The organism is Micromonospora sp. LA-10, from assembly GCF_051853095.1.
Classification (GTDB): Bacteria; Actinomycetota; Actinomycetes; order Mycobacteriales; family Micromonosporaceae; genus Micromonospora; species Micromonospora echinospora_A.
In genome coordinates this window covers 2592822-2649466 of the sequence record NZ_CP195710.1, presented here as the reverse complement: position 1 = coordinate 2649466, position 56645 = coordinate 2592822, and the positions used below count along the sequence as shown (strand labels likewise).

Genomic DNA, 56645 nt, shown 5'->3' with positions numbered 1-56645 from the left:
CCCCGGCCCAGCCGGAGCCGCTCCGGTTCGGCGAGCTGCGGCAACCGGTCCAGGTACTGCCGGACGGCCAGCGCCAGCCCGTCGTCGAGACGGGTCAGGTCGAGTGTGCCGGCCCAGGCCAGCAGCGGCGGCGCGGCCGGCGGCAGCGGCCGCCACAGCGCGGCGCCCCGGCTGTGCACCACGAGCGTGCCGGCGACCAGGTCGCCCAGCCGGCGACCGCGCGGGTCGGTGAGCATCACCGTGACGCTCGCCGCCCAGCTCAGCAGCGGCAGCACCAGCCCGGGCCACTCCACCGCGACGCCGACGAGCGCCCGGGTCAGCGACTGGCCCACCCCCACCGGGCCGCCGTCGGCCCGGACCACCCGCAACCCGACGGCCAGCTTGCCGACCGTCCGGCCACCGGCGAAACGTTCCATCACCACGGGGTAGCCGATCAGCACCAGCACCAGGAGCACGATCTGCAGCGCCCCGGCCAGGGCGGCGTCGAGGAAGTCCCCGAGCAGGGCGAGCGCCACCATCCCCAGCACCGCGCCGAGCACGACGACCAGGACGAGCTGGATCACCGCGTCGATCAGCAGGGCGAGCACCCGGGAGCCCAGCCGGGCCACCCGGACGTCCAGCTCCACCGCCTCGCCGCTGACCAGACCGGCGTCGGCCCATCGGGGCGGTGGGGGAGGTTGCGCGCGCACCCCGACAGTGAACACCATGGACGCCGAACGGGGGAGGGCGAGTGGATCTCGACGCGTACGTGGCCGAGCACAACGTCGAATGGCGGCGGCTGGAGTACCTGACCGGGCGGCGTCGTCTCGACGCGGCCGAGGTCGACGAGCTGGTGGCGCTCTACCAGCGCAGCGCCACGCACCTGTCCGCGTTGCGCGCCCGGGCACCCGAGCCGGCGCTGGTGAACCGGCTGTCCCACCTGGTCCTCGCAGCCCGGGCCCGGGTCACCGGCCGTCAGCGGTTCTCCTGGGCGGCGGTCGGCCGGTTCCTGGTGGCCGACCTGCCCGCCGCCCTCTACCGGGCCTGGCCGTGGTGGTGCGGCGTGGCCACCGGGTTCAGCCTGCTCACCGCGTTCCTGATCTGGTTCGTCGCCGGCAACCCGGACACCGCCGCCGCGTTCATCGGTGACGAGGCCGCCCGGGACCTCGTCGACTCCGGTTTCGCCGGCTACTACACCGAGTTCGCCGCGCCCACCTTCGCGTTCCACCTGTGGACGCACAACGCCTGGCTGGCCGCCCAGTGCCTGGCCGCCGGCGTGCTCGTGGTGCCGGTGCTCTGGCTGCTGTGGCAGAACGCGCTGAACATCGGCGTGGTCGGCGGCGTGATGGTCTCCTACGGCCGGGCCGACGTCTTCTTCGGCCTGATCACGCCGCACGGCCTGCTTGAGCTGACCGGCATCTACGTCGCCGCCGGAGTCGGACTGCGTACCGCCTGGGCCTGGATCGCCCCGCCGGCGGACCTCGGGCGCGGCCGGGCGGTCGCCGAGGCGGGACGGCTCGCCGTCGTGGTCGCGGCCGGTCTGGTCGGCCTGTTCGCGGTCTCCGCGCTGGTCGAGGCGTTCGTCACCCCGGCGCCGCTGCCGGTCGCGGTCCGCGTGGCGGCCGGCGCCGCGGTGTGGCTGGCCTTCCTCGCGTACGCGCTGGTGCTCGGCCGGCGCGCGGTCAGAGCTGGCCGAGGGACTTGAGCCGCAGGTAGGTGTCCGCGACGGCCGGCGCGAGCCGGTGCGCCGGCACGTCCACCACCGTCACCCCGTAGCGGGACAGCGCGGCGCGCACCCGGTCCCGCTCGGCCAGCGCCCGCCACGCCGACGCGGCCGTGTACGGGTCGTCCGGCCCGGCCGGGGTGGCGGTGGCGAGCCCGGTCAGCACCGGGTCGCTGCCGGCGGCCAGCACCACCCGGTGCCGGGTCGCCAGCCGGGGCAGCACCGGCAGCAGCCCTTCGCCGATCGCGCCCGCCTCCAGCGCGGTGAACAGCACCACCAGGCTGCGCTGCCGCTCCCGGCGCAGCACCTCGCCGGCGATCAGCTCGAAGTCCGTCTCGGCGAGCGCCGGCTCCAGCGGCGCCACCGCCTCGACCAGCCGGGCGAGCAGGGCCGGCCGGCCGCTGCCGGTCACCCGGGCCCGGATCTCGGTGTCCGCCGCCAGCAGGTCCACCCGGTCACCGGCGCGGGCCGCGAGCGCGGTGAGCAGCAGCGCCGCGTCGATCGCGGTGTCCAGCCGGGGCTCGTCGCCCAGCCGGACCGCCGAGGTTCGGCCGGTGTCCAGCACGCAGACCAGACGCCGGTCCCGCTCCGGGCGCCAGGTGCGGACCAGGATGTCGGCCCGGCGGGCGCTGCCCCGCCAGTCGATCGACCGGACGTCGTCGCCCACCGCGTACTCGCGCAGCGTGTCGAACTCGGTGCCGTGGCCGCGCCCCCGGGTCACCTGCACGCCGTCGATGACCCGCAGCCGGGCCAGCTTCTCCGGCAGGTGCCGGCGCGAGTCGAACCGGGGCAGCACCCGCAGCGTCCACTGGGGTGTGGCGGGCTGTCCGGCGCGCTGCCGGGCGCCCAGGCGCATCGGCCCGAACGAGCGTACGGTCAGCGCCACCGCGGGCCGGTCGCCGCGCCGGGTCGGGGTGAGCCGGACCGGCAGCGTGGCGCTGCCGCCGGGCGGCACGGTGAGCAGGCGCTGCGGCGGCACGTCCGGGCGTGCCCCGGCCGACGGCACCCAGGCGTCGCGCACCTGGGCGTACAGCGTGTGGTGGGTGGGGTTGGTCAGGTGCAGCGTGACGGTGGCGGTGCCGCCGAGCCGCACCGTACGGTCGCCGGAGCGGGTCGCGGTGAGCGCGTGCGGCGGGGCGGCCATCGCCCGGTCGAGCGCCACCAGCAGCAGCACCACGACGGTCAGCACGACCACCCCGAGGAACGGCGCCGGCCAGAACGGCAGCGTCAGCGCGCCCACGCCGAGCAGCAGACCCGCCCGCCAGGTCATCGCGGCGTCGGCACGGTGGCCAGCACCGAGTCCAGCACCGCGTCCACCGTCACGCCCTCCAGCTCCGCCTCCGGGCGCGGCCGCAGCCGGTGCCGCAGCGTGGGCCGGGCCACCGCCTTCACGTCGTCCGGCGTGACGTGGTCCCGGCCGGCCAGCCAGGACCAGGCCTTGGCGGTGTTCAGCAGCGCGGTGGCGCCCCGGGGCGACGCGCCCAGCTCCAGCGCCGGGGCGGAGCGGGTGCCCCGGCACAGGTCCACGATGTAGCCGAGCACCGGCTCGGCCACGTGCACCCGCTGCACCTCGGCCCGGGCGGCGGCCAGATCGGCCGCGCCGGCCACCGGGCGTACGCCGGCGGCACGCAGGTCGCGCGGGTCGAAGCCGGCGTGGTGCGCGCGGAGCACGCCCAGCTCCTCCTCCCGCTCCGGCAGCGGCACGGTCAGCTTGAGCAGGAAGCGGTCGAGCTGCGCCTCGGGCAGCGGGTAGGTGCCCTCGTACTCGACCGGGTTCTGGGTGGCCGCGACGATGAACGGGTCGGGCAGCGGGCGGCGCTCGCCCTCGACGGAGACCTGCCGCTCCTCCATCACCTCCAGCAGCGCCGACTGCGTCTTGGGCGGGGTGCGGTTGATCTCGTCGGCCAGGAGCAGATTGGTGAAGACCGGCCCCTCCCGGAACGTGAACGCGGCGGTGCGCTGGTCGAAGATCAACGAGCCGGTGACGTCGCCGGGCATCAGGTCGGGGGTGAACTGCACCCGCTTGGCGTCCAGGTCGAGCGCGGCGGCCAGTGTCCGCACCAGCAGCGTCTTGGCCACCCCCGGCACGCCCTCCAGCAGCACGTGCCCCCGGCAGAGCAGCGCGATCACCAGACCGGTGACCACGGCGTCCTGCCCGACGACTGCCTTGGCCACCTCGGCGCGCAGCCGGTGCAGGGCGGCGCGGGCGCCGGACGGGGCGGTGGTCGTGACAGGTCCAGTCACCGGGTGTCTCCTTCGCTCGGATGCGGGGCCAGGGTACGGGTCAGGGCGTCCAGTTCGCGGGCCAGCGCCAGCAGCTCGCGGTCCTTCTCCGGGGCGGGACCGTAGAGCAGCTCGGCCACCCGTTCCGGGTCGGCGCCGGCGCGCGTGGCGACCACGGCGGCAACCTCGTCGTCGGGCGTGTCCGGGGGCAGGTTGAGCCGGGGCAGCAGCCGGTCCAGCGCGGCGGCGCGCAGCGTCTCGGCGACAGTGCCCCGGGCGCCCGCCCGGCGGTAGAGCCGCGCCCGGCCGCGTACCGTCTCGGCGGACCGGACGGTCACCGGCAGCGGCTCCGACACCGGTGGCCCGAGGCGGCGCGCCCGCCAGAGCACGACGACCAGCCCGGCCAGGAGGAGCTGCACCAACAGTGCCCAGAACCACTGCGGGAACGCGCCCCAGAGCGGGTTCTCCCACGGCGGGTCGGCGCGATCGGGCGGGTCGGGCCGTTCCGACCGGCCGTCGCCGCCCTGGGCGGGCTCCTCGGTGAACGGTTCCGGGGACCAGCTCGGGCGGGTCGGGGCCGGAACCGGCTCGGGCAGGTCGAGCCAGACGAGCGGGCGGTTCCCGCCGAGCAGCCCGGTGGCGAGGGCCTCGTTGCCCCACTCGCCGATCCGGTCGTTGCGGAACGGGTCGCTGGCGCCGGCCAGCACCACCTCGACCCGGCCCGGGACGCGCAGCAGCGCGCCGCCGTAGCAGTGGTCGACCTCGGCCGGCCCGGCGTAGCGCTGGAGGTCGATCGCGGCCGCGCCGGCCCGGACCGCCTCGGGCAGCGGGCACGGCGTGCCGTCCGCGTCCGGCGGCACGGCCCGCGCGGCCCAGCGTCGGGTGGCCGGCTCGACCGGCGTGTCCAGTTCGGCGAGCACCCGCGCGGAGGGCTCGACCAACACCAGACGGCTGCCCGGAGGCAGGGCGATCAGGCGGTCGAGCAGGTCCGGGTGCACCAGTCCGGGCGCGGGCACGAAGACGGTGCTCGGCGCGATGCCGGCGGTCTGCAGCACCCCGTCGAACGTCGTCTCCCGGCGCACCGACACGCCCTGCGCGCGCAGCGCCTCGGCGAGCCGGCTGCCGCCGTCGTCGTCGGTGGCGACCGGGGAGAGGAAGCCGGGCTCGTCGGTGTCGGGCCGGTCGACGGCGTGCAGCACGAGCGTGGTCACGATCAGCAGCACGGCCAGCCCGAGCGGGACGAGCAGCCGGTGCCGCCGACGGCGCGGCGCCGCCGCGGTGGCCGTCTCCGCCGGCGTCACGGTGGCGGTCATCGCGGCTCCTCCCCGGTCAGCTCGCGACGCAGGTCGGCGGCGAGTTCACGCATCCGGTGGTCGTGCGCGGCGGTGGCGGGGCGCTGGGCGTACCAGAGGTCGGAGAAGATCGCCCCGGCGGTGTGCAGCGTCGGCCGCACCTGCGGCCGGGCGCGGGCCGCCGCCTCGGTCAGCTCGACCACTGTGAGCCCGGGGCGGGGCTCCACGACGTGCCGCATGACCAGGAGCCGGACCATCTCGCGCAGCCGTTCCCGGACCGCCTCGGCGTACCGGCCCTCGGCGGCGAGCCGATCGGCCAGCCCGGGCACGTCGGCCGGGACGGCGTCCGGGGTCCGGGGCGCGGGCACGCGTACCGGCGGCGGGTCGGAGCGGCGGCGGCGCGCCCGCCGGCGCAGTCGGGGCAGCCGCAGTCGGGGCAGGCGCGGCAGCCGTAGCCGGGGCAGCGTGAACCGGGGCAGCCGCCGGGGCACCCAGGCCGGGAAGAAGTACCAGGCCAGGGCGGCGAGCAGCGCGACCGCCAGCAGGATCAGCGCGACCAGCGGCAGCGGCAGCAGGTCACCGAGGGCCGCGACCGTCTCGGTCCACCACCGGCTCACCGCTGCGCCGCCAGCAGGGCCGGTTCCGGTACGCCGGCCGGCGCACGGGAGAGCCGGATGTCCAGCCCTTCGGTGCGGATCCGGGTCTCCAGGTGCAGCACCGCGTCCAGGCAGGCCAGGGCCGAGTACGCCAGCGCGTTCACCGCGGCGAAGGCGGCGACCGTCACCGGCAGCGCCCAGGCGGACACGTCGAACAGGCCCAGCATGCCGAGACCGTGGTAGACGCCGAGCCCGATGCCGAGCCGGATCAGCCACCAGCCCAGGTAGCCCAGCAGCCGGACGGCGGCGGCCCGCGCGCTCACCCGGCCCGCCAGGTGCATCGCCCGCCACGGCGCCCGGTGTCCGGGCACCCCGTCCAGCACCAGCACCGGCACCACCAGGCCGAGCAGCCCGTACGCCAGGAACCAGCCCGGCCCGGTCAGGGCGGCGAGCGCGACGACGGGGCCGATCACGACGGCGGCCAGCACCGCCACGCCGGGCCGGGAGCCGCGCAGCAGCTCGGCCGCCCCGGGACGGCGCCCCAGCAGGGCCGCGCCGGCGCCACGCGCGGCCGGGCCGCCCAGCAGCGCGATGATCGCCGCCTCGGTGCCGGCGCCGGTCGCCAGCAGCAGCCAGTACCAGGGCAGCGAGTCACCCATGTCCGCCGGCCACCACTGGGGCGGGTCGGCCTCGACCAGCAGCCGCAGCGGGTGCAGCACCGCCTGTTCGGCGAGGGCCAGCAGGAGGGCGAGCGGGACGAGCACCCGGGCGTGATCGCGCAGCAGCAGCACTGCCGCGTCGAGCAGTTCGCCGACGGTCAGCGGACGGCGCGGCAGCACCGCGGTCGGGCCGGCGTCGGGCACGCGTACTCCTGGGCAGGCAGGGCGGAGGTGGCGGGCGGCGTGTCGCCCGAGGGATCATGGTTGCACGGCGGGTCCGCATCCGGTGGACCCGTCCGCCCTGACGCGCCACGCTGGGCGGCCACGCCGCTTGCTGTGGTGCGTAGGCCCGCTCGGCGCTACCGTGCCGTGGAGACGCCGAACCCTCCAGACGAACGGGGATGGAACGATAAACCCCATGAGAGCCCGGGTACTCGTGGTCGACGACGACCCCGCCCTCGCCGAGATGCTCGGCATCGTGCTGCGCAGCGAGGGCTTCGTGCCGTCCTTCGTCGCGGACGGCGAACGGGCGTTGGCCGCCTTCCGCGACAGCCGACCCGACATCGTCCTGCTCGACCTGATGCTTCCCGGCATGAGCGGCATCGACGTGGCCCGCGCCATCCGGGGCGAGTCCGGCGTGCCGATCGTGATGCTGACCGCCAAGAGCGACACCGTGGACGTGGTGCTCGGCCTGGAGTCCGGAGCCGACGACTACGTGGTCAAGCCGTTCAAGCCCAAGGAACTGGTGGCCCGGATGCGGGCCCGGTTGCGCCGGGGCGAGGACGTGGCCCCGGAGATGCTGACGATCGGGCCGCCCGGCAACCAGATCACCATCGACGTGCCGGCCCACACGGTCAGCCGCGACGGCGACGAGGTGAAGCTGACCCCGCTGGAGTTCGACCTGCTGGTCGCGCTCGCCCGCAAGCCGCGCCAGGTCTTCACCCGCGAGGTGCTGCTGGAGCAGGTCTGGGGCTACCGCCACGCCGCCGACACCCGCCTGGTGAACGTGCACGTGCAGCGGCTGCGCGCCAAGATCGAGCCGGATCCGGAGCGACCCGAAATCATCCTGACCGTGCGGGGCGTGGGTTACAAGGCGGGTACCGGATAGCCTGGTCAGCATTGTGGTGACCACCCCGCTGCCGGACACGCCGACCCCCGAGACCCGCCGGTTCCACGCCGTGCGGGCGCTCTGGCTCGCCCTGAGCGGCCGGGTCGCGCGGCTGGTGGCCGCGGTGCACCAGGCCTGGCGGCGGTCGCTCCAGGTCCGTGTGGTCACCATCACGCTGGTGACGTCGAGTCTCCTGGTGGGCGGTTTCGCCTACCTGATCGCCGACAAGATCACCAACATCCTGTTGGAGAACGCCGAGACCGACGTGCGGCTGCGGCTGAGCAACGGCAGCGAGTACGCGGCGAAGCAGTTCAACCTCTACAGCCAGCCGCAGGAGGCGCAGCTCCAGAACACCATCGACGGCACGGTGAACTACCTGGCCGGCGGTGACCCGACGCAGACCAGCGGCGTCGTGGTGGCGATCACCGCCGACAACTTCGCCGAGTTCATCGAGCCGCGTACCACGCCCGAGGTGCCGGTGGGCGCGGTGATCGGCGACGAGCTGCGGGCCACCGTGGCCTCCGGCAAGGTCGCCCACCAGATCCGCACCGGCTCGCTCGGCGGCGAGCGCACCAAATACCTCGTCTACGGCTCCCCGGTGCCCACCAAGTTCGGGCAGGTCGAGCTCTACTACCTCGTACCCCTGGCCCGGCAGGACGCGACGGCGGCCGACGCCCGGGCCACGGTGGTCGCCACCGGCGTTGCGCTCGTGCTCCTGCTCGGCCTGCTGGCCGCCCTGGTCACCCGCCTGGTGGTGACCCCGGTACGGGTGGCCGCGCGCACCGCGCAGCGGCTTTCCGCCGGCCTGCTCGACCAGCGCATGGTGGTCTCCGGCGAGGACGACCTCGCCCTGCTGGCCGCCTCGTTCAACCAGATGGCGACGAACCTGCAACGGCAGATCCTCCGCCTGGAGGAGATGTCCCGCCTGCAACGCCGGTTCACCTCCGACGTCTCGCACGAGCTGCGCACGCCGCTGACCACGGTCCGGATGGCCGCCGACCTGATCTTCGCCGAGCGGGACGAGTTCGACCCGGCGGTGGCCCGCAGCGCCGAGCTGCTCCAGGCCGAGCTGGACCGGTTCGAGGAGCTGCTCACCGACCTGCTGGAGATCAGCCGGTTCGACGCCGGTTTCGCGGTGCTGGACAGCGAGCCGACCGACCTGGTGCCCGTGGTGCACCGCGTGACCGAGCGGCTGGCCGGGCTGGCCGAGCGGGTCGGCGTCACGATCGAGCTGGACCTGCCGGACACTCCGGTGATCGCCGAGGTCGACCCCCGCCGAGTGGAGCGGGTGCTGCGCAACCTGGTCGGCAACGCGGTCGAGCACGGCGAGGCGAAGCCGGTACGGATCACCCTGGGCCAGGACCGCAGCGCGGTGGCGATCACCGTGCGCGACCACGGCGTCGGCCTCAAGCCGGGGGAGGAGAAGCTGGTGTTCAACCGCTTCTGGCGGGCCGACCCGTCGCGTGCCCGGCAGACCGGCGGCACCGGGCTCGGCCTGTCGATCAGCCTGGAGGACGCCCGCCTGCACGGCGGCTGGCTGGAGGCGTGGGGCGCGCCCGGCCAGGGCGCCCAGTTCCGGCTCACGCTGCCGGCCCGGGCCGGGGACCGGCTCACCACGTCGCCGCTGCGGCTGGTGCCGGCCGACGCCACGGTGCCGTTCGGTGGTCCCCGCGACGGCGGCCTGCTCGCCATCGGCCCGGGCGCCGGCGCCGGGGCGCTGAGCGTGGAGCCCGCCGCCGAGGGCGACCGGGCGGAGGTCCGGCCGTGAGCCGCCGCGCTCTGGCCCTGCTGCTGGCCGCCGCCCTGCTGCCGGCCGCGCTGACCGGCTGCGGCATCCCGAGTGAGACCGACGTCCAGATCGACGGGTCGGTGCCGGCCGCGCAGGGCGGGGCCCTGAACGGCAGCGCGGCCCGGCCGCCCGAGCCGGCCGACAGCAGCGAGCCGGTGCCGTTCATCGAGAACTACCTGCGGGCCGCGGCGGCCGGGGAACGCGACCAGGCGTACGCCCGGGCCCGCAAGTTCCTCGCCGAGGAGTCCCGCGACCTGCTCCCGGGCAAGCCGCAGACCAGCGAGGTCGAGCTGACTGTGGTGCGGCTGCGGGAGAAGCCGGAGAGCACGCCGCCGAACAACCAGGGCACCAGCACCGTGACGCTGAAGGTGCAGCAGGTCGGCGTGCTGCGGGCCGACGGCACGCTCGGCCCGCCGGTGGCCAGCGACACGCAGTACGTCTTCGAGCTGCGCCGGGCCGAGCCGGCCGGGACCGGACTGCTGATCACCGAGGCGCCGAACGTGCTGCTGACGAGCGACTCGGCGATGCGTGAGTACTACCGTCCCCGCACCGTCTACTTCTGGAACTCGGACCAGACCCGGCTGGTGCCGGACCAGCGCTATCTGCTCTCCTCGGCGCCGACCGAGCGGTCGATCACCGAGGTGATGAGGTGGCTGGCGGACCGCCCCTCGGACTGGCTGGCCGCCGGCGTGACCGGACTGCCCGAGGGCACCCAGTTGATCAACAACGCGACCGGGACGGACGGGCACTGGGAGATCAACCTGAACATGCCGGGGGCCAACGAGCAGCGGCTGAACCGGCTCGGCACCCAGTTGGCGTGGTCCCTGTCGGACCTGGACGGCATGGTCGACCTCAAGATCCAGAATCAGAAGCGGCTGACCGTCGACCTCCGGCGGGAGCGCGTCTCGGTCGTCGCGTACCCGCGCGGGGCGAACCCGATGCGGCTGGGCGTCTACGACGGGGCCGTGCGCCCGCTGGCGTTCGGCAACGAGCCGCGGGCCGCCGTGCCGCTGCCGGCGGAGGAGAACCGCAACGTGGTCTCCGCCGCGCTCGCCCGAGCCGACGACCAGGTGCTGGCCGCGCTCGTCGTGAACGGCGCCGACAACCGCAAGCGGCTCAAGGTCGGCTCCGGCGGGGACCCGCTGGCCACGCTCACGGCGAACGACCGTACGTTCCGCGCGATGAGCCGCCCCACCTGGCTGCGGTCGCTGAACAAGGCCCGGCCGGGTGGCCTGGTGGCGGCCGACGGCCGGCTCTACCGGTTCGACGGGGTGGGCGGGATGAGTGAGATCCCGCTGTCCGTCCCCGGCCCGGTCACCGCCGTCTCCGGCTCCCTCGAAGGCCACCGGATCGCCCTGGTCAGCGGCGGCGCGCTCTACGTCGCCGCGGTGAGCGTCGACGGCGGCGTGGTCCGCCTGGGCCAGCCCCGCCGGGTGACCACCCTGCTCACCGGCGTGACGGTGGTGGACTGGGTGGCGGAGAACGAACTGGCGCTGGCCGGCAACGAGCCGGACCGGCGCTCGGCGATCCACCAGCTCAGCGTCGACGGCGTGTGGGAGACCCCGCTGGCGGTGGAGATCGGCGCCCCGGTCACCCAGCTCGCCGGCTACCCGGGCGGCAGCGACCGCGGCCTGGCCGCGTTCTCGTTCATGTTCGAGACGGACGGGGCGGCTTGGCGGAACAACCCGTTCGACTTCGTCAAGCGGGAGCAGGTGCTCGACGTCCCGGCGGGCAGCCGGGCGACCAACCCGACCGCCCCGTTCTTCCTCTACTGAGCCGCCCGTGCGTGACCTGGGCGGGCTCTGGTCGGACCTGACCGACCTGGTGCTGCCCGCCGGGTGCGCGGGCTGCGGCACCGGATCGGCGCGGCTGCGGCAGGGCTTCTGCCCCGGCTGCGTACGCGAACTGGAGTCGCTGCGTCCCGCGCCGGCCCGGCCCGATCCGGCCCCACCCGGCCTGCCGCCCTGCGTCGCGCTCGGCCCGTACGGCGGGGCGCTGCGCGAGGCGCTGCTCGCGTACAAGGAACGGGGCCGGCACGGGCTGGCCCGGCCGCTGGGCGCGCTGCTGGCGGAGGTGGTCGCCGAGGCGGTGGGGCCGCCCGGCCCGGTGACCCTGGTGGCGGTGCCGGACACCGCCCGCGCCGCCCGGGCCCGCTACGGCGACCACCTGGACCGGCTGGTCCGCCCGGCGGCGACCCGGCTGCGCGCGGCCGGCTGGCCGGTACGCGTGCTGCGACCGCTGCGGGCGCTGCCCCGGCCCGACTCGGTGACGCTCGACAGCGCCGGACGGGCCACCGCCGCCGAGGCCGCGTTCCGGCTGCGCCGCCCGCCTGCCGGGCACCGGCCAGCCGGGTCTGTGGTGCTGCTCGACGACATCGTCACCACCGGCGCGACGCTGGCGGCGGTGAGCCGGATATTGCACCGCGCGGGAATGACGCCAAAGGCCGTGGCGGTGCTCGCCGCAACGCAAAAGCGGCACCTTCGGTGACGCTTCGTGTATCCGTTTCACCCCATGGTGTATGAGGTGTTAAATTCCGCAACCCCTTTCGGCAACCAGGGGTGACGGTTGGCGGTACACGAGTTAGCGTTTCGGTGTCGGGGGTAGAGAGGATGCCAACCTTCCCCCGGCGCTGGAAGGAGGCGTAGCCGAACACCACCGGTCGACGCCGAGCGGGGCCCTCCCGGGCGGGTCGACCGGATTCTCCGGACCGAACGACCGTCCGAACAAGGGAGGTCACGTGGACATCGTGGTCAAGGGCCGTAACGTCGAAGTGCCGGACCATTACCGGGTGCACGTAGCCGAGAAGCTCGCGAAGATCGAACGCTACGACCAGAAGCTCATTCGCGTGGACGTCGAGTTGTTCCACGAGCGCAATCCACGCCAGGCGGACCACTGCCAGCGTGTGGAGATCACCTGCGTCACGCGCGGCCCGGTGATCCGGGCCGAGGCATGCACGAGCGACTTCTACAGCGCGCTCGACGCCGCAATCGCCAAGTTGGACACCCGCTTCCGCCGCGCGGCGGACCGCCGCCGGGTGCACCGGGGTCGGCACGCGCCGATCTCAGTGGCCGCCGCGACCGCCGGACTGCCGGTGGCCGACCTCGACGGGCCCGGCCTGGCGGCGCGCGACGGCCACGGCGCCGCCACCGCTGTCGCCGAACGTCCCGACGAGGACGGTTACGTCGAACCCGACGACCAGCCGTGGCACATCGCCCGGGCGAAGGTCCACCCCGCCGACCCGATGACCGTCGACGACGCGCTGTTCCAGATGGAACTCGTCGGCCACGACTTCTACCTGTTCCAGGACAAGGAGTCCGGCCGCCCGAGCGTGGTCTACCGGCGGCACGCGTACGACTACGGGATCATCCAGCTCGACACGTGACCCCTTGACCGGTGAGACGGGCCCCCACGCGTGCGTGAGGGCCCGTCTCAGTCCTCGTCGGTGGCGAGCCGGCCGTAGACCACCGAGTCGACCCGGGCGCCGTCCGGGCCGGGCAGCCGACCGCGCAGCAGCCCTTCCCGCCGGAAGCCGGCCCGTTCCAGCACGCGTTGCGAGGCGACGTTGTCCGGCCGGGTGCCGGCCCAGAGCCGGGCCACCCCGATGCCGAACGCCCACCCGGCGACCAGCCGGACCGTACGGGCGGCCAGCCCGCGCCCGCGCGCCTCGGGCAGCAGGCTGTAGCCGACCATGGCCTGGCCGGTGCCCGGCTCGTCGTAGAACAGCGCGCAGCCGCCGACGACAGCGCCGGTGGCCGCGTCGAGGATCGCCAGGTCGGCGGCCTCACCGGCCAGCCAGCGGCTCGCCGCCAGCTGGCAGCGCCGCGCCAGCGCCGCCCGCTCCGGCGTCACCGGCGGCACCCGGTTCGCCACCACCTCCGGCAGCGAGTGCAGGCGGAACAGCACGTCGGTGTCCGCCGGCTCCACCGGGCGCAGCGTCACGACGCCGTCGGTGAGCCGGCCGCCGGGCAGGTCCGGCAGCAGGCGGGGGACCGGCCCCGACGGGTCGCCGGCCAGCCGCACCCAGGCGATCAGATCCTCGCGTACGGCGCCCGCGCTCGCCGCCCGGCGCACCCCCTCGTGCCGGTAGCCGCAGGCGAGCGCGATCCGCTGGCTCGGCACGTTCTCCGTGCGGGTGAGCAGTTCCAGCCGGGCCGCCCCGGCGGCGAACGCCCGCTCGGTCAGCAGCCGGGTGGCGGCTGTGGCCACGCCCCGGCCGCGCGCCGAGGGACCCACCCAGTAGCCGATCTCGTAGCTCGCCCGCTCCGCGCTGAGCCGGCTCAGACCGATGCTGCCGAGCAGCCGGTCGGTGGCCGGGTCGGCGATCGTGTACGCGGCCCCGCCCGCCGCCCACGCCGCAGGCGAGCCCTCGGTGATCCACCAGCGGGCGGCGTCTTCGTCGTAGGGATCGGGCAGCAGGGGCATGAACCGGCGGATCTCCGGGTCGTTGCATCCGGCCACCATGTCCGGCACGTCCGCGAGCCGGCACGGCCGCAGCCGGACGCCGTACCCCTCGATCGTCTCCGGGGTCACACCAGGTCCTCCGGCAGCAGCGCGCCGATCCACGCGTCCTGGCGCTCGCCGCGGTGCTGGACGCCGCCGCGCAGCGTGCCCTCGACGGTGAAGCCGGCCTTCTCGGCGGCCCGCCGCGACGCGGTGTTGCCCACGTTGGCCCGCCACTCGATCCGGGCCAGGCCGAGCGTGGTGAAACCCCAGGCGCAGAGCGCGGTGAGCGCAGCAGGCAGGTAACCCCGGCCGCGGGCGTGCGGCGCGGTCATGTAGCCCACGTCGGCCACCAGCGGGTCGTTGGGCAGGATGCGCAGGTCGATCGAGGCGACGTAGCTGTCGTCCGGGTCGGCCACGGCGAACGTCGCGGCTGTGCCCCGGGCCCAGGCCGGGCGGACCAGGTCGCGCAGGAAGCCCTCGGCGTGCTCCGGCCGGTACGGGTGCGGCACCGTGGTCCAGCGCACCGTCTGCTCGTCCTGGCAGGTGCGGGTCACCTCGGGCAGGTCGCGCTCCTCCAGCGCGCGCAGCCGCAGCTCGGCGCCGGCGGCGGTGGCGAACAGGACCGGCTGCGGGCGGCCGAAGACCGCCGCGCGGCGGGCCTGGAGCGTGTCCGGGCCGTAGGGCACCGGGTCGCCGGGCGCGGCCAGGTCGGCCGGGAACAGGGAGCCGATCCAGCCCTCCGGACGGCCGCCCTCGGCGGGGTGGGCCAGCCGCAGCTCGCCCTCGATCCGGAAACCGGCGCGCAGCGCGACGAGCCGGGAGGCGTGGTTGCCGATCTCGGCCTGCCAGGTGAGCCGGCGCAGCTTGAGCGCGTCGAACGCCCAGCGGGCGAGCGCGCGGGTGGCGCGGACCGCGACGCCCCGGCCGCGGGCCCACGGGGCGGTCCAGTAGCCGACCTCGGCCGAGTCCAGCTCGCGGTCCACGGAGACCAGGCCGCACGAGGCGAGCAGCTCACCGGTGCCGGCGTCGCAGACCGCGAACGGGGCGCCGGTGCCCTCGGCCCAGGCGGTCGCGCTGAACGTGGTCACGAACTCGGCGGCGTGCCCGGGCAGGTACGGGCGAGGTACGGTGGTCCAGCGCTGGATGTCCGGATCCTGGCAGGCACGGTGCACCGCGTCCGCGTCCTCCGCCCGCCAGGGGCGCAGCAACAGGCCGTCCTCGATGATCTCCACAGGCTCCATCCGAGCCATCGTGCCGGATCGTTCGCGCACGGCGTAACCCGATTAGCGGCCGGTGGCGCACGGTCGCGGCGTTATGTCGGGTTCCGGAGCCCGGACCGCCGCCACCAGTGACCATCGTCGCCTCCGAGCGCCTACGATGGTTCGAGACCGTCTAGGGGAGCGTTGATCCGTGTCGATTCTGGAAAAGTTCCTTCGCGCCGGCGAGGGCCGCATGGTGCGTCGGCTGAAGGCCATCGCTGCCGCCGTCAACTCGATCGAGGACGACTACGTCAACCTCAGCGACGACGAGCTGCGCGACATGACCGACCAGTTCAAGGAGCGGCTCGAGGATGGCGCGACCCTCGACGACCTGCTGCCCGAGGCGTTCGCGGTGTGCCGCGAGGCCGCCTCGCGGGTGCTCGGCCAGCGCCCGTACGACGTCCAGGTGATGGGTGGCGCGGCGCTGCACTTCGGCAACATCGCCGAGATGAAGACCGGTGAGGGCAAGACGCTCACCTCGGTCATGCCGGTCTACCTGAACGCGCTCGCCGGCAAGGGCGTGCACGTGATCACGGTGAACGACTACCTGGCCGAGCGCGACGCCGCCTGGATGGGCCGGGTGCACGAGTTCCTCGGCCTGAGCGTCGGCGTGGTGCTGCCCAACCGGCCCGCCACCGAGCACCGCGCGGCCTACGAGTGCGACATCACCTACGGCACGAACAACGAGTTCGGCTTCGACTACCTGCGCGACAACATGGCCTGGTCGAAGGACGAGCTGGTCCAGCGCGGCCACTTCTTCGCCGTGGTCGACGAGGTCGACTCGATCCTGATCGACGAGGCGCGTACCCCGCTGATCATCTCCGGACCGGCCGAGCACTCCGCCCGGTGGTACCAGGAGTTCGCCACGGTGGTGGCCCGGCTCCAGCCCGGCACCGACGGCGAGGGCGACTACGAGGTCGACTACGCCAAGCGCACCATCGCGATCACCGAGCGCGGCGTGGCCAAGGTGGAGGACCGCCTCGGCATCGACAACCTCTACGAGTCGGTGAACACCCCGCTCGTCGGCTACCTGAACAACGCGATCAAGGCCAAGGAGCTCTACAAGCGCGACAAGGACTACATCGTCAACGACGGTGAGGTCCTGATCGTCGACGAGTTCACCGGCCGCATTCTGCACGGCCGCCGCTACAACGAGGGCATGCACCAGGCGATCGAGGCCAAGGAGGGGGTGGAGATCAAGCAGGAGAACCAGACCCTGGCCACCATCACCCTCCAGAACTACTTCCGCCTCTACGAGAAGCTCTCCGGCATGACCGGTACCGCCCAGACCGAGGCGGGCGAGTTCAACAAGGTCTACAAGGTCGGCGTCGTGACCATCCCGACGCACCGGCCGATGGTCCGGCTCGACCGGCCCGACGTCATCTACAAGACCGAGAAGGCCAAGTTCAACGCCGTCGTCGAGGACATCGCCGAGCGGCACGAGCAGGGCCAGCCGGTGCTGGTCGGCACCGTCTCGGTGGAGAACTCCGAGATCCTGTCGCACATGCTGCGCCGCCGCGGCATCCCGCACTCGGTGCTGAACGCGAAGTTCCACGCCAAGGAGGCGGAGATCGTCGCGCAGGCCGGGCGCAGGGGCGCGGTCACCGTCGCGACCAACATGGCCGGCCGCGGCACTGACATCCTGCTCGGCGGCAACCCCGAGTTCCTCGCCGCGAACGAGCTCCGCCAGCGTGGGCTCGACCCGGTCGAGCAGCCGGAGGAGTACGCCAAGGCGATGGAGGAGATCCTCCCGACCTGGAAGCAGGCGTGCGACACCGAGGCGGAGGAGGTCGCCGCCGTCGGCGGCCTGTACGTGCTGGGCACCGAGCGGCACGAGTCCCGCCGGATCGACAACCAGCTGCGCGGTCGCGCCGGCCGGCAGGGTGACCCGGGCGAGTCCCGCTTCTACCTGTCGCTGCAGGACGAGCTGATGAAGCGCTTCCGGGCCGGCGCGGTCGAGGCGGTGATGGACCGCTTCAACATCCCGGAGGACGTGCCCATCGAGTCGAAGATGGTCACCCGCCAGATCAGGAGCGCCCAGGCCCAGATCGAGGGCCAGAACGCCGAGATCCGCAAGAACGTCCTCAAGTACGACGAGGTGCTGAACAAGCAGCGCCAGGTGATCTACGCCGAGCGCCTCCGGGTGCTCAACGGCGAGGACCTGTCCGACCAGGTCCGCAACATGATCGACGACGTGGTGACCGCGTACGTGGTCGGCGCGACGAGCGACGGCTACGCCGAGGACTGGGATCTCGACCAGCTGTGGTCGAGCCTGAAGCAGCTGTACCCGGTCGGCGTCACCGTCGAGGAGTTGGAGGAGGAGGTCGGCTCCCGCTCGGGCATCGACCAGGACTTCCTGCTCGCCCGCCTCAAGGAGGACGCGCACGCCGCGTACGACCGGCGCGAGGAGAGCCTCGGCGAGGAGGCGGTGCGCCAGCTCGAGCGGATGGTCCTGCTCCAGGTGATCGACCGCAAGTGGCGCGAGCACCTCTACGAGATGGACTACCTCCAGGAGGGCATCAGCCTGCGGGCGTACGCCCAGCGCGACCCGGTCATCGAGTACCAGCGCGAGGGCTTCGACATGTTCGCCTCCATGATGGACGGCATCAAGGAGGAGACGGTCGGCTTCCTCTACAACCTGGACGTGCAGGTCGAGGAGGCCGAGCCGGAGGCCGAGCAGGTGGAGCTGCTGGAGAAGCCGGTGGAGATCCGGGCCAAGGGTCTCAACCGCGCGCCGCAGCAGCAGGGCCTGCAGTACTCCGCCCCCGCTGTGGACGGCGAGGCCGGTCGCGGTGTCCCGGTGATCGAGCGGCCGGAGCAGCAGGCGCCGGCGCTCGGCATCGGCCAGCAGTCGGAGCGCCCTGCCGCCTCCACGCCGCGTCGCGCGCCGGCCGGGGCGAGCGGCCAGGCGGTCGCGGCGAGCACCGCCCGGCGGGCCGCCCCGGGCCAGGTCGACGGCGGCGAGGGCCCGTCCCGTAACGCGCCCTGCCCGTGCGGCTCGGGCCGCAAGTACAAGCGCTGCCACGGCTCGCCCAACGGCGGCAACTGACCCCGAACGCCCCGACGGGCCCCGGCCTCCCGGCCGGGGCCCGTCGCCGTCCCCGTCCCTGGTCTCCCACCCTGCCCCCGCCCCGCGCCTTCTCCCGCGATCTTGCAGTTGTGGCCCGCCTCTGGTCCGTTTTGTGTCGCTATCGAGGGTCCGCAAGTGCAAGATCGGCGCAGCGGTGGCGTTGGTGCGTCGAGTGCGGGGGTAGGGGTTTTGGGGTTAGAGGACGTCCAGGACCAGGCACAGCCAGGTGCCGCGGCGGCGTTCCAGGCGCAGCGCGACGGCCCAGCTCGCGCCCGCGGCGCCGACGAACACCGCGGTCGCCTCGACCGCGCCCGCGCGGGGCTCGCAGACCCGCAGCCGCCGCAGGAGCAGGGCCGGCCGGGCGGTACGGCGGCGGACCGGAGTCACCCGGCGGGCCGCGCGGGTCAGCTCGGCCGTCACCGGCCCGACGGCCTCGGGCAGGCAGAGCGGCCGGAGCTGACCGGGCGGCCGGAAGCCGTTGACGATCTCCAGGAAGGTGCGGACGAACCGGTGCGCTGCCCGCGCCCCTTCCGGCGTGGCGGAGGCGAGCGCCGAGGTGGGAGTGCCGGTGTCGAACGTCAGGTCGCCGTATCCGGGTGTGCGACCGCCGGGTCCGGGCGTGGCGCGCGTGGGGCCGCCGGGTCCCGGCCCAGGGCCGCCCGGTCCGTGCATTGCGCCGCCGGGTCCGGGCGTGGGGCCGCCCGGTTCCGGTGTGGCATCGCTGAGTCCGGGCTTGGTGCCGCCGGGTCCGGGCGTTGCGCCGCCGGGTCCGGGCGTTGCGCCGCCGGGTCCGGGCGTTGCGCCGCCGGGCCCGGGCGTGGGGCTGCCGGGTTCGGGCGTGCTGGAGGTGGGTGTCGGGGCGGCCGGGCCACCCGAGGGCGGCGCGAGGGTCGGCAGCCGGTCGAGTGAGCTGGACCAGCGCGGCCAGGCCGGAGCCGGATCCGGGGCGCGTCCGGCCGGGCGTGCGGCTGGGCGCGCGGGGTCACGGCGGCGCGGGTCGGCGAGGTCGAGCGCGAGCTGGCCGAGCGAACTCCAGACCGGGTCCTCGTCGATGCACGGCGGGTCGAGCGGCGGGGCGGGCCGGAGACGGACCGGCGGGCGGGGTGCGCGGGGACGGCGGGTGTCGACCATCTCAGTTCCTTGCGTTTGCCTTCGTTTGCCTCCGACAGTGCTTCATCTTCCCGGACCCGCCTCACCGTCGTCAATGGCCGACGGTCCTCGGGCGGTCACTCCTCGTCGCGCTCGCCGAGTGGGTTCCCGCGTACCCACTCCGCCGTCTCCGCGTACTTGCGCTCGATGTATTCCTCCAGCCGGGAGCGCTCAACCCGCCACTGTCCCCGGCCGCCGATCTTGATCGCCGGCAGCTCGCCGCTGCGGACCATGTGGTAGACCTGCGAGTCCGAGACGTTCAGCTCGGCGGCGACGTCGGACAACAGCAGGAACCTCGACTCCACGGTGACTCCCGGGGTTGGCTTCGTTTGCCTTAGTTTGCCATCACCAGCTGACATCGCCCCAGGCCCGTTCGCCTGACACACCGGCGGGAGACTTCACCCGCGCGGGTGCCGGGTGTATGACGGTCCTGGCGTACGGCATGATCGGCGCCCGGAGCCGGCGTCCGCCGGCGGTTGGCCTGAGTGCGGGAGTGACCGGTGACCGACGAGCTTGTCCGGGTGTACCTGCCGGCGACCGTACCCATGCTCGCCCGGCTGCGCGAGGAGGGCCTGACCGCCGAGGCGGCGCACGCGGTCACCCCGGAACTGCGCGAGTGGTACGCCGAGGGCGACGAGGAGGAACTGGAGTACGTGGCCTTCACCCGGGCCGCCCAGGACGCGCTGCTCCTGCTCCGGAGCGATCCCGCCGCGCCCCGGCGACGGGTTGTCGTCTCGGCCGACCTGCCCGCCCGGGCTGTCGAACGGGTGGGCGGCGAGCTGGGGTCGAGCGTGGTCCGGCCGGCCGGGCCCGTACCGGTGAAGTCGGTCGCCGCGCTGCACGTCGACGGCGCGGAGGCGGTCGAGGATGTGGCCGCTGCCGTCGAGGTGGTGGCCGAGGCCCAGGCCGGAGACCCCGACGCCCAGTTCACCGTCGACGGCGCCGAGGACCACGAGCTGGAGTGGTACGACGTGACCGAGCTGGACCTGCTGCTGCGCGACGCCGGCTGAGGCTTGTCGCTCAGGGCGCCGCCGGCTCGTCCGCCTCGTCCTCGAGCGGGCGCGGGCCGAGCGTGCGGCCGAACACGATGAGCGTGGTCAGCGCGCCAACGAAGAGCACCCAGATCCCGTTGTCCACCCGTGAGGTGCCGAGCGCGGTCTGCGCCACCTCGTCGGCCTCGCTGAGCGCGGCGGCCAGGTCGAGCAGCCCACGGCCGCCGACCCGGATGATCACCTCGGTGAGCAGCAGGAGCAGGCCCGCGCCCGCGCCGGCCACCAGATAAGCCGGCCAGCGCAGCGGCGACGCCACGCCGTCACGGCGCTCGGCCCGGCGTCGGGACCAGGTCAGATAGAGGTACGCGGCCAGGCCGGCGAGCAGGCCGGCGAGCAGCGATTCGGTACGCGAGACCCACTTGGCGGCGTCGAGCACCGACTGCTGGGTCTCCCCGGCGCCGAACAGATCGGACAGCGGATCGCGGACGCGGCTGAACAGCACCACGAAGATCTGCGCGGTGAGCGTCGCCGCGGTGATCGCACCCACCACCCGGGCCTGACGCGCGCCAGCCATCGCGCCGCCGATGATCGCGGCTGCCGCAGCGGTTCCGGCGATCGTGTTCGTGGTGGCGTTGTCGGCGTACGTCAGGTTGATCGCCACCGCGGCGAGGAGCCCGACCACCAGGCCGGTCCCGACGGCGGCCAGGAAGCGCAGCGTGGCCCGGCCCAGCCGGTTGGTCGCGGCCAGGGCGACGGTGGCGCCGGTGACCAGCGCCGCGGTGATGACGCCGGGCAGCGCGTACGCGGAGAGGCTGATCGCGGTGACGCCGGCCGCTGTCGAGTGGATCGCCTCGCGGGTCGACCAGAGCATGGCGGCCAGCCACCCGATCGAGACCAGGGCGAGCACGAGCGCGCCTGGGGCGAACTCCGGCCGCCCGCCGGTGGCCGTGCCCTCGTCGGCGCCTGCCTCGTACCCGGCGGTCGCGTTGTCAGTGCCCGCCGCATCGTCCGTGCCCGTCGCGTCGTAAGTGCCCGCCTCGCCGGTCGGCCCGTCGTCGGAGCCGGCCGGCGCCTCGGCAGCCGTCACCTCGCCCGTGGTCGGCTCGACGGCCTCAGGCTGATCCGTCTCCGCGGCCGTGGAGCTGCCGGGCTGGTTGCTCATCGTCTTCCCTTCGACGGTCGCCGGATCCACCCGCGCCGGGCCGGGCAGGTCACCGGTCATCCAGCGTACGCGGCGCGCCGCCGCTCTTCTGGAGGGCCGTGTGCCGTCTGCGCGGTGATCGACTGCAGCTCGGCGATGTGGTGGCATCCCGGGGGCTCGGATACCGCCGTTTCCCCGAGGTGGAGTGGATCAATGGCCGATACCCGCGAGTCGGGGTGTCCGAGCCAGGGCTGGATCGTGGTGTTGGGCGGCGCTCGCGGCCTGCGACGTGCCGTCCGCGCCTTGATCGACTGCTGTACGCCGATGTGGTGGCATCCCGAGGGCTCGGATGCCACCACATCGCCGAGGTGGAGTGGATCAGTGGCCGATATCCGCGAGCCGGGGAACCCGAGCCAGGGCTGGGTCGTGGTGTCGGATGGCGCTTGCGGCCTGCTACGTGCCGTCTGCGCGTTGATCGACTGCAGTTCGGCGATGTGGTGGCATCCCGGGGGCTCGGATACCGCCATCTCCCCGAGGTGGAGTCGATCAATGGCCGATACCCGCGAGCCCGGGGCGTGCCCGCATTCTGCGGGCACGGGCGCGGGCGTGTGGCGCCTGTGCGTTTGATCGCCCGCAGCACGCGGCGGACACCGCCACCTCCCCGAGGTGGAGTGGATCAACCGGCCCGTGGGCGGCTGACGAATCGTCGACAGAAGGAACTGTGATCCGATGTTTCGTCGGAATGGGGCGGGTTGGGGCCGACGGTCCGGAGACGACCCGGCCGTCCGGTGTGCCAGGGAGGCGCGTCCGGGGAGGGCTTGTCGTGACAGAATCGGGGCCAGGTCCCGCCGCCGCCCACCCCGCGGCGTCCCGGTGTCCGGCCGCCCGGCCGGCGCCCGCGGGTCCGGTTTCGCCGTCGCCGTCGAGATCGCCAGGAGCCTGTGATGGACGCCGTGTTCTCCGTACCCGAGCCGATCAACGAGCCGGTTCACACCTATGAGCCCGGCAGCGCCGACCGGGAGCGGCTCCAGCGGCGGCTGGCCGAGCTGGCCGCCGAGCGGATCGAGCTGCCGATGACGATCGCCGGTGAGCGGCGGATGGCCGGCGGCGCGTCGATCGACGTGGTGCAGCCGCACAAGCACGCGCACGTCCTCGGCGTCACCGGGCACGCCACGCACGACGACGCCCGCGCCGCGGTGCAGGCCGCCAAGGACGCCGCGCCGATGTGGCGGGCGTTGCCGTTCGAGGAGCGGGCCGCGATCTTCCTGCGCGCGGCCGACCTGCTGGCCGGCCCCTGGCGGGACACGCTCAACGCGGCCACCATGCTCGGGCAGTCCAAGACCGCCGTCCAGGCGGAGATCGACGCGGCGTGCGAGCTGATCGACTTCCTCCGCTTCAATGTGCACTTCGCCCGGCGGCTCCTGGCCGAGCAGCCGCTGTCCTCGCCCGGGGTCTGGAACCGTCTCGACCACCGGCCGCTGGAGGGCTTCGTCTACGCGATCACCCCGTTCAACTTCACCGCGATCGCCGGCAACCTGCCGTCCGCGCCGGCCATGCTCGGCAACACAGTGGTCTGGAAGCCGTCCCCGACGCAGCAGTTCGCGGCGCACTTCACCATGCGCCTGTTCGAGGCTGCCGGCCTGCCGCCCGGCGTGATCAACATGGTCACCGGCCGCGGCGAGGAGGTCTCCGAGGTGGTGCTCGCCGACCCTGACCTGGCAGGCATCCACTTCACCGGCTCGACAAAGGTGTTCCAGCACCTGTGGAAGACGGTCGGCGACAACATCGCCCGCTACCGCGGTTACCCCCGCCTGGTCGGCGAGACCGGCGGCAAGGACTTCGTGGTCGCGCACACCAGCGCCGACGTGGACGCGCTGCACACCGCGCTGATCCGGGGCGCCTACGAGTACCAGGGGCAGAAGTGCTCGGCCGCGTCCCGGGCGTACGTCCCGCGGTCGATCTGGGAGGGCGGGCTGCGCGACCGGCTCGCCGCCACCGCCGACTCGCTGACCTACGGCGACGTCACCGACTTCAGCAACTTCGGCGGCGCGGTGATCGACGACAAGGCGTTCGGCCGGCACACCGCCGCGCTCGACCTGATCAAGGGCGACGACTCCTGCCGCATCCTGGCCGGGGGCACCGCCGACGACTCGGTCGGCTACTTCGTCCGGCCGACGCTGTTCGAGTGCTCCGACGCCGCGCACGAGACGTTCACCACCGAGTACTTCGGCCCGATCCTCGGCGTGCACGTCTTCGACGACGCCCGCTTCGACGAGGTGGTCGCCCAGGCCGAGTCGATCGCGCCGTACGCGCTGACCGGGTCGATCTTCGCGACCGACCGCCGGGTGGTCGACCAGGTGGCGGAGAAGATGCGGTACGCGGCCGGCAACTTCTACATCAACGACAAGCCGACCGGCGCGGTGGTCGGGCAGCAGCCGTTCGGCGGCGCCCGGGCCAGCGGCACCAACGACAAGGCGGGTTCCTGGCACAACCTGGTCCGCTGGATGTCGCCCCGGACGATCAAGGAGACGTTCGTTCCGCCGACCGATCACGTCTACCCGCACATGGGCTGAGGCGCTCCAAGAGGGCCCGTCCCGGCCGGAGCGGGCCCTCTTCCTCACCCGACAGTGCACATCGGACCCGTCATCGGGTGCCGAAATAGGCAAATCCTGGACGCCAGAGCCGACAAAGTGGCAGCTTAGAGGGCATGGCGGATTCCGGAGTCAACCCGACGGCGGCAGCTTTGCTCGGCCTGCTGCACGACGGCCCGATGACTGGCGGCCAGTTGATGGCCGCGGCCGAGCGCCGGCTGGCGCCGTACTGGTCGATGACCCGCAGTCAGGTCTACCGCGAGCTACCGGTCCTGGCCGAGAAGGGTCTGGTGCGTCTCGGCAAGCCCGGGCCGCGCATGAGCCAGCCGTACGCGCTCACAGCTGCCGGTAAACGGACATTCTCCCGCTGGCTGGCGGAGAATCCCGGCAAGGACACCATCCGTAACCCGATAGCGCTACGGATCGCGTTCGGCAACCTGCACTCGGCGAGCCAGCTGAAGAACCTGTACGCCTCGGCGAACGAGTACCACACCGAGGCGCTGGCGGCGGTGCGGGAGCAGGTCAAGAACGCCAAGAAGGAAGGCGACAGCTACGACGCCAGCGCGCTGGAGTTCGCGGTCGCCTACCACAAGGCGGCGCTGTCCTGGCTCAAGACCGCGCCGGTCGGCTGACCACCTGCGGCGAACTCGCTGGACTAGGCAGTAGTCTTGTCTGTCGTGACCGCTGCCGATTACGCCGAACAGCTCAAGGAACTCGACGCCACGCTGCGCAACATCGAGGCTGTGCTCGACCTCGACAAGCTGCGCGAGCAGAAGGCACGGCTGGAGCAGGAGGCCTCCGCGCCGGACCTCTGGGACGACCAGGCCAAGGCGCAGCAGGTCACGTCGCAGCTGTCGTACGTCAACGGCGAGATCTCCAAGCTCGGTGACCTGCGTTCCCGGCTCGACGACGCCGGCGTGCTGCTGGAGCTGGCCCAGGCGGAGGACGACCCGGGCGTGCTGACCGAGGTCGAGTCGGAGATCGCCGGGCTGACCAAGGCCATCCAGGAGATGGAGGTCCGCACGCTGCTCTCCGGTGAGTACGACTCCCGGGAGGCGCTGGTGGCGATCCGGGCCGGCGCCGGTGGCGTGGACGCCGCGGACTTCGCCGAGATGCTGCTGCGGATGTACCTGCGCTGGGCCGAGCGGCACGGCTACCCGACCGAGGTCTACGAGACCTCGTACGCCGAGGAGGCAGGCCTGAAGTCGGCCACCTTCACGGTGAAGGTTCCGTACGCCTACGGCACGCTCAGCGTGGAGTCCGGCACCCACCGGCTGGTGCGGATCAGCCCGTTCGACAACCAGGGCCGCCGGCAGACCAGCTTCGCCGGCGTCGAGGTGCTGCCGGTCACCGAGCAGACCGACCACATCGACATCCCGGAGAACGAGGTCCGGGTGGACGTCTACCGGTCGTCCGGGCCGGGTGGGCAGAGCGTCAACACCACCGACTCGGCGGTGCGGCTGACCCACATCCCCACCGGCATCGTGGTGACCTGCCAGAACGAGAAGTCCCAGCTACAGAACAAGGCCTCCGCGATGCGGGTGCTCCAGTCCCGTCTGCTGGAGCGCAAGCGTCAGGAGGAGGAGGAGAAGCTCGCCGGCCTCAAGTCCGGCGGCACCAGCTCCTGGGGCGACCAGATGCGCTCGTACGTCCTGCACCCGTATCAGATGGTGAAGGATCTGCGTACCGAACAGGAGACGGGCAATCCGTCCTCGGTCTTCGACGGTGACCTGGACAGCTTCATCGAGGCGGGAATCCGCTGGCGGAAGCAGCAGCAGCTCACCGCTGACGGTGCGTGATCACGGTCGGACTGAGCGCGTCATCGATCTCGGTCTGACCGGGTAAATCGATGACGCGCACCGCTTCGACGGGCCTGGGGGCTTGGCTCTGCGGTTACACCGCGTAGACTACCGACCCGTGATTCAGCTTGAGCAAGTGACGAAGACGTACCCGAAGGCGTCCCGGCCTTCGCTCGACAACGTGTCCGTCTCGATCGAGAAGGGCGAGTTCGTCTTCTTCATCGGTCCATCCGGCTCCGGCAAGTCCACCATCATCAAGTTGCTGCTGCACGAGGTCACGCCCAACAAGGGCCGGGTCGTCGTCAACGGCAAGGACGTCACGTCGATGCGTTCCTGGAAGCGACCACACTTCCGGCGTTCCATCGGCTGTGTCTTCCAGGACTTCCGCCTGCTGCCGAACCGCACCGCGTACGAGAACGTGGCGTTCGCGTTGGAGGTGATCGGCAAGACGAAGGCGGTGGCCCGCCGGGTCGTGCCGGAGGTGCTGGAGCTGGTCGGTCTCGGTGGCAAGGAGCACCGCTACCCGCACGAGCTCTCCGGTGGTGAGCAGCAGCGTGTGGCGGTGGCCCGGGCGTTCGTCAACCGGCCGCTGATCCTGCTGGCCGACGAGCCCACCGGAAACCTGGACCCGGACACCTCGATCGAGATCATGCGCCTGCTGGACCGGATCAACCGCACCGGCACGACCGTCGTGATGGTCACGCACGACTCCAACATCGTGAACCAGATGCGGCGCCGGGTGATCGAGATCGAGAGCGGCCGCATCGTGCGCGACCAGGCCCGCGGCGTCTACGGCTGAGCCGGACGACGTTCCGTAGACCCTGACGACGAACCCTCACGCCGGAGAGCCGGAGGAATATCCCGATGCGGATGAAGTACGTCCTGTCCGAAGTACTGGTCGGGCTGTGGCGCAACGTCACCATGACCATCGCCATGATCATCACAATGGCGGTGTCGCTCTTCATGCTGGGCGGCAGCGGCCTTCTGTACCAGAAGGTCGGCGACATGAAGGACCTCTACTACGAGAACGTCGAGGTCTCGATCTTCCTGAAGACCGATGCCACCAAGGAACAGGTCGACGCGCTGGGTCAGCAGCTCGACCAGGACCCACTGGTCAAGGACTCGACGTACGTCAACAAGGACCAGGCGTACGAGCGCTTCCAGCAGATGTACGCCGACGCCCCGGACCTGGTCAGCGCGGTCAAGCCGGACCAGCTTCCCGAGTCGTACCGGGTCAAGCTCAACGACCCCGAGCAGTACAAGGCGATCTACGACAAGTACAAGACCGCCGAGGGCATCGACACGATCGTCGACCAGAGCAAGCTGCTCGACAAGGTCTTCGGCGTGCTCAGCGGCTTCCAGAACGGCGCTCTCGCGATCGCGATCGTGATGGCCGTCGCCGCCCTGTTGCTCGTCGCGAACACCATCCAGGTGGCCGCGTACAGCAAGCGGCGTGAGGTCGCGGTCATGAAGCTGGTCGGCGCGTCGAACTGGTTCATCCAGGCGCCGTTCGTGCTCGAGGCGGTGGTGGCCGGTCTGTTCGGCTCCCTCCTCGGCCTGCTCGCGTTGATCGCGGTGAAGGTGCTCGCGGCCGGCAGTTCGATGGCGGCCCTGGAGGGTCTGATCACCCCGATCTCGTGGTCCGACATCTTCCTGACCTTCCCGCTGATGGCCGCCGTCGGTGGCGTGGTCAGCGCGGTCACTGCCTGGGTCACGCTCCGCTTCTACCTGCGGGTCTAGTTACCCGTCCGGCTCCGGCAAGGGCCCTCCGGCGCGGAATAAACCGCGCGGGAGGGCCCTTGTGGTTCCGGTAGCATGATCTTCGCTCGTCGGCCGGTGGCCGGCGACGGGACCGGAAGGGAGGTGGCGCCGATGCCACGGGAAAAGGGTCGCAAGGTGGTCGCCTCCAACAAGAAGGCGCGGCACGACTACGCCATCCTCGACACGTACGAGGCGGGCATGGCGCTGACCGGCACCGAGGTCAAGTCGCTGCGGGCCGGGCGGGCGTCGCTCGTCGACGCGTTCGCCCAGGAGCGTGACGGCGAGATCTACCTGCACGCCATGCACATCCCGGAGTACGCCCAGGGCACCTGGACCAACCATGAGCCCCGGCGTACGCGCAAGCTGCTGCTCAACCGGATCGAGATCGACCGGTTGCTGGGCAAGCTCAAGGAGAGCGGCCTGACGCTGGTGCCGTTGCAGGTCTACTTCTCCGACGGCTGGGCCAAGGTGGAGATCGGCCTGGCCCGGGGTAAGAAGTCGTACGACAAGCGCCAGGACCTGGCCAAGCGGGACGCCGCCAAGGAGATCGCCCGGGCGGTCGGCCGGCGCGGCAAGGGCATGGCTGAGTGATACATCCGGTTCGTCCGGCTGTCCGCGTCCAGCGGGCCTCGGGATGAATCCGGTTGCGCCAGGCGTTACGCTTGGTGTGCTGCCGACAGGGGCAGCGCTTCGAGGGGGTGACTGGTTTCGACTTCGTACGCAGCGACAGGGGAAGCGAGCCGAGGAAGCCGACGTCGTCTCGAGAATCGGTCGTCGGAAACCAATAAGCGCCAAGAACAATCGCGCTGACTTCGCTCTCGCCGCCTGAGGCGAGTAGCAAGTCTGTCGGCCTGGGAGCGCCTTCGACCCAGTTAGCCGGCATCAGCTAGAAGGCTGGCCAATCGGACCCGGTCGCGGGGTCCGTGCGGCGAGATTAATCAGCGACTGGGCCCGTCACACCAACTTGCTCGCGTGAGCGGTGGGGCCGAGTAGAGGCACAGCGAGCTGCGCTCGGAGAAGCCCTGACAAACCGGCGAAGGACCCGGGTTCGATTCCCGGCACCTCCACTACACGGCCTGTGCGCCCCGGTCCACGAGGACCGGGGCGCACAGCCGTCTCCGAGGCCGGTCGTCCCTGGAGAGCCGTCGCCCCTGAGGCTTGCGTGGCCGCTGGGGCTGATGATGCAGGACAGGCAGATGAGGCGGCGCCGACCGCTGGACAGCGCACGGAAGCGGGTCCACCATCGCCATACGGGTTCGCCCAGCAGCGGGAGGTGTCCCATGGTCACCAGTCCGATCCAGCAGCCGATCGCCGTGCTCTCCACCGCTCCCGGCGACCTGCGCGCCCTCGCGCGGGCCACCGGCGGCCCGCGCTGGCGGGAGCGCCTGCTCACCGACCTCGACCCGGTCCGGCGGGGCTTCACCGAACACGTCCGCGTCACCGAGGGGCCGGGCGGCCACTACGCCGACCTGGTGCGCGCCGCGCCGCGGCTGCACCGGGGCGTACGCCTGCTGGTCGCCGAGCACGCCGCGATCCTGGCGGCGCTAGCCGCGCTCCAGCACGCGGTCCGGCTGCCCGGGGCGTCCGCCGCCCAGGTGCGCGCCCGCACCGTTGACCTGCTGCGCGCGCTCGACCGGCACCGGCGGCACGGCGCCGACCTGCTCTGGGAGGCGTGCCAGGCCGACCTCGGCGGCGAGGACTGAGCGCGGAACCGTTCCGGACGGGCACGCGTCCAACCCCTATGCGTCGCGTCGTCGCCCTGCTCGGGATCTCGTTGCTGGCCCTGTCCGCCTGCGCCTCGCCCGGCGCCGACCCGGGGGTGGCCCCGCCGGTCGGCCCGGACCAGCGGCCCGCGTTCACCGAGCGGGCGCAGGAGGTGGCAGCGGGCTGGCGGCCCGTGCCGGGCTGGCGCGACGGGTACGTGCCGCTCCAGGACGCCACAGTGCTCACCGGCGACGGGGGCTTCACCGACGAGACGAAGACGGCGTTCGGGGCCGGGTGGTACCGGGACCAGATCCCGATCCCGGCCGCCGTGCCGAAGGACGGCACGATCCGGTTCCCCGACGGCACGCTGCGGGTGCCGCTGGTGAGCGCCGCCGACGCGTACGCCGAACTCCACCAGGGCGACCCGCCGCCCTGCGACGGGCGCCCGGCCGCGCCGGACCCGGCGCCGACGGGGCGGCCCGGCCCGAACGACCCGGTGTCGACGTCGGCGCCGGGCGCGTGCGTGGCGCTCACCGTGACCGGGGTACGGCTGGGCAGCGCGCCGGTGTGGACCAGCCGGGGCCGCGCCGAGGTGCCCGCCTGGCTGTTCACGGTGGACGAGCTGGCCGTACCCGTGGCCCGGATTGCTGTCGCGCCGCGCGTGACCGGCCGGGTCCCCGGCGGCGCAGTGCCTGACCGGCCGCTGCCGGCGGGCCTGGTGTCGGCGCAGGAGCTGCGGGCGGTCGAGGGCAACCGGATCGACTACGTGCTCGGCGTCGGCGCCTGCGACGGCCCGCCAACGCCGCTGGTGCTGGAACGGCCGGATGTGGTGGTGATCGGCGGCGCTGTTGTCCCGCCCACCGGCCCGTGCACCATGCAGCTCGTGATGAAGCCGGTGAGCGTCACGCTCAGCGCGCCGCTCGGCGAACGCGTCGTGCTCGACGCCGGCAGCGGCGCCCCGTTGACCGTCCAGCCCGGCTGAGGCTCACAGGATCCGCGGCACGTCGGTGCTGATCGCCACCGGCAGCACCGTCGGCCGGTCCGTGGCGAGCGCTGTGGCGAGCGCCGCACCGAGCCCGTCCAGCGTGGTCACCTCACCGGCGCAGCCGTAGCCGTGCGCCACCGCCGTCACGTCGAGCCCGGGCAGGTCCAGCGCGGGCACACCAGGGGTGTGCTTGAGGTCGGCGAACGCCTTGAGGATCGCGTACTGCTGATTCACCGGGACCACGACGGCGAGCGGCAGCCGCAGCCGCGCCGCCGTCCACAGCGCCTGCACCGAGTAGTGGAACGAGCCGTCGCCGACCACCGCGACCACCGGGCGGCCGCGCCCGGTGTCGCGTTCGGCGAGCGCCATGCCGACCGCCGCCGGCAGGCCGAAGCCGAGGCCGCCGCTGGCCATCGTCAGGTACGAGCGTGGCCGCTCGATCGGCAGTCGGCGGCGCAGCGCGGCCAGGTTGGACGGCGACTCCTGCACCAGCACGCCGTCCTCCGGCCACGCCGCTGCCAGCGCGGAGAACAACGCGTCGGCGCTCGGCGGGTCGGCCGGCTCGGGCGGCGCCGGCTGCGGGCGCGGTGACGGCGCCGGCCGGTCGGTGGCCGGCAGCAGCTCCCGCAGCGCGGACATGGTCAAGCGGGCGTCGCCGAGCAGACTGTCCCCGACCGGGGCGCGGGCCGCCTCGTCCGGGTCGTCGGTGACGTGCAGCAGCCGCGCGTCGCCGGGCAGGTACTCGCCCGGCACGTGCGGGTAGTAGCGGAACACCGGCGCGCCCACCACCAGCACCACGTCGTGGCCGCGCAACGCCTCCGACAAGGGCCCGATCGCGTACGGCAGCACGCCGCGGAAGTGCGGATGCCGCTCGGGGAACACGGCCCGCTCCGGGGCCGGGGCGGCCCACACGGGGGCGGCCAGGTGCTCGGCCAGCGCCACCGCGTCCGGCCAGGCGTCCGACCGGTCCACCGCCGCGCCGAGCACCAGCGCCGGGGCGCGGGCCGCGGCCAGCGCGTCGGCGAAGCTCCGCAGCCGGTCCGGGTCCGCCGCGATCCGGGTGGCGACGGTACGCACCTGCGGCGGCGGGTCGGCCGGGCGGTCCCAGTCGTCCATCGGCAGAGAGAGGAAGACCGGCCCGGCCGGTGGCTGCACCGCCGAGGCGTACGCCCGCATGAAGGCCGCAGGGATGTCCTGCGCGCGGGCCGGCTCGTGGGCCCACTTGACGTACGGCTGGGCCAGCTCGACCGCCCGAGGGCTGGCCAGGCGCGGCTCGATCAGCAGCATCTCGCGGGTCTGCTGGCCGGCGCTGACGATCAGCGGGGTCCGGTTGTGCCATGCGGTGACCAGGTTGCCCATGCCGTTGCCGGTGCCCGGCGCGGTGTGCAGGTTTACGTGCGCGGGCCGGCCGGTGCCCTGGGCGTAGCCGTCGGCCATCGCGACCGCCGACGCCTCCTGGAGCGCGTGCACGTAGTGGAAGTCGGCCGGGAACTCCTGGAGGAACGGCTCCTCGGTCGAGCCGGGGTTGCCGAAGACAGTGGTCAGCCCGAGCGCGCGCAGCAGGTCGTAGGTCGCCTCCCGCACCGTCGCCATCGCCGGCTGCCTCCGTCCTCCATGCGGATGCCGGAGACGGCCCGGTGCCCTGTCCCCCGACCAGCCGAATCTATCGGGCCGAGGTCGACTTTTCGGGCGCTTCCCGCGCTCAGGGCAGCGGGAACGGCAGCTTGATCCCGTCCAGCGCGCTCCCGCACTGGCACTCCCGCTCGGTCGGCAGCGCGGCGACCGCGTCCAGCAGCAGCCCGCGCAGCCGGTCGGTGTTCTCCGCGAAGACCCGGAACACCTCCTCGTGGGTGACCGACTCGCCCGCCTCGACGCCCGCGTCCAGGTCCGTCACCAGCGCGATCGACGTGTAGCAGAGCGCGAGCTCGCGGGCCAGCACCGCCTCCGGGTGGCCGGTCATGTTGACGATCGTGCCGCCCATCGAGGCGAACCAGCGCGACTCCGCCCGCGTCGAGAAACGCGGACCCTCGACCACCACCACCGTCCCGCCGTCCACCGCCGGCACGCCACGGCCGGCCGCCGTGTCCAGCAGCGTGCGCCGCCCCGCCGGGCAGTACGGGTCGGCGAACGACACGTGCACCGCGCCCCGGTCGTAGTACGTCTGCACGCGCCCGCTGGTGCGGTCGATCAACTGGTCCGGCACCACGAACGTGCCCGGACCCAGCTCCGGCCGCAGGCCGCCCACCGCGCAGGGTGCCAGCACCTGGCGTACGCCCAGCGACCGCAGCGCCCACAGGTTCGCCCGGTAGGGGATCAGGTGCGGCGGGTAGCGGTGATCGCGCCCGTGCCGGGGCAGGAACGCCACCCGGCGACCGCCCACCTCGGCGACGGTGATCGGGCCCGACGGCTCGCCGTACGGGGTGTCCACCACGTGTTCCACCCCGTCGAGCAGGGCGTAGAGCCCCGATCCGCCGATCACCGCCAGTTCGGCCTGCGCCGCCATCCGGCCCTCCCTCGATCCGTCGTGATCACCCGCCGTCAGACCTTAACCAGCGGGCAGGACGCAAGCTATGGTGCGTGACATGGCGTTGACAGGATGGACGGTCGACGGCCTCGGGCCCGCGCGGGCGCACGGCTGACGGGTGTCGGACATGCAGAGTGAGGGGCAGGCGATCGGTGGCCGAGCCATGGAGTCGATGACCGGACGACTGCTGGTCGCGACACCAGGGCTCAAGGATCCGAACTTCGACCGTACGGTCGTGCTGCTCGTCGCCCACGAACCCGGCGGCGCTCTCGGGGTGGTGCTGAACCGGGCCACCGAGGTCTCGGTGGCCGACGTGCTCGGCGACTGGAGCGACCTGGCCCGCGACCCGGCCGTGCTGTTCGAGGGCGGCCCCGTGCAGCCCGACTCCGCCATCTGCCTGGCCCGCATGCGGCACCCCGTCCGACCGGTCAAAGGCTTCCACCGCGTCTCCGGCGCGGTCGGCACCATCGACCTCTCCGTCGACCCGGAGAAGCTGCGCGAGTCCGTCGGCGGGATCCGTGTCTTCGCCGGCTACTCCGGCTGGGGCGCCGGGCAGGTGGAGCGCGAGATCGAGGAAGGCTCCTGGTTCGTGCTCGACGCGCTGCCCGGTGACGCCTTCGTCGACCGGCCGGATGATCTCTGGCCGATGGTGCTGCGCCGGCAGGGTGGCATGATGGCTGCGGTGGCCCACTTCCCGCCGGACGTGGCGCTGAACTGACCCCCTCGGTGGGGGACCCCCGCGAGATGACCATGCGGGACGGCGTGTGTATAGTTCTTCCCGTGCCCGGGCGACCGGGGACGACCGCAAGGGGCCGTGGCGCAGCTGGTAGCGCACCACACTGGCAGTGTGGGGGTCAGGGGTTCGAGTCCCCTCGGCTCCACCTTGTGCTTGTGCAGGTCAAGCGGCATTTCTCGACGAGAAATGCCGCTTTTTGACCTTCTGGTTACAGTTGTGCCCCGTACTCCCACTCGGGCGCCCCAGGCGCGAGGAGGGCCGGTGGAGAGCCCGTTCGGCTGGCGAGAGTTGAAGCTGGTCGTCGTGGTCATCCTGGGCACTCTTCTGGTCGGCGGGGGGATGCTGCTCACCGTTCGGCTGAACGAGGCGATCGACGAGCGGGTTCGCGTCGGCGCCGAGACGACAGGCCAAGTGGTCCACGTCGAACGGTTCAAGATCAGCCGTTCGTTCGCCGCCACGAGGTTGACTGTGGACTACACGTTCGAGGGCGTGCAGTACCGGGAGCGGTTCTCCAGCGAACTCGACGAGAGTGGGTTCCGCGTCGGGGAGTTGCTCGACGTACGCGTCGACAGGACGAATCCGACCCGGGCTGCCACGCCCGACGGGTACGCGACGGAGGATCTGCTCCTGCAGGCGCCGACCGTCCTGGAAGTCTTCGGTGCCCTCATGATCGTGATCTCGCTCGCGCTGATCAGAACGGGCCCCCGGCGCGATTAGGTGGGCTGGCGGGCCCAGGTCCGCGCGGAGTTGCCGACTCATGGATGGTCAAAGGTGGTAGGCCGCGTGCGCCTCTGCGTCCTCCGACGGATCTCGTCAATCACTCAACGAGCCCTGAACCACCTCGCCGAGCGCACCGGGGCCAGCGCCGATCCCCGGTGCGCAACGGCGACACCCGCACTCGTCTCGCCGCCGAATTCGAGATCGGTGTCACCACCGCTTGGCGCTACGGCAAGACGCGATCGTGGCGCCCTCTGGGATATGTGCGGTCGATCGGCCACCCGTCACGCGAACCGGTTGATCGAGGGTTCGAGTCTTTCCTGGCGAGTGAGCGATGCTGCATGCATAATGAATGCATGGTTGCTCTGCAGATTCGGGACGTACCGGAGGAAGTGCGAGACGCCTTAGCCGCCCAAGCCAAGGCGCGCGGGCAGTCACTCCAGGCGTACCTGCTGGAGTTGGTGGAGGTGCAGGCTCGACGGCTGCGGAACACGGCAGCCCTTGACCGCTTCGCCGGCCGATCGGACGGTGCTCGCTCACTGCCGGGGGAGAGTGCCGCCGAGTTGAGTGAGCAGCGGGAACAGCGCGGACCCTGGGGAAGCGCCGCGTGATCGTCGTGGATGCGTCGGTTCTGGCCGACGCCCTCGTTGACGACGGGCCGGTCGGCGACGTGGCGCGGGCGGAACTCTCCAGAGATCCACACTGGGCCGCGCCGGGCCATCTGTTGGTCGAGGTCATGTCCGTGATCAGAGGCAAGGTCCTGGGTGGGAAGCTTGGCCTTGCTCGGGCGCAGGAGGCGGTCGACACCCTGCCCTCGTTGGTCATCGACGAGGTTGGTGCCGCCGTGCTGCTTGACCGGATGTGGCAGTTGCGGGGCAACGTCACGGCGTACGACGCGGCTTACGTCGCGGCGGCGGAGCTGATGGCCTGCCCACTCGTGACAAGTGATGGTCGGCTCGCCAAGGCTGGCGGCGTCCGCTGCGAGATCCGACTTCTCGCCGCGTCCTGACGATGGTCGCCCGAGGATCATCGGCCCGGTGCCCTTTGTCCGGGTCGCCGCTGATTGCTCTTCGGTCTGAGGTCTCCGCTTATCGCATCGTGGGATTCCGTGCCCCACGCCCACGGGAGCTACCTGGTCGCGCTGCGGCCAGCGACCGCACGAGCCTGCCACGGGCGCTGTGACTCAGAAGGGTGCGTCGCCGGCGGTCCAGGTGTTGACCCAACTGGCTCGAACACCAGTCGCGGCAAGGTCCCCGAACTCGACGTCAGCGAAGGGATGGGCGACGTACCGGACCTGGTCGTACTCTGGGCTGGCCTTGCTCACGGTGACCAGTGCAAGCCGGTAGTGGGGGACGGCGTTCTTGCCGGTGACAACCTCGTTGTGAGTGACGTAGAAGTCCTTGGCACCCTCGATCCGTGCCTTGACCTCGATACGGATCGAAGGCCCTCCGTCGGTGGGGATGGAGAGGATGTCGTACCCGGGATTGTTGAAGGCCTGCTCCTGTGGCTCCCGGCCGAGAGCACGCTCGGTAGCGAGCACCAGCTCGACGCCGCGCCGCTCAACGGCCTTTGTCTCCTTGGCGTGGATCGGAGCGTCGGCGGGGATTTCGACCCCGACCATCTTCAGCGGCAGCACGAGCGCGGCGGTCATGATGCGGGGCGGCTTCGTGACCAACTGAGCCTGCTGATCGAGCAGCGCCAAGCGGGCGTCTCGGCGAGCCTGGAGCTCTTGCGCCTTGCGCAGGAGGCTGTCGTAGCTCTCCTTCGGCTTGACGCCGGCCTGCTCCTTCTCCTGGGCTGCGATCGCCTCGCTTATCAGGCGGTTCGACTCGTACGCCAGCCGTTGGTCGACCCGCGTCCGGGTGCGCTCGATCTCGGCGAGCCGGCGGGGCGAGACCTCGGCGAGGTAGTCCTTGAGTTGGTGGCCGATGATCCAGGTCCGGCCCTTGGCCTCGGCATCACCGAGCCAGGCCAGCTTCTTGGCTGCGGCCACGGCGGGGGCCGGCGGGGCTGCCACGCAGTCCAGGTATGGCGCCGGTCCGGCGGGCGTGACCTGGCCCGTAGCATCGACGTAGGCGTAGCCGAAGCGGCGTGCGATCGACTCCCCGGTGCCGTCGGCGACCTCCTCGACCACCCCGACGAGCAGCGTCGGCTCCTCGACCTCGGGTGAGACCAGGATGGTGCCTCGCTCCAGCATGGGTCGGAGCTGAGTGATGGTGAGTTCGGCGACGGCATCGTGGAGCGGGTGCCCGGGGGCGAGGAGGTCGGCGCGGGGCTTGTCGGGCACGTCGATGCGGTCGAGCTCGAACGTGACCCGTTCATAGCGAGTAGCGACGGGGCCGTGCCTGGTGACGGCACATACCGCCGGGGGGACGTGGCTGATCTCGTATCGGCCGCGCTCACGTCGGGCGAGCCGGCCGCCGAGGCGCTGGAAGGCGAGGCGGAACGCCCACTCGATGTAGTGCGGCTGCAGCCTGCGGGCCCGGGCCTCCTCCATGAGCCGCTGCATCTGGGCTAGATCGGTGTCTGACATGGCCTCGTGGGTGAGGGCGCGTTCCTCCAGGAGTTCCTTGAGACCGTGGGCGACGGAGGCATCGATGACCTGTTCCATCTTGGCCCGGGTCTCGGGCAGGTCGCCGTACCGGATGGCCTCGATCAGCAGCTCGCGCAGCGGTGTCTCGTCGAAGGCAGCGCCCAGGACGTCGAAAACCTTGCCGCCGTAGGCCTTGCGCTGCTCCTCGACCTTCTGCAGCAGCCGGGTGAAGACCTCGCCCTCTCGGGTGTTGGCAGCCACCAGGTTCCACAGGCGGCACACCTCGGTCTGGCCGATGCGGTGGACGCGGCCGAACCGCTGCTCGATGCGGTTGGGGTTCCACGGGAGGTCGTAGTTGACCATCAGGTGAGCGGCCTGGAGGTTGAGGCCTTCACCGGCCGCGTCGGTGGCCAGGAGTACCTGGCAGGTGGGGTTCTTGGTGAACTCCTCGGTGATAACCCGCCGGTCGGCGCGCCGGACGCCGCCGTGGATCGCCCGAACCGTCTCCGGCCTGCCCAGAAGCGAGCGGATTTTGCGGGCCAGGTAGTCGAGGGTGTCGCGGTGCTCGGTGAAGATGATCAGCTTGCGAGGTTTCTCGGCGCCGGGGTGGATGAGATCGTTGTCCTGAAGGATCTTGCGCAGCTCGGCCCACTTGCGGTCGGTGTTGAGGTTGCGGACCCAGCGGGCGACGTGGACGAGCTTGTCGAGGTCGGCCAGCTCGACATTGAGCTCCTCGATGGTGCGAGCCGCTGTGGCCGCGTCGAGCAGTTCCTCCTCGATCTGCTCGACCTCCTCGGCGCTGTGCTGGTCGCTGTCCAGGTCACGCGGGTCGATCGGGGCGAGTTCGTCACCCACACCGCGGCCGTGGAGCAGGTCGTCCCGGCGGCGCTTGAGTCGTTCAGCACGTCGGACCAGCGACTGATAGATCGCCTCAGGGCTGGAGGCCAGGCGCCTTTGGAGCACCGTGAGAGCGAAGCCGACGGTGTTGCGTCGCTTGTCGTCCAGCCGTGCGGCCCGGTTCATCCCTTCGCGTACGTACTCGGTGACGCGCTCGTAGAGATCCTGCTCGTCCGTGGTGAGTTTGTAGGGAACGGTTTGGGCGATGCGCTCTGGAAAGAGTGGCTTACCCTCGATGGTGAGGAGATCCTCCTTGACCATGCGCCGCATGAGCCCGCTGGTGTCCGGGTTGTGGACGCCGGCCTTGAACTTGCCTTCGAAGCCGTCGCGCTCGAGCAGGGTGAGGAATAACTGGAAGTCCTCCTCCTTGCCGGCGTGCGGGGTGGCCGTCATCAGCAGCAGGTGGCGGGTGCGGTCGCGCAGGTTCTCACCGAGCTGGAAACGCCGGGTCTTGTTGAGCTTGCCGCCGAAGTAGTGTGCGCCCATCCGGTGGGCCTCGTCGACGACGACCAGATCGAACTCGGCGTCGTCGAGGTGGGCGGCCAGGTCCTCGTTACGGGCGAGCTGGTCCATCCGCGCGATGAGCAGCGGGTACTGCTCGAACACACTCTGCCCGAGTGCAGCGTCGACCATGGCCGTGGTGAGGATGTCGAAACGTAGGCCGAACTTGAAGTACAGCTCGTCCTGCCACTGGTCAACCAGCCCTCCGGGCGCGACGATCAGGCAGCGCTTCACGTCGTCGCGGAGCAGGAGTTCCTTGATGTATAGACCCGCCATGATTGTCTTACCGGCGCCGGGGTCGTCGGCCAGGAGGAAGCGCAGCGGCATGCGATCGAGCATCTCGCCGTAGACGGCCCGGATCTGGTGGGGCAGTGGCTGCACGTCGCTTGTCGCCACTGCCAGCATCGGATCGAACAACCCGGCCAGGGAGATTCGCTGTGCCTCCGCGACCAGCCGGAACTCTTGAGCGTCCGCGTCGAACGGACGGCTGCCCGCGTCTGACAGGCTCAGCCTGGACTCATCGGTCCGGAACAGCACTTGCTGACGTAGACCTCCGTCGAGCGTCTTGTAGGTCAGCTCGACAGCATCGGAGCCGTGCCACTGGGCGGCCAGGACCGAGACCGTCTCGCCAGGGACCACACCGGCCAACCGGAGACCGGACGAGAGATCCTCGAGCCGCACCAGTCACCTCCAGCTCGACAGCCCGCAGAGCTTGACGACGAGCGTCGACACTACTGACGAGCTCAAGAGCAGCACCAGGCCCGTAAGGGCTGTACTTGTCCTGGGTCGGTTTCCCGACAGCTGCTTTCGGAGGTCCCGCTCGTGTAAGGGGCCGACTACGATACCGTCCCTAAACCCCCTCGATATCTGCGGTGAGCATGAACAAGACGGAGCGCGAAGAGATTCGTCGCCTCGCGACGGACTTCAGTCAGTGGAGTCACCGAGCCGAGGACGTGCAGAACTGGCACCGGGCTGTCCGCGAGGCAGCCGGCCGAGATGAGCAGGCCCTGCAGTCACGCATTGTCATGCTCGGTTGGGCCGGGCAGGCCGCCTGGCGTGTGCTCCCACTTCGCAGGAGTGACGTCGGGGTCGTCAGGCGCCTGTGGGAGCGGGCCACACTGCCGGAGCACACTGCTGCCGACCGAATGCTCATGCGCATCCTCACGTCGGACGCGCCCAACGCTCTCACCCAGGTCGCACCGATGCTCGGGGTCCGACGTTTCTTCGCCAGTGCGGCGAAGAAACAATCGGCGGAGGCGGCCGGCGAGTTACTGCGTCGTCATCATGCGGCATTTCTTCGCGGCAACGGCCCCGGTCGACTGGAACGACTTGGTGCCTTCACCGCGCCCGTCGACCCTCGGAGGCTCGGGTTTCAGAGATTGCTCGACCCCGACCTCCGCTTCAGTCTGGTTTCCGAACGGACAGGTCCGGCACCCGAGATCCTCGACCGGCCCGTTTTTGGCGGGCTGCCAGAAGCGCTCGACGCCATCGCGAAGACCGTCGCAGGCGAAGCCTCGTACAAAGCGGCGGCTCACAAAGCAGGTGAGAAGGTGAGACGGGCCGAGGTCCAACGGATCCTGCGCCAGATGCCCGTGGACGCCTTGAAGGCCGCTACCCGCGATCGTCTTCGGCTCGGTCCGCTCGCCGGGGCGGGTGTCAGCACGGTGCAGGATGTTCTGGACTCAGGTTTGTCTCTTCAGGCGCTACCAGGCGTCGGCGAAACCTCCGCTCGCCGCATGCTCGGCGCCGCGCAAACACTGTGGCAGACGACGTACGACGAGATGCCCGTCCGCATCGACATCAACCACCGCCATTCCGAGACTACCCAGCTGCTGCGCCGCCTCGCCGAATGGGATTCGTGCCGTCAGACCCGGGGCGCGGCCGCGGACCTCGAACGTGCATCAGAACTTGCGCCGCTAAGAGCAGCGATCAATAGGGAGACCATCCAACTTCTGGTGATCCCAAGCAGGCAACTCGCTGCCGCTGGGCTCGCCGAGAGTATCCAGGTCGTCAAAAGGCGAGCCGAACTGCTGGGTATGTCGTCGGGGTCGAGCCGGAGGAACGGCGGCGCGGACCCGTGGGATGACTTCCTCGCTCGACCCGCCGACTACTTCGCCATGCTCGCCGAGTTGGGCTTCGTCATCGAGGACGAAAAGGCGTCGCAGGGTGATCTTCCGGAGGAGATCATCCAGGCGGTACGTGACCAGGCACTCGACGGCGAACATCTGACGGCGTCGCTGCGTGGCTACCAGAGCTTCGGAGCCCGGTTCGCGCTCGTGCAGCGCAAGGTCATCATCGGGGACGAGATGGGGCTCGGTAAGACCGTCGAAGCGATAGCGGTCCTCGCTCACCTGCACAGCAGAGGGAAGACACATTTCCTGGTCGTCTGCCCGGCCGCAGTGGTGACCAACTGGGTCCGGGAGGTCTCCAGCAAATCGAAGTTGAGAGTGTGCAGAGTCCACGGGCCGGAGCGCGAACGCGCAGCCCGGACATGGGTGCGGGACGGCGGTGTCGCCGTGACCACGTACGAAACCCTGGCGTGGTGGGAACGCGCGCTGCGGGACCTCCGCGACCTCGCATGTGTCGTCGTTGACGAGGCGCACTACATCAAGAACCCTCAAGCGCAACGGACGATCCGAACCAAGCGACTGGTGGAGAGGTCGGAACGCGCGATCCTGCTCACCGGTACTCCTTTGGAGAACAGGGTCGACGAGTTCCGCAACCTCGCCTCCTACGTACGCCCTGATCTGACTGTGGAGGCCAGTGACTTGTCGCCGCGCACCTTCCGTCGACAGATCGCGCCGGCATACCTACGCCGGAATCAGGAAGACGTATTGACCGAGCTCCCGGAACTCATCGAGGTCGAGGAATGGTTGCCGCTCTCCGGCGCGGACAGCTCCCGCTATCGAGGTGCGGTCGAGCGTGGAAACTTCATGGAGATGCGTCAAGCGGCGATGCTCGAAGGCGCTCAGTCCACCAAGATGCAGCGCCTGATCGAGATCGTCCGCGAAGCAGAGGAGAACGAGCGCCGTGTCATCGTCTTCTCCCACTTCAGGGAGGTGCTAGGCCTCGTGGCCCGGTCGTTGCCCGGGCCGGTGTTCGGGCCGCTTACCGGCTCTGTACCAGCCGCCCAACGGCAGCAGATGGTGGACCAGTTCTCGTCCGCCCGGCATGGGGCCGTCCTCGTTGCCCAGATCGTCGCCGGCGGCGTCGGGCTCAACATCCAGTCCGCCTCCGTCGTCGTCATCTGTGAACCACAGCTCAAGCCAACCACCGAGGCGCAGGCCATCGCGCGTGCGCATCGAATGGCACAGGTGCAGTCTGTTCAGGTCCACCGGCTCCTTTCCGAGGACGGTGTCGACCAGCGGATCACCGAAATACTGGCGCGAAAGAAGCAGATATTCGACGAGTTCGCCCGGGTCAGCGACATGGCGGACTCGAGCCCGGAGGCGGTGGACTTGTCTGAGGCGGAGCTCGTCCGGCAGGTCGTGGCAGCCGAGCGTCAACGCCTTTCCGGCCGTGCTCCCGCGCAGACTGACGCGGCCGGGTAACGCATCGAGCGCAGAACGGCGGGACGAGTCCGTGACCGCTTTAACGCGAGCCTCGCGGCGTCCTGACGGCAGCAGCCTCGGCCCGAGAGTCGGATCATCGTGATGGCTCCGGGGGATGATCATAAGCATCGCCCGTGACCTGACCATGTGGGAGAGCACCGTGAACGACGCCATCCGCATCCGCCAGGCCGGTCCGGACGACGCGGGTGCGGTGGACGCCCTGGTTCGGGAGATCGCGGCCCACGAGGGGGAGAGCGAGCACGTCGGCGCCACTCCCGAGCGGTGGCGTGAGGTGCTCGGCCGCGCCGACGTGACGGTCCTCCTGGCCGAGCGGAACGGTGAGACGCTCGGCTACGTCTCCGCGCAGCGGCGGCTGCACATGTGGAGCGGTGAGGACATCCTCGCGCTCGACGACCCGTTCGTCCGCGCCGAGGCACGCGACGGCGGCGTGGGCCGACGGCTGATGACCGCGCTGGCCGAGCGGGCCGCCGCCGACCGGCTCGTCATCCGGTGGGAGGTGAAGCCGGAGAACGAGGCGGCACAGCGCTTCTACCGCCGGCTCGGCGGAGCGCTCTTCCCGAAGGTGGTCGTCCGCTGGCTGCCGGAGAGCTACCTGCCGTTGGTCGAAGACAAGCCGTAGCCGCTCAACCCGTCGCGCGGCCGGCGAGCACAAGTGCCCAGCACAGCGCGCCGAACCCCGCAGTGCTCGCCAGCGTCCGGACCACGTTCCAGGTGACCCAGGCGGACTCGAAGCGCTCCCGTGCCGCACCGGGATCGGCCGCGCCCGCCGCGAGCGCGTCGTTCAGCGGCACGTTCACCGCCACGGTGACGACGAACATCACCAGGTACAGGGCGAGCCCGGCGACGATCCACGGCAGCGCAGGCCGGGCCGCACCCCGCCACGCCAGCATCGCCGCGAGCGCGGCCAGCACCGGCGTACCCAGGAAGGCCAGCAGGAACCAGCCGTTGACGATGGTGACGTTGATGCGCTGCATGGCGTCCACGAACGTGCGGTCGTCCGCGCCGCGCAGCGCCGGCATCACCGCGTACGCGAACGCGGCGAACAGGCCCGCCATCAGCCCGGCCCCGACTGTGGCGCCGACCAGCGTCAGTTGTTGTACGAGTCGCATGTCCTCATCGAACCGCCGTACGGTGAGACGGCCCATGGTCAGGACGCGCGATCCTGTGTTCAATCGTCTCGTGGACGCCGTCTCCGGTCTGCTCGACGGCCCCCGGGCCCGGGGCGCCTTCCTGCTGCGTTCGATCCTCACGCCGCCCTGGTCGATGCTGATCCGGGACGAGGCGCCGCTCACGCTGGTCGCCGTGGTGCGCGGGGACGCCTGGATCGTGCCCGAGGAGGCGGAGGCCGCGCGGCTCGGCGACGGTGACGTGGCGATCGTGCGCGGCCCGGCCCCGTACACGGTGGCGGACGACCCGGCCACGGCGCCGCAGGTGGTCGTGCACCCGGGCCAGCGCTGCACCACGCCGGACGGGCGCGAGCTGTTCGCGATGACGCGGTGGGGCGTACGCACCTGGGGCAACGGGCCGGACGGCCGGACCGTGCTGCTCACCGGCACGTACCCGGTGCGGGGCACTGTCGGTCGAAGGCTGCTGGACGCGTTGCCGCCGCTGGCGGTGGTCCGCCGCGAGTCCTGGGACACGCCGCTCGTGCCGCTGCTGGCCGACGAGATCGTCAAGGACGACCCGGGCCAGGAGGCGGTGCTGGATCGCCTGCTCGACCTGCTGCTCATCGCCGCGCTGCGGGAGTGGTTCGCCCGGCCGGGCGCCGCCGCGCCCGCCTGGTACCGGGCGTACGCCGATCCGGTGGTCGGCCGCGCGCTGCGGATGCTGCACCACGACCCGGCCCGGCAGTGGACGGTGGCGTCACTGGCCGCCGAGGTGGGGTTGTCGCGGGCGGCGCTGGCGCGGCGCTTCACCGCGCTGGTCGGCGAGCCGCCCATGTCGTACCTGACGGGTTGGCGGCTGGCGCTCGCGGCCGACCTGCTCCGCGAGCCCGGCGCCACAGTGGGCGCGGTGGCCCGCCGGGTCGGCTACGGCAGCTCGTTCGCCCTGAGTACGGCGTTCAAGCGCCGGTACGGCGTGAGCCCACGCGGGCACGTCGACGCGGCTAGATTGGCCGGATGACTGTCGACCTGTTCGCCGGCGTCCCGATCAGTGATCTCGCCGTGTCGACGGCCTGGTACGAGCGGCTGTTCGGTGCCCCGCCGCAGTTCCTGCCCAACGACCACGAGGCGGTGTGGGAGCTGGCCGAGCACCGCTACCTCTACATCGAGGTGCGGCCCGGCCACGCCGGTCACGCCATGCAGACGATCTTCGTCGAGGACTTCGACTCCCGCGTCGCGGCGATCGCCGCCCGCGGGCTGGAGCCGGCCGCGCAGGAGACCTACGACAACGGCGTCCGGAAGGCGATCTTCCACGACCCGGACGGCAACGAGATCGGCTTCGGCGGCGCCCCCGCCTGACCGGACCGCGGCGATCCGCGGCCCGGTCAGGCGGGCGTCAGCGTGGGCTGCGCGTCTTCGGCAGGTCGAACTGGTCCGCGCGGCGGCAGTCCTTCGGGCCGCCGACCGCAGCCGGCCCGGCCTGCTCCAGTGCCTTACGCGCGCGCTGGCGGCCCAGGTTCCAGGCGTACCAGGGGTCGGGCTCGGCGAGGTCGTCGGCGATCCAGCTCAGCGTGCACCGGCGTACCGGGTCGGGCAGCTTGGCGAGCGTCGGCGTCGCGTCGGCGGACAGCGCCCGCAGATACCAGGCGTCGATCTTGCCGGTCTGCTCGTACCGCAGCGCGTTGCGCTTCGCGACGTAGGCCTCCGGGTTGAGCACCGCCAGGCCGAGCAGCATCGCCACCGCCAGCGCGACAGTGGCGCCGGGAATCCACCGGCCCTTGAACCGGACACCGGCCAGGATGATCATCAGGAAGACCGTGCCGAGCAGCATCTCGAACGCCATCACGAAGATCCGCTCACCGGTGAAGCTGTAGACCTTCTGATACGTCCACATCCGGGACAGCGCCGACGCCACGATCACCACGCTCAGCGCGCTGATCAGCCCGAGCAGCACACGCAGCAGGACGCGCTCGACCGGCCGCTCCCGGCGGGCCCAGCGGCCCACGCCACCGAGCACCGCCACCGTCAGCAGCGTGACGAAGAGCAGCTGCCAGAAGCCGCTGCGCGCGTACTCGGCGTAGCTGAGACCGGCGACGCGCTGCACGTGCCGCTGCCCGCCGAAGAGCACAGTGAACTGCACCACCACGAACCCGGCGAACAGCAGGACGAGCGCGCCGATGGCCGGGGCCCACTCCAGCAGGCCGATCCGTCGCTCACCGTCACGATCCACGGTGGACAGGTCGGGCGGCGCGGCGAGCGTGTAGAGCGCGGCGACCGCGATCAGCCCGCCCACCACTGCGAGGAACACCCCGCTGAACACCGAATCCATGTTTGTCTCGGGAACGAGCGAGCCGAGCGCCTCGGAGAACGCCGCGTCGGCGGAGGCGAGCAGACTGCCGAAGACCACGAGCACCACGACCGTGGCGACCACCGAGACGGTCACCTTGCTCACCGTCGCCGCCGACGCCGAGGCGGTGACGTGCCGGCGTACCCAGGGCAGGCCGCGCAGCGCCGCGAACGGCGTGGCGACCAGGCCGAACAGGATCGACCGCACCAGCCGCCCACCGATGATCGCGAGCGTGGCGCAGCCGAGCGCGCCGAGCACGCAGAACGTCACGAGCCACCAGGCGTTGCGGAACGCCGGCACGGCCATCAGGGCCAGCGCGGCCGCCGCCCATCCGGCCCGGATGAGCCGGTCGCCGCGAGGCAGGTCGGCGGTCTTCGCCCGGACCGCCAGCACCACCGCGACAGTGAGCGTGAGCCACCCCAGGAACCAGCCGACGCCGACCCGGCCCAGCGGCACGAAGACCGCGCTGCCGACCGCGCCGGCCAGCACCGCGAGCGGCGCGGCCCGGCCGGTCGCCTTCTTGGGGCCGGGCCACCGCGCGCCGAGGAACGAGGTGCGCGGCACCGGCGGTCGCGGCGCCCAGACCGGCGCCTGCGGGTGACCGGTCCATCCCGCACCGGGGTACGGCGGCGCGCCCATCGGCCGACCGGGATGCGGCGGCATGCCTGGAGCGTGCGGCGCACCGGGCGCGCCGGAACCGGCCTGCGGGTTCGGGGCATCCGACGTGCCGGGGGCGGCCGTGGCGGGTTGCGGGCTGGAGGGGGTGCCGGCCGCTGCGGAGCCGGCCGTACCCGCCTGGGCGGCGGCCGGACTGCCGGACGGGGAAGAGTCCGGCGCGGCAGGCGAACCGGTGGCCGGAGCCGCCGTGCCGGTGCCCGACGTGGACGGACTCGCCGGTGCGGCGTCCCCGGCGGCCGAGGGGGTTCCGTCGGCCGGGTTGGCGCCAGACCGGGCTGCCGGAGCGGCGTCCGGGGTGGCGGCGACGGGGCGGTCGGGAGCACCCTCCATCGGAGAGCGTTCGACGGCGGGCGCTGTCGCCTGGGCGGGCACCGCCTGCGGCTGGCCGGTCGCCGGCACCAGCGGGACGAACAGCGCGTACCCCTGGGTGCCGGGCGGGACGGTGACCGGAATCGCCCAGCCGGGCTGCCCCTCCGCGCCGGGCCAGGGCACCGGCGGGGGCGCGCCCTCCATGGTGGGCACGACCAGCAGATACGGCTGGGGGGCAGGTGGGACGTCGCCCGTCGTCGGCCCGTCCGCAGGGGCGGCGCGGGGCGGCTCGGGGGACGGTTCCGGCTCGGGCAAGGGATGCTCCTCGATCACAGGGTTTCGTCACTCTAGGTCCCCCCGTACGCGCCCCGCCGCCCCGGATGTCCGTTCGGTCACGCCGGACCGGCCGATCGGCGCGGATCGAACCTTTGGCGCCTCGCGGCCGTACCAGTGCGCAGGAGGTCGATCACATGGCCGCACGCCGCGCGCTCGCCGCGCTCGCCGCCGTCGCCGTGACGGTGCCGCTCGGCGCCACACCGGCCGGCGCGCACGGTGCGCCGACCAGCCCGCTGAGCCGGGCCGCCGCGTGCGGGCCGGAGGGTGGCCGGGCGCAGACACCCGCGTGCCGGGCCGCGATCGCCGCCGGCGCGGCGGTACGCGAGTGGGACAACATCCGGGTGGCCCGCGTCGACGGGCGGGATCGGGAACGCATCCCGGACGGGGAACTGTGCAGCGGCGGGCTGTCCGCGTACCGGGGGCTGGACCTGCCGCGCGCCGACTGGCCGGCCACCACGCTCACCGCCGGTGCCCGGCACACGTTCCGCTACCGCACCACCATTCCGCACCAGGGCACGTTCCGGTACTACGTCACCACCGGCTCGTACTCGCCGCAGCGGCGGCTGACCTGGGCGGACCTGGAGAAGAAGCCGTTCCTTCAGGTCACCGACCCGCCGATCCGCTCCGGCGCGTACGAGATGCGTGGCCGGCTGCCGGCCGACCGCACCGGCCGGCACGTCGTCTACGTCATCTGGCAGAACTCGGACACCCAGGACACCTACTACTCCTGCTCGGACGTGATCTTCCGGGCGGCCCGTGGTGAGTCGGACGCGTCACCGGCAGCGCCGAAGGCGAGCGCGTCGCCTCCGCGTACCCTCGCCGGGGCGGCGACCGACGACGAGTCGGCGGTGCCGGTCGCGGCGGTGACCGACGGCGGACCGCTGTCCCGGCCGCTCGTGCTCGGCGCGGCGGCGCTCGTCGTGGCGCTGCTCGCGGCGGCAGTGGTCGGGCTGCGGCTGAGCCGGACCGGCGGCCCGCCGCCCGGGCGGCCGTGCGGTGTCCGCAACCACCGCGCCGGGCGGCGCCGGATCTGGTGAGTCAGCCGAGCAGGCCCTCGATCTCGGCCAGATCGTCACCGGCGAGGTCGAGGTTGTCCAGCGCGGCCACGTTGCCCTCCAGCTGGGTCACGCTGCTCGCGCCGATGATGAGGCTGGTCATGCGCGGGTCGCGCAGCGCCCAGGCGAGGGCGAGCTGCGCGAGCGTCTGGCCGCGCCGCTCGGCCACCGCGGCGAGCCCGCGGACCGTCGCCATCGTCTCCTCGTCGAGGTCGCTCTCGTTGAGGAAGACGCTCGTGCGTACCCGGGAGTCGGCCGGGATGCCCTTCAGGTAACGGTCGGTGAGCAGGCCCTGGGCGAGCGGGCTGTAGGCGATGCAGCCGGCGCCGACGCGCTCCAGCGTGTCCAGCAGGCCGTCGCTCTCCGTCCAGCGGTTCATCATCGAGTACGACGGCTGGTTGATCAGCAGCGGCGTACCCAGGTCGCGCAGGATCTCGGCGGCCCGCTCGGTCTGCTCCGAGTCGTAGTTGGAGATGCCCACGTAGAGCGCCTTGCCGGAGCGGACGATCGCGTCGAGCGCGCCCATCGTCTCCTCCAGCGGAGTGTCCGGGTCGAACCGGTGCGAGTAGAAGACGTCGACGTAGTCCAGCCCGAGGCGGCGCAGCGACTGGTCCAGCGACGAGATCAGGTACTTGCGCGAGCCCCACTCGCCGTACGGGCCGGGCCACATCAGATATCCGGCCTTGCTGGAGATCACCAGCTCGTCCCGGTACGGCTTCAGGTCGCCGGCGAGCAGCCGGCCGAAGTTCTCCTCCGCCGAACCGGGCGGCGGCCCGTAGTTGTTCGCGAGGTCGAAGTGGGTGATGCCGAGGTCGAAGGCGCGGCGGACGATGTCGCGCTGCCGCTCGAAGGGGCGGTCCGGTCCGAAGTTGTGCCACAGGCCGAGGGAGATGACGGGCAGCTTCAGCCCGCTCCGGCCGCTGCGCCGGTAGATCATCTCGTGGTAACGGTCGTCGCTGGCGAGGTATGTCACCAGGCCATTCTGTCCGCACCGGAGTGCGGTCGCCGCGGCGCGGGTACGTTCGGCCCCATGCGTTACGTGCAGCTCGACACCCCCAAGCCCATCTCCAAGATCGGCCTCGGCACCTGGCAGTTCGGCTCCAAGGAGTGGGGCTACGGCCCCGAGTACGAGCGCCGGGCCGCCGAGATCGTGCGACGGGCGCTCGACCTGGGCGTCACCCTGTTCGACACCGCCGAGCTGTACGGCTTCGGCCGCAGCGAGCGCATCCTTGGCGCCGCGCTCGGCGACGACCGGGCGAAGGTCGTGGTCGCCAGCAAGATCTTCCCGCTGCTGCCGGTCGCCCCCGTGGTGCAGCAGCGCGCCGTCGCTTCCGCCGCCCGCCTCGGCGTCGACGGCATCGACCTCTACCAGGTGCACCAGGCCAACCCGGTGGTCGCCGACACCACCACCATGCGCGGCATGCGCTCCCTGCAGGACGTCGGGCTGGTCGGCGAGGTCGGCGTCAGCAACTACGGCCTGCGCCGGTGGCGGTTCGCCGAGGCCGCGCTGGGCCGCCGGGTGCTGAGCAACCAGGTCCGCTACAGCATGATCGACCGCGGGCCCGAAGAAGACCTCATCCCGTACGCGGAGCAGGCCGGCCGCATCGTCATCGCGTACTCGCCGCTGGCGCAGGGTTTCCTCTCCGGCCGCTACGACGCCACGAACCCGCCGGCCGGGGCGGTACGCCGGGCCAACCCGTACTTCCTGCCGGAGAACCTGGAACGCGGCACCGCGCTGATCGCCACGCTGCGCGAGGTCGCCGACGCGCACGACGCCACGCCGAGCCAGATCGCGCTCGCGTACGTGCTGCGGCACCCCAACGTGGTGGCCATCCCGGGCGCCTCCGGGGTCGAGCAGATGGAACGCAACGCGGCCGCCGCCGAGATCGACCTGACCGACGACGAGTACGCCGCGCTGGTCGCCGCCGCGCACGCGTTCCGCCCGGTCACCGGCCTGGCCGCGGTGCCCCGGATGGTCCGCGCCCGCCTCGGGAAGTGAGCGGCGTTCCGGGTGCGTCAGCGGTCGTGGATACGACGACAGCCGCACCCGGAGCCGGACCGCGCTAGCGTGGATCGGGTGACCGCTCCCAACCAGGTTCCCCCGGTTCCGCCCGCCGAGCTGCCGAGCACGCTCGGCGCGCTGCGCGCGGCCGGCCACCAGTACCGCACGGTCAAGCAGGAACTCCGAGACAACCTCCTGGCCCGGATGGGCTCCGGCGAGGACCGCTTCCCCGGCATCGTGGGCTACGAGGACACGGTGCTGCCCGAGGTCGAGCGCGCGCTGCTCGCCGGGCACGACATGGTGCTGCTCGGCGAGCGGGGGCAGGGCAAGACCCGGCTGATCCGCTCGCTCGGCGCGCTGCTGGACGAGTGGACCCCGGTGCTCCCCGGGTCGGTACTCAACGAGCACCCGATGCACCCGATCACCCCCGCCTCCCGGGCGCTCGTCGACTCGGCTGGCGACGACCTGGCGATCGGGTGGCTGCACCGCTCGATGCGGTACGGCGAGAAGCTCGCCACGCCGGACACCAGCGTCGGCGACCTGATCGGCGACGTCGACCCGATCCGCCTCGCCCAGGGGCGCACGCTCGGCGACCCGGAGACCATCCACTTCGGGCTCGTGCCGCGTACCAACCGGGGGATCTTCGCCGTCAACGAGCTGCCCGACCTGGCCGAACGCATCCAGGTGGCGCTGCTCAACGTGCTGGAGGAGCGCGACATCCAGGTCCGTGGCTACCAGCTGCGGCTGCCGCTGGACCTGCTGCTGGTGGCCAGCGCGAACCCGGAGGACTACACCAACCGGGGCCGCATCATCACGCCGCTGAAGGACCGGTTCGGCGCGGAGATCCGTACCCACTACCCGCTCGACCTGGAACTGGAGCTGGCGCTGATCCGGCAGGAGGCCGACCTGGTCGCCGCCGTGCCGGAACACGTGCTGGAGGTGCTCGCCCGGTTCGCCCGCGACGTGCGGGAGTCGCCGTCGGTGGACCCGCGCTCCGGCGTGTCGGCCCGGTTCGCCATCGCCGCCGCGGAGACAGTGGCCGCCGCCGCGTTGCGTCGTTCCGGTCTGCTGGCCGGTGCCGGCTCTTCGGGTGGCGGCGCTGCGTCGGTGTCTCGTCCGGAGGCGCCAGTGGCCCGGATCGGGGACACCGTGTCGGTCACCTCCACGCTGCGCGGCAAGGTCGAGTTCGAGAGCGGCGAGGAGGGGCGCGAGATCGAGGTGCTCGCGCACCTGCTGCGTACCGCCACCGCCGAGACGTTCCGCGCCCGCCTCGCCGGGCTGGACCTGTCCGGCTTCACCGCGCTGGTCGCCGAGGGCGGCGCCGTCGAGACCGGGGAACTGGTCTCCTCGTCCGAGCTGCTGCGCCAGGTCGGCACCGTACCGGGGCTGGCCAAGGTGCTCGACCGGCTCGGGCTCGGCGACGCGCCCAGCCCGGAGGAGGCCGCCGCCGGCATCGAGTTCGTCCTCGAAGGGCTGCACCTGACCCGTCGGCTCGGCAAGGACGTCACCGACACCGGGCGCACCGTCTACGGGGACCGGGACTGACAATGGCCGGCGGCAACCGCTTCCGGTACGGGCAGTGGCGTGGCGGACCGGACCCGCTCGCCCCGCCGTACGACGTGCGCGCCGCGGTGGACGCGGTCGGCTCGGACGTGCTCGCCGGCGGCAGCCTGCGCGAGTCGCTGCGCGAGCTGCTGCGGCGCGGCCCGCAGGGGCGGGGCGGCCTGGACGACCTGGCCGCCCGGGCCCGCCGCCTGCGCCGCGAGGCGCTGCGCCGCGGTGACCTCGACGGCGCTGTCACCCGGGCCCGGGCACTGCTCGACCAGGCGCTCGCCGCCGAACGCGACGAGCTGCGCGGCCGCGACGGCGACGACGCCCGGTTCGCCGAGGCAGTGCTCGACAACCTGCCCCGCTCCACCGCCCGCGCGGTGTCGGAGCTTTCCGGGTACGACTGGGCCAGCGCCGAGGCGCGGCAGACCTACCAGCGCATCCTCGACGGGTTGCGTGGCGACGTGCTGGAGCAGCGTTTCGCCGGGCTGCGCGACGCGGCGCGTGCCGCCGCCGACCCGGCCACCCAGCGGCAGCTCGCCGAGATGATGCGCGACCTCAACGACCTGCTCGCCCGGCACGCCCGATCCGAGGACACCACCGACGGGTTCGCCGAGTTCATGCGCCGGCACGGCGAGTTCTTCCCGGAACGGCCCAGGAACGTCGACGAGCTGATCGACGTGCTGGCCCGCCGGGCCGCCGCCGGTGAGCGGCTCATGCGGTCGCTGTCGGACCGGCAGCGCGAGGAACTGGCCGGGCTGATGCGCCAGTCACTCGGCGACCGGCTGGCCGGCGAGCTGTCCCAACTCGACGCCCACCTACGGTCGCTGCGGCCGGACCTGAACTGGCAGCGCGGCGAGCGGGTTCGCGGCGATCAGCCGCTCGGCTACGGCGAGGCCACCGGTGCGCTCGACGAGATCGCCGAACTCGACGAGCTGCTCGACTCCCTCGACCAGGACCAGCCCGGCGCCACCCTCGACGACGTCGACGTGGAAGCGGTCGCCCGCACGCTGGGCCGCGACGCCGCCGACGACGTACGCCGGTTGCAGGAACTGGAACGCGAGCTGCGCCGCCAGGGCTGGGTCACCCGCGACGCGGAAGGGCTCACGCTCAGCCCGAAGGCGCTGCGCCGCCTCGCGAGCACCGCGCTGCGGCGCGTCTTCGCCGACCTGACGGCCGGCCCGCGCGGCCAGCACGACCTGCGCACCGCGGGCGCCGCAGGCGAGGTCAGCGGGGCGTCCCGCCCCTGGGAGTACGGCGACGATCAGCCGCTGGACGTCGTGCGGACACTCACCCGCGCGGTACGCCGGGCCGGGCCCGGAGTGCCGGTTCCACTCGCCGTCGACGACTTCGAGGTGGTGGAGACCGAACGGCGGGCGTCCGCCGCTGTGGTGCTCTGCGTCGACCTGTCGTACTCGATGATCTCGCAGGGCCGCTGGGGTCCGATGAAGCAGACCGCGCTGGCCCTGTCGCACCTGATGGCCACCCGGTTCCCGCAGGACGCGCTGCAGATCGTCGGCTTCGGCCGGGAGGCGACGCCGCTGACCCAGCAGGAGCTGGCGGCGGTGGAGCCCGACATGCAGCAGGGCACCAACCTCCAGCACGCGCTGCGGCTCGCCGGCCGGCACCTGCGCCGCCACCCGGGCGCCGAGCCGGTGGTGCTCGTGGTCACCGACGGCGAGCCGACCGCACATCTGGACCCGGAGGACGGGGAGGCGTACTTCCACTGGCCGCCGCTGCCGGAGACCATCTCGGCGACGATCCGGGAGGTGGACCGGCTGACCCGGTACGGCGCCACGCTCAACCTGTTCATGCTGGGCGACGACCCGGGACTGCGCCGGTTCGTGGACGCGGTGGCACGGCGCTCGGGCGGCCGAATGTTCACCCCCGACCTGGACGACCTGGGCGAGTACGTGGTCTCCGACTACCTGCGAGCCCGCCAGGGCCGCCGCTGACCCACCCGTTTTGCCTCCGCGTTCCCCGTTGTCCCTCGTCGATCTTGGAGTTATGGCGCCCAGGATGCCCGGTTTGACCCCCTTCGCGAGGCGCCACGACTCCAAGATCGAGGGCTTACTCAAGGCAGGGCAAGTGCCGGGCAGCCCCGAACATCCGCCACCCCCGGATCCACCCCGCGATCTTGCACTTCGGTGCCCCACATAACACGCGAATGGGACACCCGAAGGGCTCAACGTGCAAGATCGGCGCATCCGTCGCAGTGCGCCACTCCGGCCCCCGGCCCGCCCCGCCCCGCCCGGCCCGGTCCTTGGCCCCGCCCGGCCCCTGGCCCCGCCCCGCCCCGCCCGGCCCCCGGCCCGCCCGACCCGACCCGCCCCGAGAACGTCGATCATGAAGTTGACGGTGCTCCGTGTCCGGTTTGTCGCTGCTAACCTCATGATCGACCCCGCTAGTGAGTGCCTGGGGGAGGACTCCTTCGGGGGTGATCAAGGAGTTTGTGTCCTTGCTGGCGCCTGAAGGTGCCGCAAACTCCCTGATCACGGGGTGCAGAGCGAGGTGCCAGGCTGAACTCGGCGGGGTCTGGTGTGGCGTGGGGTGGGTGTCCGGTTCGGGGGTGGTGGGCGGCACTCTGAGGGTGGAATCGGTGGCGGGTGCGTGGCGTTGTAACCGGGTGAACGACCGAGCAAGGCCAGCCCTGCCAGCCGGGGCGCACCCCTGGCCAGTGCCGGGAATCATCCCGGCCCGCCGGTCGTTGAGCATGGTTCCGACGACGTGAACCCCGCGCCGCTCCCCGGCGTGAGGCGCCCCGGGAATGATGCCGGGCCGCGAGTCGTTGGACATGCTTCCGGCACCCGCGTCGAGGCCCCCGCCCCGCGAGCAGCCGAACCCCCTCGAAGACTTTGTTGAGCGCCTGACGGTGCCCCCGCATCCCGTCCCCCGGGTGCGTCGACCCCCGAATGGAGCCCCCAATGAACACGATCCTGCGGAAGAGCATCCTGGGTATTGCTGGTCTGGCTTTCACCGGTGGCGTGTTCGCCGGCCCCGTCGCCGCCCACGCGGCCGACACCACCGCCGGCGCCAAGCCGGTCACCGCGACGGTGCAGCAGGGCGACAAGCTGATCCCGCACGGTGTGCAGGGCACCCAGTCCCGTATCGACCTGAACGACGAGCAGACCAAGAACGTGAAGGCGATCATCGCCGCGACGAAGAAGGCCGGCATGGACGAGCGCGCCGCCGTCGTCTCGATCGCTACGGCGTTGCAGGAGTCGAAGCTGGAGAACCTGGGTCACCTGGGTGACCGTAACGACCACGACTCGCAGGGCCTGTTCCAGCAGCGCCCCTCCTCCGGTTGGGGCACGGTCGAGCAGATCACCGACCCCGAATACTCCACGACCGCGTTCCTGAAGGGCCTCAAGCAGGTCGACGGCTGGAAGGACATGCCGCTGACCAAGGCCGCCCAGACCGTCCAGGTCTCCGCCTACCCCGACCACTACGCCCAGTGGGAGCAGCAGGCCGCCGACCTCGTCGCCGAACACTGGAACAAGTAAGACCAACAGGTAAGACACAGCGAAAGGCCGGCACCCCGAACCAACGGGGTGCCGGCCTTTTCGGCTGTCCGGACCCGTCCGGGTGAACCCGGCGCGGTAGCCGTGGTGCCGGCGGCAGCGGCAGGGGTTGGATGCGGGACATGGACGAGGTGGACGTCGCGGCACTACGGCAGGCGTACGACGAACTGCTCGCGGAGATCGACGCGGGCGGGTTCGGGCCGCCGCCGGAGGGTCAGTTGAGCGCCGAGCAGATCGTCGCGCACCTCGCCGCCAACGACGAGTTGATGAGCGAGGCGACCGAGGCGGTGCTGGCCGGCTCGCCGTTCGCCTACTACGACCTGGACACCATTCACCGGCCCCAACTCGACGCGCTGGTGTCCGAGTGCGGCGGGCTGGACGGTCTGGCGGCGCTGTTCCGGGCCACCAGCCAGAAGCTGTGCGCGTTGGCCGAACGGCTCGGCCCGGCGGCGGAGACGCCTGTGGAGACGGTGCTGCGCGAGGGCTTCGACCTGGACGTGGACGACTCGCTGCCCTGGGGCAGGGCCCTGGACCTGCACATCCGCGTGCACCTGCCGCTGCATCTCACCCAGCTCCGGGCCCTGCGCCGCCAGCCCCACCTCGCGTAAGCGCCGTACCGCCACACCCGCCGATCATGGAGTTGTGGTGGTGGACAACTCCGGCACGTCCGGCCTTCCAGGCGCCACAACTCCAAGATCGGCGGAAGTGGGGCGCGGGGACGCGGGAGGGGAGGGACGGCGGAACGTGCGGCGGTAGGTGCTCGGGGCCACGCCGACCCGGGCGTGGAAGTGCTGGCGCAGTGCGGCTGTGGTGCCGAAACCCGCGTCCTGGGCGATGCGGTCGATGGTCAGGTCAGTGGTCTCCAGGAGCACCCGGGCGTGCTCGGTGCGCTGCTGGAGCAGCCACTGCGCGGGGCTGAGCCCGGTCTCGGAGCGGAAGTGCCGCGTGAACGTGCGGACGCTCATCCGCGCGTGGGCGGCCATCTCGCGCAACGCCACCGGTTCGTGCAGGCGCTGCCGGGCCCACTCGCGGGTGGCGGCGGTGCCGTGGTCCGCGCCCCGGGGCACCGGCCGTTCGATGTACTGGGCCTGCCCGCCGTCCCGCCACGGCGGCACCACGCAGCGCCGGGCCGCCCGGTTGGCCGCCGCGCTGCCGTGGTCGGTGCGGACGACGTGCAGGCACAGGTCGATGCCGGCGGCCACACCGGCCGAGGTGAGCACGCGCCCGTCGTCGACGAAGAGCACGTCGGGGTCGAGCCGTACGCCGGGGTGCAGCCGGCGGAAGCGCGGCGCGTACGCCCAGTGGGTGGTGGCCGGACGGCCGTCGAGCAGACCGGCGGCGGCCAGCACGAACGCGCCGGTGCAGATGGACATGACGCGCGCGTCCCGGTCGTACGCGGCGCGCAGCGCGTCGGCCACCTCGGCGGACACCGTGCCGACGGACAGCGGCGCGCCGGCGTGGATGCCGGGGACGATCACGGTGTCGGCGGTGTCGAGGAGTTCCAGGCCGTGGTCGGGGAGCACCTGGAAGCCGGCGCTGCTGCGTACCGGCTGCCCGCCCGGGGTGCACGTAGCGACGGCGTACAGGGGGACGCCCTCGTCGGTGCGGGCGGCGCCGAAGACCTGGGCCGGGGTGCCGAGGTCGAGCGCCACCACGCCGTCGAGGGCGAGGACTGCGACCCGGTGCGGTACGGACATGGCCCGATTATTGCGCACGATGGCTTTCCGGCCACTCGTCGGCAGTGCCACCCCGGCCCGAGACTCGGCTGGTGAACCGATCCCGCCTGCACCCGGCCTGGCTCGTCGCCGCTGTCGCCTTCGTCGCGCTCGTCGGCGCGGCCGGCTTCCGGGCCACCCCGGGCGTGCTGCTGCACCCGCTGCACGCCGAGTTCGGCTGGCCGCTGGCGACCATCTCCGCCGCCGTCTCGGTCAACCTGCTGCTGTACGGCCTCACCGCGCCGTTCGCCGCCGCGCTGATGGACCGGTTCGGCATCCGCCGGGTGG

The 56645-nt window shown here is 72.1% G+C and carries 49 protein-coding genes, 1 tRNA gene, 1 other RNA gene and 1 pseudogene (2 of these 52 cut by a window edge); 34 read left to right on the top strand and 18 right to left on the bottom strand.

Going from position 1 to position 56645, the window contains the following annotated elements; genetic code table 11:
- Window positions 1-689, bottom strand: the 5' portion of a protein-coding gene (locus ACSDG8_RS12315; RefSeq protein WP_307856179.1) for an RDD family protein. 286 nt of this gene lie to the left of the window's left edge; only the first 689 of its 975 coding nucleotides appear in the window; the start codon lies at window positions 687-689; its stop codon lies off the left edge, out of view.
- A 41-nt stretch (window positions 690-730) separates the two neighbouring features.
- Here ACSDG8_RS12315 and ACSDG8_RS12310 point away from each other — a divergent pair, with 41 nt between their 5' ends.
- Window positions 731-1684: a stage II sporulation protein M gene (locus ACSDG8_RS12310; RefSeq protein WP_210896527.1), complete on the top strand. Its 954-nt coding sequence runs from the start codon at window positions 731-733 to the stop codon at window positions 1682-1684.
- On the opposite strand, the gene ACSDG8_RS12305 is transcribed toward ACSDG8_RS12310, so the two are convergent.
- The 5 genes from ACSDG8_RS12305 to ACSDG8_RS12285 are packed head-to-tail and all read right to left on the bottom strand — an operon-like array spanning window position 1662 to window position 6676.
- Window positions 1662-2972 (bottom strand): DUF58 domain-containing protein, encoded by a 1311-nt coding sequence (locus ACSDG8_RS12305; RefSeq protein WP_439427887.1) that lies wholly within the window; start codon window positions 2970-2972, stop codon window positions 1662-1664. The genes ACSDG8_RS12310 and ACSDG8_RS12305 overlap by 23 nt on opposite strands.
- Window positions 2969-3946 carry an AAA family ATPase gene (locus ACSDG8_RS12300; RefSeq protein ID WP_030501401.1) on the bottom strand — a complete coding sequence of 326 codons (978 nt, stop codon included), beginning with the start codon at window positions 3944-3946 and terminating at the stop codon, window positions 2969-2971. Before ACSDG8_RS12300 ends, ACSDG8_RS12305 begins: the two co-directional genes overlap by 4 nt.
- On the bottom strand, window positions 3943-5238 hold the full coding sequence (locus ACSDG8_RS12295) for a DUF4350 domain-containing protein (protein WP_210896523.1): 1296 nt from the start codon (window positions 5236-5238) through the stop codon (window positions 3943-3945). The genes ACSDG8_RS12300 and ACSDG8_RS12295 overlap by 4 nt, the downstream gene beginning before the upstream one ends.
- Window positions 5235-5834, bottom strand: a complete 600-nt coding sequence (locus tag ACSDG8_RS12290; protein ID WP_210896521.1) for a DUF4129 domain-containing protein — start codon at window positions 5832-5834, stop codon at window positions 5235-5237. The genes ACSDG8_RS12295 and ACSDG8_RS12290 overlap by 4 nt, the downstream gene beginning before the upstream one ends.
- On the bottom strand, window positions 5831-6676 hold the full coding sequence (locus ACSDG8_RS12285; RefSeq protein ID WP_210896519.1) for a hypothetical protein: 846 nt from the start codon (window positions 6674-6676) through the stop codon (window positions 5831-5833). The genes ACSDG8_RS12290 and ACSDG8_RS12285 overlap by 4 nt, the downstream gene beginning before the upstream one ends.
- Before the next feature lie 214 nt (window positions 6677-6890).
- On the opposite strand from ACSDG8_RS12285, the gene mtrA reads away from it, so the two are divergent.
- From mtrA to hpf, 5 genes are all read left to right on the top strand, one after another.
- Window positions 6891-7580 carry an MtrAB system response regulator MtrA gene (gene mtrA, locus ACSDG8_RS12280; protein ID WP_210896517.1) on the top strand — a complete coding sequence of 230 codons (690 nt, stop codon included), beginning with the start codon at window positions 6891-6893 and terminating at the stop codon, window positions 7578-7580.
- A gap of 70 nt (window positions 7581-7650) precedes the next feature.
- Window positions 7651-9348 (top strand): MtrAB system histidine kinase MtrB, encoded by a 1698-nt coding sequence (gene mtrB, locus ACSDG8_RS12275; RefSeq protein ID WP_439428044.1) that lies wholly within the window; start codon window positions 7651-7653, stop codon window positions 9346-9348.
- Window positions 9345-11144, top strand: a complete 1800-nt coding sequence (locus tag ACSDG8_RS12270) for an LpqB family beta-propeller domain-containing protein (RefSeq protein WP_439427886.1) — start codon at window positions 9345-9347, stop codon at window positions 11142-11144. Before mtrB ends, ACSDG8_RS12270 begins: the two co-directional genes overlap by 4 nt.
- A gap of 7 nt (window positions 11145-11151) precedes the next feature.
- On the top strand, window positions 11152-11856 hold the full coding sequence (locus ACSDG8_RS12265) for a ComF family protein (protein WP_210896513.1): 705 nt from the start codon (window positions 11152-11154) through the stop codon (window positions 11854-11856).
- Between the two features lie 250 nt (window positions 11857-12106).
- Complete coding sequence (gene hpf / locus ACSDG8_RS12260) at window positions 12107-12751, top strand: ribosome hibernation-promoting factor, HPF/YfiA family (RefSeq protein ID WP_166457271.1); 645 nt, start codon at window positions 12107-12109, stop codon at window positions 12749-12751.
- 47 nt (window positions 12752-12798) lie between these two features.
- On the opposite strand, the gene ACSDG8_RS12255 is transcribed toward hpf, so the two are convergent.
- Together ACSDG8_RS12255 and ACSDG8_RS12250 are read right to left on the bottom strand one after the other, a co-directional pair.
- Window positions 12799-13899 (bottom strand): GNAT family N-acetyltransferase, encoded by a 1101-nt coding sequence (locus ACSDG8_RS12255; protein WP_210896511.1) that lies wholly within the window; start codon window positions 13897-13899, stop codon window positions 12799-12801.
- Window positions 13896-15053 (bottom strand): GNAT family N-acetyltransferase, encoded by a 1158-nt coding sequence (locus ACSDG8_RS12250; protein WP_210896509.1) that lies wholly within the window; start codon window positions 15051-15053, stop codon window positions 13896-13898. Before ACSDG8_RS12250 ends, ACSDG8_RS12255 begins: the two co-directional genes overlap by 4 nt.
- A gap of 169 nt (window positions 15054-15222) precedes the next feature.
- Between ACSDG8_RS12250 and secA the strand changes: the two genes are divergently transcribed.
- On the top strand, window positions 15223-18120 hold the full coding sequence (secA, locus tag ACSDG8_RS12245) for a preprotein translocase subunit SecA (RefSeq protein ID WP_210896507.1): 2898 nt from the start codon (window positions 15223-15225) through the stop codon (window positions 18118-18120).
- A gap of 216 nt (window positions 18121-18336) precedes the next feature.
- On the opposite strand, the gene ACSDG8_RS12240 is transcribed toward secA, so the two are convergent.
- Both ACSDG8_RS12240 and ACSDG8_RS12235 read right to left on the bottom strand, forming a co-directional pair.
- Complete coding sequence (locus ACSDG8_RS12240) at window positions 18337-19272, bottom strand: Rv3235 family protein (protein WP_439427885.1); 936 nt, start codon at window positions 19270-19272, stop codon at window positions 18337-18339.
- A gap of 95 nt (window positions 19273-19367) precedes the next feature.
- Window positions 19368-19649, bottom strand: coding sequence for a helix-turn-helix domain-containing protein (locus ACSDG8_RS12235; protein WP_247660237.1), 282 nt, complete (start codon window positions 19647-19649; stop codon window positions 19368-19370).
- A 141-nt stretch (window positions 19650-19790) separates the two neighbouring features.
- Here ACSDG8_RS12235 and ACSDG8_RS12230 point away from each other — a divergent pair, with 141 nt between their 5' ends.
- Window positions 19791-20300, top strand: coding sequence for a DUF6912 family protein (locus ACSDG8_RS12230; protein WP_210896505.1), 510 nt, complete (start codon window positions 19791-19793; stop codon window positions 20298-20300).
- Window positions 20301-20310: 10 nt separating this feature from the next.
- On the opposite strand, the gene ACSDG8_RS12225 is transcribed toward ACSDG8_RS12230, so the two are convergent.
- A complete protein-coding gene (locus ACSDG8_RS12225) occupies window positions 20311-21444 on the bottom strand; it encodes a hypothetical protein (protein ID WP_210896730.1) in 1134 nt (377 codons plus the stop codon).
- Between the two features lie 923 nt (window positions 21445-22367).
- On the opposite strand from ACSDG8_RS12225, the gene pruA reads away from it, so the two are divergent.
- The 9 genes from pruA to ACSDG8_RS12180 all read left to right on the top strand — a co-directional run bounded on the left by pruA (window position 22368) and on the right by ACSDG8_RS12180 (window position 30260).
- Complete coding sequence (gene pruA / locus ACSDG8_RS12220) at window positions 22368-23996, top strand: L-glutamate gamma-semialdehyde dehydrogenase (RefSeq protein WP_210896503.1); 1629 nt, start codon at window positions 22368-22370, stop codon at window positions 23994-23996.
- 134 nt (window positions 23997-24130) lie between these two features.
- A complete protein-coding gene (locus tag ACSDG8_RS12215) occupies window positions 24131-24646 on the top strand; it encodes a PadR family transcriptional regulator (protein WP_018787598.1) in 516 nt (171 codons plus the stop codon).
- 45 nt (window positions 24647-24691) lie between these two features.
- Window positions 24692-25813 (top strand): peptide chain release factor 2, encoded by a 1122-nt coding sequence (prfB, locus tag ACSDG8_RS12210; protein ID WP_210896498.1) that lies wholly within the window; start codon window positions 24692-24694, stop codon window positions 25811-25813.
- A 118-nt stretch (window positions 25814-25931) separates the two neighbouring features.
- Window positions 25932-26612: a cell division ATP-binding protein FtsE gene (gene ftsE / locus ACSDG8_RS12205; RefSeq protein ID WP_013284225.1), complete on the top strand. Its 681-nt coding sequence runs from the start codon at window positions 25932-25934 to the stop codon at window positions 26610-26612.
- A gap of 65 nt (window positions 26613-26677) precedes the next feature.
- Window positions 26678-27553: a permease-like cell division protein FtsX gene (gene ftsX / locus ACSDG8_RS12200; RefSeq protein ID WP_210896496.1), complete on the top strand. Its 876-nt coding sequence runs from the start codon at window positions 26678-26680 to the stop codon at window positions 27551-27553.
- A 132-nt stretch (window positions 27554-27685) separates the two neighbouring features.
- Window positions 27686-28165, top strand: a complete 480-nt coding sequence (smpB, locus tag ACSDG8_RS12195; protein ID WP_030501421.1) for an SsrA-binding protein SmpB — start codon at window positions 27686-27688, stop codon at window positions 28163-28165.
- A 103-nt stretch (window positions 28166-28268) separates the two neighbouring features.
- Window positions 28269-28644, top strand: a transfer-messenger RNA (tmRNA) gene (ssrA, locus tag ACSDG8_RS12190).
- Between the two features lie 210 nt (window positions 28645-28854).
- Window positions 28855-29277 carry a hypothetical protein gene (locus ACSDG8_RS12185; RefSeq protein ID WP_210896494.1) on the top strand — a complete coding sequence of 141 codons (423 nt, stop codon included), beginning with the start codon at window positions 28855-28857 and terminating at the stop codon, window positions 29275-29277.
- 38 nt (window positions 29278-29315) lie between these two features.
- Window positions 29316-30260 carry a hypothetical protein gene (locus tag ACSDG8_RS12180; RefSeq protein ID WP_210896492.1) on the top strand — a complete coding sequence of 315 codons (945 nt, stop codon included), beginning with the start codon at window positions 29316-29318 and terminating at the stop codon, window positions 30258-30260.
- A 3-nt stretch (window positions 30261-30263) separates the two neighbouring features.
- Here the strand turns inward: ACSDG8_RS12180 and mdlC are convergent, their stop codons facing one another.
- The gene (gene mdlC, locus ACSDG8_RS12175) at window positions 30264-31856 is read right to left on the bottom strand and encodes a benzoylformate decarboxylase (protein ID WP_210896490.1); all 1593 of its coding nucleotides are present in this window, start codon (window positions 31854-31856) and stop codon (window positions 30264-30266) included.
- Between the two features lie 109 nt (window positions 31857-31965).
- On the bottom strand, window positions 31966-32766 hold the full coding sequence (locus ACSDG8_RS12170; RefSeq protein ID WP_210896488.1) for an S-methyl-5'-thioadenosine phosphorylase: 801 nt from the start codon (window positions 32764-32766) through the stop codon (window positions 31966-31968).
- 148 nt (window positions 32767-32914) lie between these two features.
- Between ACSDG8_RS12170 and ACSDG8_RS12165 the strand changes: the two genes are divergently transcribed.
- The 6 genes and pseudogenes from ACSDG8_RS12165 (at window position 32915) to ACSDG8_RS12140 (ending at window position 35249) form a co-directional block, all read left to right on the top strand.
- A complete protein-coding gene (locus ACSDG8_RS12165; RefSeq protein ID WP_210942765.1) occupies window positions 32915-33505 on the top strand; it encodes a YqgE/AlgH family protein in 591 nt (196 codons plus the stop codon).
- Between the two features lie 90 nt (window positions 33506-33595).
- Window positions 33596-33668, top strand: a tRNA-Ala gene (locus ACSDG8_RS12160).
- A 116-nt stretch (window positions 33669-33784) separates the two neighbouring features.
- The gene (locus ACSDG8_RS12155; RefSeq protein ID WP_439427884.1) at window positions 33785-34240 is read left to right on the top strand and encodes a DUF3592 domain-containing protein; all 456 of its coding nucleotides are present in this window, start codon (window positions 33785-33787) and stop codon (window positions 34238-34240) included.
- Window positions 34241-34330: 90 nt separating this feature from the next.
- Window positions 34331-34470, top strand: a pseudogene (locus tag ACSDG8_RS12150) (IS5/IS1182 family transposase); the annotation flags it as partial.
- 126 nt (window positions 34471-34596) lie between these two features.
- Window positions 34597-34851: a FitA-like ribbon-helix-helix domain-containing protein gene (locus tag ACSDG8_RS12145; RefSeq protein ID WP_357470358.1), complete on the top strand. Its 255-nt coding sequence runs from the start codon at window positions 34597-34599 to the stop codon at window positions 34849-34851.
- Window positions 34833-35249, top strand: coding sequence for a type II toxin-antitoxin system VapC family toxin (locus ACSDG8_RS12140; RefSeq protein WP_439428043.1), 417 nt, complete (start codon window positions 34833-34835; stop codon window positions 35247-35249). Before ACSDG8_RS12145 ends, ACSDG8_RS12140 begins: the two co-directional genes overlap by 19 nt.
- Window positions 35250-35423: 174 nt before the next feature.
- Here the strand turns inward: ACSDG8_RS12140 and ACSDG8_RS12135 are convergent, their stop codons facing one another.
- Window positions 35424-38852, bottom strand: a complete 3429-nt coding sequence (locus tag ACSDG8_RS12135) for a helicase-related protein (protein ID WP_439427883.1) — start codon at window positions 38850-38852, stop codon at window positions 35424-35426.
- 197 nt (window positions 38853-39049) lie between these two features.
- Here ACSDG8_RS12135 and ACSDG8_RS12130 point away from each other — a divergent pair, with 197 nt between their 5' ends.
- Both ACSDG8_RS12130 and ACSDG8_RS12125 read left to right on the top strand, forming a co-directional pair.
- On the top strand, window positions 39050-41722 hold the full coding sequence (locus ACSDG8_RS12130) for a DEAD/DEAH box helicase (RefSeq protein WP_439428042.1): 2673 nt from the start codon (window positions 39050-39052) through the stop codon (window positions 41720-41722).
- A 115-nt stretch (window positions 41723-41837) separates the two neighbouring features.
- Window positions 41838-42362, top strand: a complete 525-nt coding sequence (locus ACSDG8_RS12125; RefSeq protein ID WP_439427882.1) for a GNAT family N-acetyltransferase — start codon at window positions 41838-41840, stop codon at window positions 42360-42362.
- A 4-nt stretch (window positions 42363-42366) separates the two neighbouring features.
- On the opposite strand, the gene ACSDG8_RS12120 is transcribed toward ACSDG8_RS12125, so the two are convergent.
- Window positions 42367-42852, bottom strand: a complete 486-nt coding sequence (locus tag ACSDG8_RS12120; protein WP_439427881.1) for an anthrone oxygenase family protein — start codon at window positions 42850-42852, stop codon at window positions 42367-42369.
- Window positions 42853-42922: 70 nt separating this feature from the next.
- On the opposite strand from ACSDG8_RS12120, the gene ACSDG8_RS12115 reads away from it, so the two are divergent.
- Together ACSDG8_RS12115 and ACSDG8_RS12110 are read left to right on the top strand one after the other, a co-directional pair.
- Window positions 42923-43867, top strand: a complete 945-nt coding sequence (locus tag ACSDG8_RS12115) for an AraC family transcriptional regulator (protein WP_210896478.1) — start codon at window positions 42923-42925, stop codon at window positions 43865-43867.
- Window positions 43864-44205, top strand: a complete 342-nt coding sequence (locus ACSDG8_RS12110; RefSeq protein ID WP_210896477.1) for a VOC family protein — start codon at window positions 43864-43866, stop codon at window positions 44203-44205. The genes ACSDG8_RS12115 and ACSDG8_RS12110 overlap by 4 nt, the downstream gene beginning before the upstream one ends.
- Window positions 44206-44242: 37 nt before the next feature.
- On the opposite strand, the gene ACSDG8_RS12105 is transcribed toward ACSDG8_RS12110, so the two are convergent.
- The gene (locus ACSDG8_RS12105) at window positions 44243-46495 is read right to left on the bottom strand and encodes a DUF4153 domain-containing protein (protein WP_210896474.1); all 2253 of its coding nucleotides are present in this window, start codon (window positions 46493-46495) and stop codon (window positions 44243-44245) included.
- Window positions 46496-46650: 155 nt separating this feature from the next.
- On the opposite strand from ACSDG8_RS12105, the gene ACSDG8_RS12100 reads away from it, so the two are divergent.
- A complete protein-coding gene (locus tag ACSDG8_RS12100; RefSeq protein ID WP_210896472.1) occupies window positions 46651-47553 on the top strand; it encodes a lytic polysaccharide monooxygenase auxiliary activity family 9 protein in 903 nt (300 codons plus the stop codon).
- A gap of 1 nt (window position 47554) precedes the next feature.
- Here the strand turns inward: ACSDG8_RS12100 and mgrA are convergent, their stop codons facing one another.
- Window positions 47555-48544: an L-glyceraldehyde 3-phosphate reductase gene (gene mgrA, locus ACSDG8_RS12095; protein ID WP_210896471.1), complete on the bottom strand. Its 990-nt coding sequence runs from the start codon at window positions 48542-48544 to the stop codon at window positions 47555-47557.
- Between the two features lie 57 nt (window positions 48545-48601).
- On the opposite strand from mgrA, the gene ACSDG8_RS12090 reads away from it, so the two are divergent.
- The 5 genes from ACSDG8_RS12090 to ACSDG8_RS12070 all read left to right on the top strand — a co-directional run bounded on the left by ACSDG8_RS12090 (window position 48602) and on the right by ACSDG8_RS12070 (window position 55250).
- A complete protein-coding gene (locus ACSDG8_RS12090) occupies window positions 48602-49570 on the top strand; it encodes an aldo/keto reductase (RefSeq protein ID WP_210896468.1) in 969 nt (322 codons plus the stop codon).
- A 69-nt stretch (window positions 49571-49639) separates the two neighbouring features.
- Window positions 49640-51118: a sigma 54-interacting transcriptional regulator gene (locus ACSDG8_RS12085; protein WP_210896466.1), complete on the top strand. Its 1479-nt coding sequence runs from the start codon at window positions 49640-49642 to the stop codon at window positions 51116-51118.
- Window positions 51119-51120: 2 nt separating this feature from the next.
- Entirely contained in the window at window positions 51121-53076 is a 1956-nt protein-coding gene (locus tag ACSDG8_RS12080; protein WP_210896464.1) for a vWA domain-containing protein, read from the top strand.
- A 969-nt stretch (window positions 53077-54045) separates the two neighbouring features.
- Window positions 54046-54624, top strand: coding sequence for a hypothetical protein (locus ACSDG8_RS12075; RefSeq protein ID WP_439427880.1), 579 nt, complete (start codon window positions 54046-54048; stop codon window positions 54622-54624).
- 149 nt (window positions 54625-54773) lie between these two features.
- Window positions 54774-55250, top strand: a complete 477-nt coding sequence (locus tag ACSDG8_RS12070) for a hypothetical protein (protein ID WP_175438713.1) — start codon at window positions 54774-54776, stop codon at window positions 55248-55250.
- A gap of 24 nt (window positions 55251-55274) precedes the next feature.
- Here ACSDG8_RS12070 and ACSDG8_RS12065 read toward each other — a convergent pair whose 3' ends face one another.
- On the bottom strand, window positions 55275-56339 hold the full coding sequence (locus ACSDG8_RS12065) for a GlxA family transcriptional regulator (protein ID WP_439427879.1): 1065 nt from the start codon (window positions 56337-56339) through the stop codon (window positions 55275-55277).
- Between the two features lie 71 nt (window positions 56340-56410).
- On the opposite strand from ACSDG8_RS12065, the gene ACSDG8_RS12060 reads away from it, so the two are divergent.
- Window positions 56411-56645 carry the start of an MFS transporter gene (locus ACSDG8_RS12060; protein WP_439427878.1) on the top strand. Its footprint extends 1064 nt past the window's final position, so 235 of the gene's 1299 nt are visible here — the first part of the coding sequence; its start codon is at window positions 56411-56413; its stop codon lies beyond the right edge, outside the window.

Coding starts and splice junctions, on each gene's coding strand:
- ACSDG8_RS12305 (WP_439427887.1), bottom strand. CDS start 2,972: ATGACCTGGCGGGCGGGTCTGCTGCTCGGCGTGGGCGCGCTGACGCTG.
- ACSDG8_RS12295 (WP_210896523.1), bottom strand. CDS start 5,238: ATGACCGCCACCGTGACGCCGGCGGAGACGGCCACCGCGGCGGCGCCG.
- mtrA (WP_210896517.1), top strand. CDS start 6,891: ATGAGAGCCCGGGTACTCGTGGTCGACGACGACCCCGCCCTCGCCGAG.
- ACSDG8_RS12250 (WP_210896509.1), bottom strand. CDS start 15,053: ATGGAGCCTGTGGAGATCATCGAGGACGGCCTGTTGCTGCGCCCCTGG.
- ACSDG8_RS12240 (WP_439427885.1), bottom strand. CDS start 19,272: ATGGTCGACACCCGCCGTCCCCGCGCACCCCGCCCGCCGGTCCGTCTC.
- ACSDG8_RS12235 (WP_247660237.1), bottom strand. CDS start 19,649: ATGTCAGCTGGTGATGGCAAACTAAGGCAAACGAAGCCAACCCCGGGA.
- ACSDG8_RS12225 (WP_210896730.1), bottom strand. CDS start 21,444: ATGAGCAACCAGCCCGGCAGCTCCACGGCCGCGGAGACGGATCAGCCT.
- pruA (WP_210896503.1), top strand. CDS start 22,368: ATGGACGCCGTGTTCTCCGTACCCGAGCCGATCAACGAGCCGGTTCAC.
- ACSDG8_RS12215 (WP_018787598.1), top strand. CDS start 24,131: ATGGCGGATTCCGGAGTCAACCCGACGGCGGCAGCTTTGCTCGGCCTG.
- ftsX (WP_210896496.1), top strand. CDS start 26,678: ATGCGGATGAAGTACGTCCTGTCCGAAGTACTGGTCGGGCTGTGGCGC.
- smpB (WP_030501421.1), top strand. CDS start 27,686: ATGCCACGGGAAAAGGGTCGCAAGGTGGTCGCCTCCAACAAGAAGGCG.
- ACSDG8_RS12185 (WP_210896494.1), top strand. CDS start 28,855: ATGGTCACCAGTCCGATCCAGCAGCCGATCGCCGTGCTCTCCACCGCT.
- ACSDG8_RS12180 (WP_210896492.1), top strand. CDS start 29,316: ATGCGTCGCGTCGTCGCCCTGCTCGGGATCTCGTTGCTGGCCCTGTCC.
- mdlC (WP_210896490.1), bottom strand. CDS start 31,856: ATGGCGACGGTGCGGGAGGCGACCTACGACCTGCTGCGCGCGCTCGGG.
- ACSDG8_RS12170 (WP_210896488.1), bottom strand. CDS start 32,766: ATGGCGGCGCAGGCCGAACTGGCGGTGATCGGCGGATCGGGGCTCTAC.
- ACSDG8_RS12165 (WP_210942765.1), top strand. CDS start 32,915: ATGCAGAGTGAGGGGCAGGCGATCGGTGGCCGAGCCATGGAGTCGATG.
- ACSDG8_RS12145 (WP_357470358.1), top strand. CDS start 34,597: ATGGTTGCTCTGCAGATTCGGGACGTACCGGAGGAAGTGCGAGACGCC.
- ACSDG8_RS12130 (WP_439428042.1), top strand. CDS start 39,050: ATGAACAAGACGGAGCGCGAAGAGATTCGTCGCCTCGCGACGGACTTC.
- ACSDG8_RS12125 (WP_439427882.1), top strand. CDS start 41,838: ATGATCATAAGCATCGCCCGTGACCTGACCATGTGGGAGAGCACCGTG.
- ACSDG8_RS12120 (WP_439427881.1), bottom strand. CDS start 42,852: ATGCGACTCGTACAACAACTGACGCTGGTCGGCGCCACAGTCGGGGCC.
- ACSDG8_RS12110 (WP_210896477.1), top strand. CDS start 43,864: ATGACTGTCGACCTGTTCGCCGGCGTCCCGATCAGTGATCTCGCCGTG.
- ACSDG8_RS12100 (WP_210896472.1), top strand. CDS start 46,651: ATGGCCGCACGCCGCGCGCTCGCCGCGCTCGCCGCCGTCGCCGTGACG.
- ACSDG8_RS12090 (WP_210896468.1), top strand. CDS start 48,602: ATGCGTTACGTGCAGCTCGACACCCCCAAGCCCATCTCCAAGATCGGC.
- ACSDG8_RS12080 (WP_210896464.1), top strand. CDS start 51,121: ATGGCCGGCGGCAACCGCTTCCGGTACGGGCAGTGGCGTGGCGGACCG.
- ACSDG8_RS12075 (WP_439427880.1), top strand. CDS start 54,046: ATGAACACGATCCTGCGGAAGAGCATCCTGGGTATTGCTGGTCTGGCT.
- ACSDG8_RS12065 (WP_439427879.1), bottom strand. CDS start 56,339: ATGTCCGTACCGCACCGGGTCGCAGTCCTCGCCCTCGACGGCGTGGTG.